51 protein-coding genes (1 of these 51 only partly in view) are annotated in these 55,937 nt (G+C 60.1%); 30 read left to right on the top strand and 21 right to left on the bottom strand.

Annotation, left to right across the window (positions count from 1 at the left end):
- The 3 genes in view from potA to ABVN21_RS24595 are tightly spaced (at most 35 nt apart) and all read left to right on the top strand, a layout consistent with a single transcriptional unit that may run on beyond the window.
- Positions 1 to 1,041, top strand: the 3' portion of a protein-coding gene (gene potA / locus ABVN21_RS24585) for a polyamine ABC transporter ATP-binding protein (protein WP_339552651.1). Its footprint begins 102 nt before the window's first position; 1,041 of the gene's 1,143 nt are visible here — the last part of the coding sequence; the start codon falls outside the window, past its left edge; the stop codon is at positions 1,039 to 1,041.
- 35 nt (positions 1,042 to 1,076) lie between these two features.
- Positions 1,077 to 1,958, top strand: coding sequence for an ABC transporter permease subunit (locus ABVN21_RS24590; RefSeq protein WP_339552689.1), 882 nt, complete (start codon positions 1,077 to 1,079; stop codon positions 1,956 to 1,958).
- On the top strand, positions 1,955 to 2,845 hold the full coding sequence (locus tag ABVN21_RS24595) for an ABC transporter permease subunit (RefSeq protein WP_034147615.1): 891 nt from the start codon (positions 1,955 to 1,957) through the stop codon (positions 2,843 to 2,845). The genes ABVN21_RS24590 and ABVN21_RS24595 overlap by 4 nt, the downstream gene beginning before the upstream one ends.
- 129 nt (positions 2,846 to 2,974) lie before the next feature.
- On the opposite strand, the gene ABVN21_RS24600 is transcribed toward ABVN21_RS24595, so the two are convergent.
- Positions 2,975 to 3,616 (bottom strand): HD domain-containing protein, encoded by a 642-nt coding sequence (locus tag ABVN21_RS24600; protein WP_339552652.1) that lies wholly within the window; start codon positions 3,614 to 3,616, stop codon positions 2,975 to 2,977.
- A gap of 215 nt (positions 3,617 to 3,831) precedes the next feature.
- On the opposite strand from ABVN21_RS24600, the gene ABVN21_RS24605 reads away from it, so the two are divergent.
- On the top strand, positions 3,832 to 4,797 hold the full coding sequence (locus tag ABVN21_RS24605) for a DJ-1/PfpI family protein (RefSeq protein WP_339552653.1): 966 nt from the start codon (positions 3,832 to 3,834) through the stop codon (positions 4,795 to 4,797).
- 126 nt (positions 4,798 to 4,923) lie between these two features.
- Here ABVN21_RS24605 and ABVN21_RS24610 read toward each other — a convergent pair whose 3' ends face one another.
- Together ABVN21_RS24610 and ABVN21_RS24615 are read right to left on the bottom strand one after the other, a co-directional pair.
- Positions 4,924 to 7,335 (bottom strand): penicillin acylase family protein, encoded by a 2,412-nt coding sequence (locus ABVN21_RS24610; protein WP_339552654.1) that lies wholly within the window; start codon positions 7,333 to 7,335, stop codon positions 4,924 to 4,926.
- A 108-nt stretch (positions 7,336 to 7,443) separates the two neighbouring features.
- The gene (locus ABVN21_RS24615) at positions 7,444 to 8,025 is read right to left on the bottom strand and encodes a DUF6436 domain-containing protein (RefSeq protein ID WP_339552655.1); all 582 of its coding nucleotides are present in this window, start codon (positions 8,023 to 8,025) and stop codon (positions 7,444 to 7,446) included.
- A gap of 96 nt (positions 8,026 to 8,121) precedes the next feature.
- On the opposite strand from ABVN21_RS24615, the gene ABVN21_RS24620 reads away from it, so the two are divergent.
- Positions 8,122 to 9,069: an alpha/beta hydrolase gene (locus tag ABVN21_RS24620; RefSeq protein ID WP_339552656.1), complete on the top strand. Its 948-nt coding sequence runs from the start codon at positions 8,122 to 8,124 to the stop codon at positions 9,067 to 9,069.
- Between the two features lie 111 nt (positions 9,070 to 9,180).
- Here the strand turns inward: ABVN21_RS24620 and ABVN21_RS24625 are convergent, their stop codons facing one another.
- Positions 9,181 to 9,933: a DUF2059 domain-containing protein gene (locus ABVN21_RS24625; protein WP_339552657.1), complete on the bottom strand. Its 753-nt coding sequence runs from the start codon at positions 9,931 to 9,933 to the stop codon at positions 9,181 to 9,183.
- Positions 9,934 to 10,041: 108 nt separating this feature from the next.
- On the opposite strand from ABVN21_RS24625, the gene ABVN21_RS24630 reads away from it, so the two are divergent.
- Together ABVN21_RS24630 and ABVN21_RS24635 are read left to right on the top strand one after the other, a co-directional pair.
- Positions 10,042 to 10,674 carry a 2OG-Fe(II) oxygenase gene (locus tag ABVN21_RS24630; protein ID WP_339552658.1) on the top strand — a complete coding sequence of 211 codons (633 nt, stop codon included), beginning with the start codon at positions 10,042 to 10,044 and terminating at the stop codon, positions 10,672 to 10,674.
- Positions 10,675 to 10,676: 2 nt separating this feature from the next.
- On the top strand, positions 10,677 to 11,156 hold the full coding sequence (locus ABVN21_RS24635) for a DUF523 domain-containing protein (protein ID WP_339552659.1): 480 nt from the start codon (positions 10,677 to 10,679) through the stop codon (positions 11,154 to 11,156).
- Positions 11,157 to 11,266: 110 nt separating this feature from the next.
- Here the strand turns inward: ABVN21_RS24635 and ABVN21_RS24640 are convergent, their stop codons facing one another.
- Positions 11,267 to 11,854: a transporter substrate-binding domain-containing protein gene (locus ABVN21_RS24640; RefSeq protein ID WP_339552660.1), complete on the bottom strand. Its 588-nt coding sequence runs from the start codon at positions 11,852 to 11,854 to the stop codon at positions 11,267 to 11,269.
- A gap of 134 nt (positions 11,855 to 11,988) precedes the next feature.
- On the opposite strand from ABVN21_RS24640, the gene ABVN21_RS24645 reads away from it, so the two are divergent.
- Complete coding sequence (locus tag ABVN21_RS24645; protein ID WP_034147605.1) at positions 11,989 to 12,414, top strand: DUF4399 domain-containing protein; 426 nt, start codon at positions 11,989 to 11,991, stop codon at positions 12,412 to 12,414.
- A gap of 48 nt (positions 12,415 to 12,462) precedes the next feature.
- On the opposite strand, the gene serA is transcribed toward ABVN21_RS24645, so the two are convergent.
- On the bottom strand, positions 12,463 to 13,692 hold the full coding sequence (gene serA, locus ABVN21_RS24650; protein ID WP_060543974.1) for a phosphoglycerate dehydrogenase: 1,230 nt from the start codon (positions 13,690 to 13,692) through the stop codon (positions 12,463 to 12,465).
- Between the two features lie 204 nt (positions 13,693 to 13,896).
- On the opposite strand from serA, the gene ABVN21_RS24655 reads away from it, so the two are divergent.
- From ABVN21_RS24655 to ABVN21_RS24670, 4 genes are all read left to right on the top strand, one after another.
- Positions 13,897 to 15,291, top strand: coding sequence for an FAD-binding oxidoreductase (locus ABVN21_RS24655; RefSeq protein WP_339552661.1), 1,395 nt, complete (start codon positions 13,897 to 13,899; stop codon positions 15,289 to 15,291).
- Between the two features lie 37 nt (positions 15,292 to 15,328).
- On the top strand, positions 15,329 to 15,994 hold the full coding sequence (locus tag ABVN21_RS24660; RefSeq protein ID WP_339552662.1) for a fumarylacetoacetate hydrolase family protein: 666 nt from the start codon (positions 15,329 to 15,331) through the stop codon (positions 15,992 to 15,994).
- Positions 15,995 to 16,242: 248 nt separating this feature from the next.
- Positions 16,243 to 17,172, top strand: a complete 930-nt coding sequence (locus tag ABVN21_RS24665; protein ID WP_339552663.1) for an SdiA-regulated domain-containing protein — start codon at positions 16,243 to 16,245, stop codon at positions 17,170 to 17,172.
- Between the two features lie 118 nt (positions 17,173 to 17,290).
- Complete coding sequence (locus tag ABVN21_RS24670) at positions 17,291 to 18,208, top strand: SdiA-regulated domain-containing protein (RefSeq protein WP_339552664.1); 918 nt, start codon at positions 17,291 to 17,293, stop codon at positions 18,206 to 18,208.
- A 122-nt stretch (positions 18,209 to 18,330) separates the two neighbouring features.
- Here ABVN21_RS24670 and rpiA read toward each other — a convergent pair whose 3' ends face one another.
- Positions 18,331 to 19,005, bottom strand: a complete 675-nt coding sequence (gene rpiA / locus ABVN21_RS24675) for a ribose-5-phosphate isomerase RpiA (protein ID WP_095196321.1) — start codon at positions 19,003 to 19,005, stop codon at positions 18,331 to 18,333.
- 145 nt (positions 19,006 to 19,150) lie between these two features.
- Between rpiA and ilvA the strand changes: the two genes are divergently transcribed.
- The gene (ilvA, locus tag ABVN21_RS24680; protein ID WP_339552665.1) at positions 19,151 to 20,665 is read left to right on the top strand and encodes a threonine ammonia-lyase, biosynthetic; all 1,515 of its coding nucleotides are present in this window, start codon (positions 19,151 to 19,153) and stop codon (positions 20,663 to 20,665) included.
- Between the two features lie 39 nt (positions 20,666 to 20,704).
- Positions 20,705 to 21,130, top strand: a complete 426-nt coding sequence (locus ABVN21_RS24685) for a DUF2269 domain-containing protein (RefSeq protein ID WP_339552666.1) — start codon at positions 20,705 to 20,707, stop codon at positions 21,128 to 21,130.
- A 110-nt stretch (positions 21,131 to 21,240) separates the two neighbouring features.
- Here ABVN21_RS24685 and ABVN21_RS24690 read toward each other — a convergent pair whose 3' ends face one another.
- The gene (locus ABVN21_RS24690; RefSeq protein ID WP_339552667.1) at positions 21,241 to 21,897 is read right to left on the bottom strand and encodes an HAD family hydrolase; all 657 of its coding nucleotides are present in this window, start codon (positions 21,895 to 21,897) and stop codon (positions 21,241 to 21,243) included.
- A 143-nt stretch (positions 21,898 to 22,040) separates the two neighbouring features.
- Here ABVN21_RS24690 and ABVN21_RS24695 point away from each other — a divergent pair, with 143 nt between their 5' ends.
- A complete protein-coding gene (locus ABVN21_RS24695) occupies positions 22,041 to 22,520 on the top strand; it encodes an RNA pyrophosphohydrolase (protein ID WP_007897732.1) in 480 nt (159 codons plus the stop codon).
- 22 nt (positions 22,521 to 22,542) lie between these two features.
- Positions 22,543 to 24,822, top strand: coding sequence for a phosphoenolpyruvate--protein phosphotransferase (gene ptsP / locus ABVN21_RS24700; protein WP_339552668.1), 2,280 nt, complete (start codon positions 22,543 to 22,545; stop codon positions 24,820 to 24,822).
- A gap of 127 nt (positions 24,823 to 24,949) precedes the next feature.
- Here the strand turns inward: ptsP and ABVN21_RS24705 are convergent, their stop codons facing one another.
- On the bottom strand, positions 24,950 to 25,696 hold the full coding sequence (locus tag ABVN21_RS24705; RefSeq protein ID WP_339552669.1) for an NRDE family protein: 747 nt from the start codon (positions 25,694 to 25,696) through the stop codon (positions 24,950 to 24,952).
- Between the two features lie 132 nt (positions 25,697 to 25,828).
- Between ABVN21_RS24705 and ABVN21_RS24710 the strand changes: the two genes are divergently transcribed.
- From ABVN21_RS24710 to ABVN21_RS24720, 3 genes are all read left to right on the top strand, one after another.
- Positions 25,829 to 26,611 carry a sulfite exporter TauE/SafE family protein gene (locus ABVN21_RS24710; RefSeq protein ID WP_339552670.1) on the top strand — a complete coding sequence of 261 codons (783 nt, stop codon included), beginning with the start codon at positions 25,829 to 25,831 and terminating at the stop codon, positions 26,609 to 26,611.
- 76 nt (positions 26,612 to 26,687) lie between these two features.
- Positions 26,688 to 27,500, top strand: coding sequence for a prolipoprotein diacylglyceryl transferase (lgt, locus tag ABVN21_RS24715; RefSeq protein ID WP_339552671.1), 813 nt, complete (start codon positions 26,688 to 26,690; stop codon positions 27,498 to 27,500).
- 48 nt (positions 27,501 to 27,548) lie between these two features.
- Positions 27,549 to 28,520, top strand: a complete 972-nt coding sequence (locus tag ABVN21_RS24720) for a thymidylate synthase (protein ID WP_339552672.1) — start codon at positions 27,549 to 27,551, stop codon at positions 28,518 to 28,520.
- 92 nt (positions 28,521 to 28,612) lie between these two features.
- On the opposite strand, the gene cadR is transcribed toward ABVN21_RS24720, so the two are convergent.
- Positions 28,613 to 29,062: a Cd(II)/Pb(II)-responsive transcriptional regulator gene (gene cadR, locus ABVN21_RS24725; RefSeq protein WP_110747874.1), complete on the bottom strand. Its 450-nt coding sequence runs from the start codon at positions 29,060 to 29,062 to the stop codon at positions 28,613 to 28,615.
- Positions 29,063 to 29,147: 85 nt separating this feature from the next.
- Here cadR and ABVN21_RS24730 point away from each other — a divergent pair, with 85 nt between their 5' ends.
- From ABVN21_RS24730 to ABVN21_RS24760, 7 genes are all read left to right on the top strand, one after another.
- Positions 29,148 to 31,409 (top strand): heavy metal translocating P-type ATPase, encoded by a 2,262-nt coding sequence (locus ABVN21_RS24730; RefSeq protein WP_339552673.1) that lies wholly within the window; start codon positions 29,148 to 29,150, stop codon positions 31,407 to 31,409.
- A gap of 16 nt (positions 31,410 to 31,425) precedes the next feature.
- Positions 31,426 to 32,289 carry a LysR family transcriptional regulator gene (locus ABVN21_RS24735; protein WP_339552690.1) on the top strand — a complete coding sequence of 288 codons (864 nt, stop codon included), beginning with the start codon at positions 31,426 to 31,428 and terminating at the stop codon, positions 32,287 to 32,289.
- Between the two features lie 221 nt (positions 32,290 to 32,510).
- Entirely contained in the window at positions 32,511 to 33,587 is a 1,077-nt protein-coding gene (locus ABVN21_RS24740; RefSeq protein ID WP_339552674.1) for a putative 2-aminoethylphosphonate ABC transporter ATP-binding protein, read from the top strand.
- The gene (locus ABVN21_RS24745; protein WP_339552675.1) at positions 33,587 to 35,311 is read left to right on the top strand and encodes a putative 2-aminoethylphosphonate ABC transporter permease subunit; all 1,725 of its coding nucleotides are present in this window, start codon (positions 33,587 to 33,589) and stop codon (positions 35,309 to 35,311) included. The genes ABVN21_RS24740 and ABVN21_RS24745 overlap by 1 nt, the downstream gene beginning before the upstream one ends.
- Before the next feature lie 39 nt (positions 35,312 to 35,350).
- Positions 35,351 to 36,376, top strand: coding sequence for a putative 2-aminoethylphosphonate ABC transporter substrate-binding protein (locus tag ABVN21_RS24750; RefSeq protein WP_339552676.1), 1,026 nt, complete (start codon positions 35,351 to 35,353; stop codon positions 36,374 to 36,376).
- 129 nt (positions 36,377 to 36,505) lie between these two features.
- Positions 36,506 to 37,072 (top strand): phosphonate degradation HD-domain oxygenase, encoded by a 567-nt coding sequence (locus ABVN21_RS24755; protein WP_339552677.1) that lies wholly within the window; start codon positions 36,506 to 36,508, stop codon positions 37,070 to 37,072.
- Positions 37,073 to 37,157: 85 nt separating this feature from the next.
- Positions 37,158 to 37,583: a hypothetical protein gene (locus ABVN21_RS24760; RefSeq protein WP_339552678.1), complete on the top strand. Its 426-nt coding sequence runs from the start codon at positions 37,158 to 37,160 to the stop codon at positions 37,581 to 37,583.
- A 62-nt stretch (positions 37,584 to 37,645) separates the two neighbouring features.
- Here ABVN21_RS24760 and ABVN21_RS24765 read toward each other — a convergent pair whose 3' ends face one another.
- Positions 37,646 to 39,010 (bottom strand): GTPase/DUF3482 domain-containing protein, encoded by a 1,365-nt coding sequence (locus ABVN21_RS24765; protein ID WP_339552679.1) that lies wholly within the window; start codon positions 39,008 to 39,010, stop codon positions 37,646 to 37,648.
- Positions 39,003 to 40,373 carry a DUF2868 domain-containing protein gene (locus ABVN21_RS24770; protein WP_339552680.1) on the bottom strand — a complete coding sequence of 457 codons (1,371 nt, stop codon included), beginning with the start codon at positions 40,371 to 40,373 and terminating at the stop codon, positions 39,003 to 39,005. Before ABVN21_RS24770 ends, ABVN21_RS24765 begins: the two co-directional genes overlap by 8 nt.
- A gap of 100 nt (positions 40,374 to 40,473) precedes the next feature.
- Between ABVN21_RS24770 and ABVN21_RS24775 the strand changes: the two genes are divergently transcribed.
- Positions 40,474 to 40,986, top strand: coding sequence for a dihydrofolate reductase (locus tag ABVN21_RS24775; RefSeq protein WP_339552681.1), 513 nt, complete (start codon positions 40,474 to 40,476; stop codon positions 40,984 to 40,986).
- A gap of 113 nt (positions 40,987 to 41,099) precedes the next feature.
- Here the strand turns inward: ABVN21_RS24775 and ABVN21_RS24780 are convergent, their stop codons facing one another.
- Positions 41,100 to 42,491 carry an L-cystine transporter gene (locus ABVN21_RS24780; protein WP_339552682.1) on the bottom strand — a complete coding sequence of 464 codons (1,392 nt, stop codon included), beginning with the start codon at positions 42,489 to 42,491 and terminating at the stop codon, positions 41,100 to 41,102.
- Positions 42,492 to 42,732: 241 nt separating this feature from the next.
- On the opposite strand from ABVN21_RS24780, the gene ABVN21_RS24785 reads away from it, so the two are divergent.
- Entirely contained in the window at positions 42,733 to 43,788 is a 1,056-nt protein-coding gene (locus ABVN21_RS24785) for a haloacid dehalogenase-like hydrolase (RefSeq protein ID WP_339552683.1), read from the top strand.
- A gap of 682 nt (positions 43,789 to 44,470) precedes the next feature.
- On the opposite strand, the gene ilvD is transcribed toward ABVN21_RS24785, so the two are convergent.
- The 3 genes from ilvD to ABVN21_RS24800 form a co-directional block, all read right to left on the bottom strand.
- Entirely contained in the window at positions 44,471 to 46,312 is a 1,842-nt protein-coding gene (gene ilvD, locus ABVN21_RS24790) for a dihydroxy-acid dehydratase (RefSeq protein ID WP_339556530.1), read from the bottom strand.
- 258 nt (positions 46,313 to 46,570) lie between these two features.
- Positions 46,571 to 47,779: an MFS transporter gene (locus ABVN21_RS24795; RefSeq protein ID WP_339556531.1), complete on the bottom strand. Its 1,209-nt coding sequence runs from the start codon at positions 47,777 to 47,779 to the stop codon at positions 46,571 to 46,573.
- A gap of 206 nt (positions 47,780 to 47,985) precedes the next feature.
- Positions 47,986 to 49,182: a class I SAM-dependent rRNA methyltransferase gene (locus ABVN21_RS24800; RefSeq protein WP_339556532.1), complete on the bottom strand. Its 1,197-nt coding sequence runs from the start codon at positions 49,180 to 49,182 to the stop codon at positions 47,986 to 47,988.
- 219 nt (positions 49,183 to 49,401) lie between these two features.
- Between ABVN21_RS24800 and ABVN21_RS24805 the strand changes: the two genes are divergently transcribed.
- Both ABVN21_RS24805 and mutM read left to right on the top strand, forming a co-directional pair.
- On the top strand, positions 49,402 to 50,217 hold the full coding sequence (locus ABVN21_RS24805) for an HDOD domain-containing protein (RefSeq protein WP_339556562.1): 816 nt from the start codon (positions 49,402 to 49,404) through the stop codon (positions 50,215 to 50,217).
- Between the two features lie 44 nt (positions 50,218 to 50,261).
- Complete coding sequence (gene mutM, locus ABVN21_RS24810) at positions 50,262 to 51,074, top strand: bifunctional DNA-formamidopyrimidine glycosylase/DNA-(apurinic or apyrimidinic site) lyase (protein WP_339556533.1); 813 nt, start codon at positions 50,262 to 50,264, stop codon at positions 51,072 to 51,074.
- Positions 51,075 to 51,163: 89 nt separating this feature from the next.
- Here mutM and ABVN21_RS24815 read toward each other — a convergent pair whose 3' ends face one another.
- The 5 genes from ABVN21_RS24815 to ABVN21_RS24835 all read right to left on the bottom strand — a co-directional run bounded on the left by ABVN21_RS24815 (position 51,164) and on the right by ABVN21_RS24835 (position 55,806).
- On the bottom strand, positions 51,164 to 51,415 hold the full coding sequence (locus ABVN21_RS24815) for a YfhL family 4Fe-4S dicluster ferredoxin (RefSeq protein ID WP_003195146.1): 252 nt from the start codon (positions 51,413 to 51,415) through the stop codon (positions 51,164 to 51,166).
- A 102-nt stretch (positions 51,416 to 51,517) separates the two neighbouring features.
- Positions 51,518 to 51,997, bottom strand: coding sequence for a pantetheine-phosphate adenylyltransferase (gene coaD / locus ABVN21_RS24820; protein ID WP_007939322.1), 480 nt, complete (start codon positions 51,995 to 51,997; stop codon positions 51,518 to 51,520).
- Positions 51,998 to 52,112: 115 nt separating this feature from the next.
- Positions 52,113 to 53,708 (bottom strand): GMC family oxidoreductase, encoded by a 1,596-nt coding sequence (locus ABVN21_RS24825; protein ID WP_339556534.1) that lies wholly within the window; start codon positions 53,706 to 53,708, stop codon positions 52,113 to 52,115.
- 93 nt (positions 53,709 to 53,801) lie between these two features.
- Positions 53,802 to 54,347 (bottom strand): twin-arginine translocation pathway signal protein, encoded by a 546-nt coding sequence (locus ABVN21_RS24830; RefSeq protein ID WP_339556535.1) that lies wholly within the window; start codon positions 54,345 to 54,347, stop codon positions 53,802 to 53,804.
- 28 nt (positions 54,348 to 54,375) lie between these two features.
- Positions 54,376 to 55,806 (bottom strand): coniferyl aldehyde dehydrogenase, encoded by a 1,431-nt coding sequence (locus ABVN21_RS24835; RefSeq protein ID WP_339556536.1) that lies wholly within the window; start codon positions 55,804 to 55,806, stop codon positions 54,376 to 54,378.
- Positions 55,807 to 55,937: the final 131 nt, after the last annotated feature.

Genomic DNA, 55,937 nt, shown 5'->3' on the forward strand with positions numbered 1-55,937 from the left:
ACGATTGCCGTGGACGATGTGTCCCTGGAAATCAAGAAAGGCGAGATTTTCGCCCTGCTCGGCGGTTCGGGATCGGGCAAGTCCACCTTGCTGCGCATGCTCGCAGGTTTCGAACGGCCCACGGAGGGGCGCATTTTCCTCGATGGCGTAGACATCACTGACATGCCGCCGTATGAGCGGCCAATCAACATGATGTTCCAGTCATACGCCTTGTTCCCGCACATGACCGTGGCGCAGAACATCGCCTTCGGCCTCAAGCAAGACAAACTGCCAGCCGCCGAAATCGATGCCCGCGTGGCCGACATGCTCAAGCTGGTGCAAATGAGCCAATACGCCAAGCGTAAGCCGCACCAGTTGTCCGGTGGCCAGCGTCAGCGTGTGGCGCTGGCCCGTTCGCTGGCCAAGCGGCCGAAGCTTTTGCTGCTCGACGAACCAATGGGCGCACTGGACAAGAAGCTGCGCTCGCAGATGCAACTGGAGCTGGTCGAGATCATCGAGCGCGTCGGCGTAACCTGCGTCATGGTGACCCACGACCAGGAAGAGGCCATGACCATGGCCGAGCGCATTGCGATCATGCACCTGGGCTGGATCGCCCAGATCGGCAGCCCGATCGACATCTACGAAACCCCGACCAGCCGCCTGGTCTGCGAATTCATCGGCAACGTCAACATCTTCGACGGCGAAGTGATCGACGACGCAGAGGGCCACGCGATCATCACCTGCAAGGACCTCGACCGGAAGATCTACGTGGGCCACGGCATCAGCACTTCGGTGCAGGACAAGTCTGTGACTTACGCGATTCGTCCGGAAAAACTGCTGGTCACTCCGACCCAGCCGACCTGCGAATACAACTGGTCCAGCGGCAAGGTCCACGACATCGCTTACCTAGGCGGACACTCGGTGTTCTACGTCGAGTTGCCAAGCGGCAAGATCGTCCAGTCGTTCGTGGCCAACGCCGAGCGTCGTGGTGCTCGTCCGACCTGGGGTGACCAGGTTTACGTGTACTGGGAAGACGATAGCGGCGTGGTACTTCGCTCATGAACATGCGCAAATTCAAACGCCGCCTCAATCGAATAATTCCCGGTGGCCGCCAGTTGGTCATCGGGGTTCCGTTCATTTGGCTGTTCCTGTTCTTCATGTTGCCGTTCTTCATCGTTCTGAAGATCAGCTTCGCCGAAGCCGACGTGGCCATCCCGCCGTACACCGAGATCTACAGCTACGCCGAACAGAAATTGCAGTTGCTGCTCAACCTGGGCAACTACGCGATGCTGGGCGACGACGAGTTGTACATCGCCGCGTACCTGGGCTCGTTGAAGATGGCGCTGATCAGCACCATCCTCTGCCTGGTGATTGGCTACCCGATGGCCTACGCCATTGCCAGCGCCCGCAAAGAGCTGCAAACGGTGCTGGTGCTGTTGATCATGATGCCGACCTGGACCGCGATCCTGATCCGCGTCTACGCGTGGATGGGCATCCTCAGCAACAACGGCCTGCTCAACGGCTTCCTGATGAGCATGGGCTGGATTGACGAACCGCTGCAGATCCTCAACACCAACCTCGCGGTATACATCGGTGTCGTCTATTCGTACCTGCCGTTCATGATCCTGCCGCTGTACGCCAACCTGGTGAAGCACGACAACAGCCTGCTGGAAGCCGCGTCGGACCTGGGTTCGAGCACGTTCAACAGCTTCTGGAAGATCACTATTCCGCTGTCGAAAAACGGCATCATCGCCGGCTGCATGCTGGTGTTCATCCCGGTGGTGGGCGAGTTCGTGATCCCGGAACTGCTCGGCGGCCCGGAAACCCTGATGATCGGTAAAGTGCTCTGGCAAGAGTTCTTCAACAACCGTGACTGGCCGGTGGCGTCTGCCCTGGCGGTGGTAATGCTGGCGATCCTGATTGTGCCGATCATCCTGTTCAACCGTAGCCAAGCCAAAGAGATGGAGGGCAAGGAATGAAGCGCTTCCGTTTCTCGAGTTTCATGCTGGTAGCGGGGTTGCTGTTCATCTACGCGCCGATGCTGATCCTGGTGATCTACTCGTTCAACGCCTCGAAACTGGTGACGGTATGGGGTGGCTGGTCGATCAAGTGGTACGTCGGCCTGATGGACAACACGCAGCTGATGGGCTCGGTGGTGCGCTCGCTGGAAATCGCCTGCTACACGGCGATTGCGGCGGTGGCGCTGGGTACATTGGCTGCCTTCGTCCTGACCCGCATCACCCACTTCAAGGGTCGCACGCTGTTCGGTGGCCTTGTGACCGCGCCCCTGGTGATGCCAGAGGTAATCACTGGTTTGTCGCTGTTGCTGCTGTTCGTGGCCATGGCGCAGATGATCGGCTGGCCGCAGGAGCGCGGCATCGTCACGATCTGGATCGCGCATACAACGTTCTGTGCGGCGTATGTGGCGGTGGTGGTGTCGGCGCGCTTGCGTGAGCTGGACTTGTCCATCGAAGAGGCGGCCATGGACCTCGGTGCGCGGCCGTGGAAGGTGTTCTTTCTGATCACCATTCCAATGATCGCGCCCTCCCTGGGTGCCGGCGGCATGATGTCGTTTGCCCTGTCGCTGGATGACCTGGTGCTGGCGAGCTTCGTGTCGGGCCCGGGTTCCACGACCCTGCCGATGGAAGTGTTCTCGGCGGTGCGCCTGGGCGTGAAGCCGGAAATCAATGCCGTGGCCAGCCTGATTCTGCTGGCGGTGTCGCTGATGACCTTCTTGGTCTGGTTCTTCAGCCGTCGCGCCGAAGAAGCGCGCAAGCGTGCAATCCAGCAAGCCATCGAAGAAAGCGCTGCCGATTCTTGGAAGCAACCGGACGTGCGTCGCGCGCAGGCGCCTGAAGCGGCTTGAGCTTGATGGGTTGATCACATCTTTGTGATCAACCCGACACTGTAGGAGCTGGCTTGCTGGCGATGGGGTATCAGTCACATTGATTTCGACTGACACACCATCGCCAGCAAGCCGGCTCCTACAGGGGATTTACGCAACCCAAGGAGACTTGCGGATGACGTCGACGAAATTCATCGGCTTGAACCCCGGCTCCTGATCCACCAGCACATCTGTCTTCACGTTGCCGAACGTGGTCTGCGGACGATGGCGCAAGCCGTCGGCAAAGGCACAGATGATGCACTCCTTGAACCCTTCGCCCCGTGGATGCGCATGCACCACCGCTTCGCGCTGCACGGTGGAAAACGCCGCGTAATCCATGCCCAGCACGTCCATCTCGACGCCAGCAGTCACCAACGCCACGGTCGGCCGCAGGTGTTGCGGAACGCCCGGCGTGGTGTGCAGGGCGATCGACAGCCAGACCTGCTCGATATCGTCATCGCTCAACCCGTAAGGCTTGAGGAACGCTGCCGCCGCGTTGGCGCCATCGACTTCGAAACGTTCGTTGTCGCTGCGATAGCCATCAACCAGACCCAGGTCATGGAACATCGCACCGACGTAAAGCAGTTCCGGGTTGTAGGCCAGTTGCTTGCGTTCGCCGCTCAGCGCGCCGAACAGAAACACCCGGCGCGAGTGGTGATAGAGCAGGTCGGATTCGATGTCGCGGATGTATTCGGTGGTGGCTTTGGCCAACGCGCTGTCAGGGATTTTGATGCCGGCAATGGTGGTGCTCATCGGAGATTCCTCGGGGTGAACGCCGGGGCGGCGCTGAGGAATCCAGTCTGTTCTCCCACCGGAAACCGGACAATCGATCCATGGCTGCGATCCCGGCCATTCCGGGTGCATATCGCGCCAACCTCGCTTGTTGGGGCTGGATTGGCTAAGTTGGGTCGTGACGAATGAGCTCCCTCGCCACAGGTACGCGTGATTCCATAGAGGCCTTTCTAACCATGCAGAAAACCGTTGCCATCGTCGTCTTTGCCGGCGTCCAGTCGCTAGACGTCACCGGCCCCATGGACGTGTTTTCAGAAGCCAATCGCTTCCTCGCCCCTGAGGATCACTATCAGCTGGAAGTTATAGGCGTGGAGCGCGGGGTGATGGCGTGTTCCAACGGCCTGTCACTGAACGCCCATCTGCATTTCAGCGAAGCATTGCAGGCCTACGACTTGCTGCTGGTAGCGGGGGGTCCGCAGTTGCCGTTCATGGACTTCGGTGCCGTGTTCGATGCCTGGTTACGTGATGGCTGCGCGCGGGCACAGCGCTTCGGTTCGATCTGCAACGGCGCGTTCATGCTTGCCCGCGCCGGGTTGCTGAAAGGGCGGACGGTGACGACTCACTGGGGCGATGCGGCGGCGTTGGCTGCGCTATGCCCGACCACCCGGGTCGAGGCCGATCGCTTGTACGTGCAAGATGCCGAGCTCTTTACCTCGGCGGGGGTCACGGCGGGGATCGATTTGTCGTTGTACTTGCTGGGTCGGGATCATGGGCCGGAAGTCGCATTGAGCGTTGCGAAACGGCTGGTGGTGTTCACCCAGCGCTCGGGCGGACAGTCGCAGTTCAGTCCGTTCCTCACGCCCCACGCCGAGTCGACTTCGGCGGTGGCGATGGTTCAGCACTATGTGTTGGCCAATCTCACCGGCGACCTGACCATCGCCGACCTGGCCAACGCCGCCAACATGAGCGCGCGTAATTTTTCCAGGGTGTTCGCCAAGGAAGCGAAAATCACCCCGGCCGAGTTCGTCGAGCGGGCGAGGGTGGATGCGGCGCGGGTGATGCTGGAGAGCACCAGTGCGCCGCTGAAGACCGTGGCGTACCAGTGCGGGTTTCGAGATGCCCAGCATATGCGCAGTGTGTTCAACCGAAGGCTGGGGGTGACGCCGCAGCAGTTCAGATTGAATTTTGCGGCGATGGTTTGAGCATGAATTTGCGTTGTTCATACGGGCCTCATCGCGGGCAAGCCCGCTCCCACAGTGGTCCGGTGCATGCAGATCCATTGTCGGAGCTGGCCTGCTAGCGAAGAAGCCAGTCCAGCCAATTTTAATTTACTGGGCACCTCGCGCCGGCAGCAGCTTCAACGTACTGCGCGTATTGGCCGTCACCTCTTCATCATTGAGATGCGCCTGGTAGTAAACCCCTTCGATGTACGCCTCGGACTGATCGTCATAGTGAGTGTCGAACGGCACGCCACTCTGGCCGACCGGGTTGACGGTCAGGCTGTGGGCCGGGTCGGCGAAGTCGATCAGGCGACGGGTCGATGGGCCGTAGGTCACCGGCCACGGTGCCGGGCCGATCTTGGCCGAGAGGTTGTTCGGTACTTCGTGAGTGCCGGGCGCGGCGAACGGGCCGACGTTGAAAATCCGGTCCAGCGGTTTTTGCTGCCCCAGCGGATGGCCATGGGTCAGCGTGTGCGCCTTGCCCCACTGCCATTGCGCGACGTCTGTGCCGAGGGTGGTCTTGAGATGGGCGATACTTGCCTGCCATGCCGCTTTCACCGTATCGGCACGGGTTTCCTTGCCGAGTGTGTTGCGGTTGTCCCACCACGGTGAATCAGCATTCGCCGCCAGGCGCGGCAACGCGGCGTCGATCACCCGGGTCGAAAGCAGTGTCTCGAAAAAGTCATTGCCCAACTCATCGTGCATGCTCGCATCAGCGAGGTTGAACAGGAACTGGTTGAACAGCGTGGCGCTAGTGGATTCCAGCGGGTAGTCACCTTTCCACTGGGCCAGTTGCTCCACCAGTTTGAGTTCGGCGGGATCGCTCACCACTTCGCGCAACTCCGGCAACAGCGGTGCCAACAGACGCGGGCCATAGGCGGTGGTGGTGCCCAGTTGCAGCTGCTGGCTGTTTTCCAGGTTCCATTTGACGGCTTTGTCGCTGAGTTGGCGATTGAGCTGCTGGCCACGATCGGCAAGGTTGTAATAACCGGGGATTTCCATCCCGGTCGGTGATAGCGGCTGAAAGTTGGCCGAGACGATATAACCCCGCGCCGGATTTTCTTCCTGCGGATTGGCGCTGAAAGGATAGAACCCGTCCTTGTCCGCCTCGGCGCTGCTGCCGTCGAGGATGAACCATGGACGCACGCCCGCAGGTCGCTTGGGCAATTGCGCTGCCGCCCACCAGCCGATGTCGCCCTTGGCGTTGGCCCAGACGATGTTCAGGCCGGGTGCCTGAACTTTCGCCGCCGCCGTGCGAGCCTTGGCCAGGGTGTCGGCGCGGTTGAGCTGGTAGAAGCCTTCGATGATCGGATTCTGGCTTTCGAGAAAGGCCCACCACATGGCGATGGGGGTTTTGCCAACGGCGTTGCCCAGCGCATCGTTGACGATCGGACCGTGGGGCGACTGGCGCAACACCAGCGTCACTGGCGCCTGGCCTTTGACCGCGATCTGTTGTTCGCTGGTCACCATGTCCACCCACTTGCCGCGATACCAGACCTGATTTGGATTGTCCGGATTGACCTTCTCGGCAATCAGGTCGAGGTCGTCGTTCTGGAACATGGTGATGCTCCAGCCGAAGTCGCGGTTCATGCCCAACGAGGCGAACGGCATCAAGGCCTGATAGTGGCCGTAAAGTTCGAAACCGGGCGCCGAGAGTTGCGCTTCGTACCACACCGACGGCGCGGAAAAGCGGATGTGCGGGTCACCGGCCAACAATGGTTTGCCGCTTTTTGTGCGGCTGCCGGCGACGACCCAGGCGTTACTGCCTTCGAACTGTGGCAGGCCGTTGTCGGCCAGGGCCTGTTCGCTGAGACGGGCGAGAGCGTTGAGATCCTTCCAGTCGTTGCTGGCCAGCGACAACGCGGCGCCGCTTTGATGCTTGGCCAGTACGCCTTTGGGTTGCCATTCGAGATCGAAGACGTTCAGGTACTCCGCGCCCAGCTGATCGCGCACGAACGTCAGCAGCGGTTCGGTGCGGAATGCCGCGGCAAAACTGTAGGCCATGTAACCGGCGATGCTGATGGTGTCCTGGGCCGTGAACGGGCGTTTGGGTATGCCCAGCACGTCGAACTCCACGGGTTTGGCGTGGGTGTCCTGATACTGGTTGATGCCATCCAGATAGGCCTGTAAGGCGATGAAGGCTGGCGATTGTTTATCCAGATTCGCCAGGTAGGTTTCGGCGCGTTCGCGAATCCGCAGGCTGCGCATCAGCTTGTCGGTGTCGAGCAGTTTCGGGCCGAGCACCTCGGCCAATTCGCCCCGGGCGAGGCGGCGCAGGACTTCCATCTGGAACAAGCGATCCTGGGCGTGGACATAGCCGAGGGTGCGGTACAGGTCGGTTTCGTTTTCAGCGCGGATGTGCGGGATGCCACGTTCGTCGTAGCGTACGGTGACCGATCCTTGCAGGTGTTGCAGTTCCACCATGCCCTGGCGTGTCGGTTGCTTGCTGTAGACGTACCAGCCGCCTCCTGCGGCGAGCGCGACGACCAGCAAACCGAGAGCGGTCAGGCTACGTTTCATGGTGACTCCTTGTTATTAGTGGCAGCTGTTCCCTGGTGCCACTGTTTAACACGGCGGGTCGATTTGGCCCATCGCCCATAGGAGGGATTCGTATTGCGAGGTTTTTCCTCAGTTCAGCGTATCGACCGGCCAGGCACAGTAACAACCCACCGCCAGTGTGTGCGTGGCACTCACTTCACGGCCTTCGTTCAACGCTTGCAGTATCGGTTCGATAAAACTGTTACTCGAGTTGCAGGTGAGGCCTTCGCTGTACGGTCCGAAGTAGGCCAGTTTGCCGCTGCGATCCCAGATCGCCACGGCCGGGCTGGCGGGGATTTGTTCGGAGCCGGGCAGGACAGTGATGGTTTTCAGGTTGCTTAACGTGCTTGGCAACTGGCCGTGGCTGCCAGTTTTTTGCACCGAGTAGAACTCGACGCCCTGCGGCCCATACTCCTCGACCAGTTCGCTGAGGTGTTGTTGATTGCCGACGTTGCACGGGCAGGCCGGGTCCCAGAAATGCACCAGGCGGATGGCGCCGGGGCCGGCGAGGTTGTCGGGCAGGCGCAGCGGGTCGCCGGAGAACACGGCGGTATGTGAACTGAATGCCCGCAGATAGCGCCCTTGAAACCAGTCGTAAGCCGCCCACAGCACCGCGACGCATATCAAGGCGAGCAGGCTGACAAACAGGGTGGATCGGACGGGCGAGCGCATGAGTTCTTTCCTTGAAAGTCGGCTAGCTTGCCATGCTTGCCGCGACAGATGAATATCGCAGATCCATTAAGTCCGTTTCGCGCTCTGGAATAGTCCATGTCTGCCACCTTCGACCCTGATCATCTGCGCGCCAGCCTGCGGCCATTGGCGCAGGGGCAACCGTTGTCAGCGGAGGCTCAGGCGTATCAGCGTTTTTATGGGTTGGATTTTTCGTCACGCAACGTGCGCAGTGGCCTGGGACGTTTTCAGGTCGACGGCTATGAGGTGGTCAGCCAGGTCTGGTGGCCAGAGCGGGTGAAAGCGACGCTGTTTGTGTTCCACGGTTTCTACGATCACACCGGGCTCTACCGGCATGTCATCGAGTGGGCGCTTGACCAGGGTTTTGCGGTTATTGCCTGCGACTTGCCGGGGCATGGTCTGTCCAGTGGCGAGCGGGCGAGCATCAAGGATTTCGCCGAGTATCAGGACACGCTGCAAGGCTTGTTCACGGAAGCCTTGTCTCTTGATCTGCCGCAACCGTGGCACTTGTGTGGGCAAAGCACGGGCGGGGCGATCGTGATCGATCATGTGCTCAATGCCGGGGCGAACAGTCCGGCCCAGGGCCAGGTGATTCTGTTGGCGCCGCTGGTGCGACCGCGGGCGTGGGGCTGGTCGCAATTGAGCTACTACCTGCTCCGGCCTTTCGTCAAAGCGATAGCCCGGCGCTTCAGCGAAAACTCCAATGACCCGGATTTTCTACCGTTCCTGCAGGCCGATCCGTTGCAGCCGCTGCGTTTGCCGACGGCTTGGGTAGGGGCGTTGGCGCGTTGGATCAAACGAGTCGAAGCCGCGCCGGTCAGCACCCGCCGACCGCTGATTGTTCAGGGGCAGGCCGACATGACGGTGGATTGGGAACATAACCTTGAGGTGTTACGCGGCAAGTTTGATCGGCCGCAGGTGTTGATGCTGCCTGAGGCGCGTCATCATCTGGCGAATGAAGCGCTGGTGCTGCGGGGTGAGTATTTCGGGTTTTTGACCAAGCGGATCAAGGGTAGGAATCTTTAGCGATTATCAGGGCTTCATCGCCAGCAGGCTGGCTCCCACAATGAATCCGCGTACACCGGCTCCCCTGTGGGAGCTAGCTGCTACCGATGGCGATCTACAAAGCGCCTGAGTTCACTGGCTGAGATTCGAAGTACTCTGCCCCACCGCCAACCCCGCCCGAATCGCCGCCAGCGCCGCCTGGTAATAAGCCTTGCCCTCCGCCGACTCGGCAAACGTGGCGAATTCTTCCAGCTCATCGTCCGACAGGTCGCGATAGACATACAGCAGCGTGTTGTTGAGGTCGCTGCCGATCTGCTCCATCAAGCGCTGGCGCTGCCCGTTCAACATGCCTTGCGCCTGACCTGCGCCGAGCAGGCCGGGGATCATCGAACTCAGGCTGTCAGCGGCGACACCGGCAATCGCCAGGCTGACTTCAGCACCGGCCTCCCGCGCGGGCAGGGCTTGGGCCAAATGGCCGATGATCAGCAGTCGACTGTCACTGGACGCCATTTTCGGCAAGCCCTTGGCATTTTTCGACAATTGATCACGACGGGTCGCAAGCAATTCGGCGGCGACGATTTTCTTGCCGAGCGGGGATTGGAAGAACGCCAGTGCCGGTTTCGGATCGGCGAGGTTCTTGCGCAGTTGTGCTTCGGCGCGCTGGTCCACAGCCTTGGGGTCGAAGCGCTGATTGCTGTTGTCGACCAGCGCCTGGAACACCGCCGGTGGCAGGCTGCCCTGGTAGCGTTGCTGGGCGGCGGCGAGGGCGTCGTTGAAATGCGCGCGTTGTTCCGGCCAGCCGGCGACCTTGTACAACTGGTCGTGGCCGTCTGCCCAGGCGGGCAAAACGCAGAACATCAGCAGAGAGAAAAGCAAACGGCGCATAAGGACTCCTGTCAGCAGGCGACTATTCTCCGTGTGGCATAGGGACTTGTCGAGAATTCGTATCAACCCGCTGCGTGGCTCTGTCGGATTTGCAGGCGCAGGAATACTATGCGCGCCATGCAAATACCTTCTGATCACCCGCTGCTGTTACGAATCGTCGACGACCTGGCTGCCAACGGCTGGTCACAGCAGAATATTTTCCTTCCTCTGGATCTGACCCGAGCGCTGGCGGCCGAGTGCCGTAAACGTGCTGCCGAAGGTGAACTGGCCCCGGCCGCCGTCGGGCGCGGGCCGTCTTCGGAGATTCGCGAGGGGATTCGCGGCGATCATATCCAGTGGATCGAACCTGGCCAGGTCGAGGCTTGCGACAGCTATCTGGGGTTGATGGACAGCCTGCGCGAGGCGATGAACCGTGGTCTGTTCCTGGGGCTGGAAGATTTCGAAAGCCATTTCGCGATGTATCCGCCCGGTGCGTTCTACCTCAAACACGTCGACCGGTTTCGCGATGATGATCGGCGCATGGTGTCCGCGGTGGTTTACCTCAATGATGCCTGGCTGCCCGAACACGGTGGTCAGTTGCGCATGTACCTGAATGAGGGCGCGGAATACGATGTGGTACCCACCGGCGGATGCCTGGTGGTGTTTCTCTCGGGTGAAGTCCCTCATGAAGTTTTACCCGCGACCCGCGAACGCCTGTCGTTGACCGGCTGGTTCCGGCGCCGGGGCAACGAGCCGTTCTGATCATGCAGAAAATTCTGGTTAGCCGCTGCCTGCTCGGCCACCGCGTGCGTTACGACGGCGGGGCCAGCGGGCCGTTCGATCAGCTTCAGGTCTGGATTGATGAAGGCCGGGTGGTGCCGTTGTGCCCGGAAGTTGCCGGTGGCTTGCCGACACCAAGGGCGGCTGCGGAGATTCCCGGCGGGCAGGGCGGTGAAGTGCTCGATGGTCAGGCTTCGGTGATTACGACCGACGGCGAAGACGTCAGTGCGCAGTTTCTTTCAGGGGCTTACCAGGCGCTGGAACTGGTGCGACAGCATGGCATCCGCATCGCCATCCTCAAGGCCAACAGCCCGTCATGCGGTAATTTGCAGACCTATGACGGCACCTTCAGTGGTGTGAAAGTCAGCGGCGAAGGGGTGACAGCGGCGTTGCTCAAGCGCCATGGCGTGTTGGTGTTCAGTGAGCTGGAGTTGACTGAAGCCGCCGCCGCCCTACAGATCTGACCCCCTGTAGGAGCTGGCTTGCCAGCGATAGCGGTCTGACAGTCAACGCAGATGTTGAATGTGACGGCCTCATCGCTGGCAAGCCAGCTCCTACAATTGACGCGGTGATTTCAAGGTTTCGGTTGAGAGCCCGAGTCCGCGCCAAACCACTTCTGCGCCAACGCCCCCAACCGACCATCCGCCTTGATCCTCTGCAGCGCGTTTTCCAGGCTGGCATGAAACGCCGGGTTGCCTTTCTGAAACGGGATCGCCAGGTTCTCGGGCGCGATGGCTTTCGGCTTCTCCTCTGACAAAGACTGCACCAACAGCATTGAGCGTGGCTCTTCTTCTTTTTGTGCGATCAAGTGCGAATTGGTTTGAATATACGGCTCGCTGAAGTCGAAACGTTCCTTGAGCGCCGCGGTCTCTGCTATGTGATTGATGGCGATGTCGTACTTGCCGCTTTCGACGCCGGTCAACAGATCGCTGCCGTCAGTGACGACAAAGTCGGCCCGCACATCCAGTTCCTGGGCGAGCATTTGACCCAATTCAACTTCGAAGCCTTCAAGTTTGTCGTCTTTCTTGAAGTTGAAGGGCGGTGTATTAGCCTCAATGGCAATGCGCAATTCGCCGCGGTCGTTCACGTCGTCAATCAGTTCGGCATGAGCCAACGGGCTCAGAAGGGGTAGCAAACAGATCAGGCCAGGCAGAAAACGCATGGTCACTCCTTGAATTCATTATCGCGACGCTCTGGATCAGGCTCGCTTTGCTATGGTTGTCGAGTGCCTTCGACAACGATTGACCATGAAGTTGTCATGGTCACGCGGATTTTACGGAAAAACTGGAGAAGAGAATGAAAACCTTTATGTCACGTGCTGCTTTTGCTGGCCTGCTGATGGGCGTTTCGGTACTGGCCAGTGCGGCTACACCGGCCCCGAAAGGTGCAGAAGTGCACATCGTTTCTCCCGCGGACGGTGCGACGGTCCCACAAACAGTCGTGGTCAAGTTCGCTGTCAAGGACATTGCGCTGGCGCCAGCGGGTGATGTCACCAAGAACACCGGCCACCATCACTTGCTGATCGACGTCGACGAACTGCCGGCGGCCGGCCAGCCGATTCCGAACGATGCCAACCATTTGCACTTCGGCAAGGCGCAGACCCAGGCTGAAGTAAAGCTCACCCCGGGCAAGCACACCCTTCAGCTCGAACTGGGCGATAGCGGCCACATGCCGTTCGATCCGCCGATCGTCTCCGAGAAAATCACCGTCAATGTGAAATAAAAAAAGGGAGCCCCGAGGGGCTCCCTTTTTTACTGCTGCAAGCTGCTCTTAGAACAACACGCGGCTACGGATAGTACCGTTTACGTGTTGCAGCTTCTCTTGCGCCAGTTCCGAGTATTCGGCGTCTACGTCAATAACCACGTAGCCGACTTTCTCGTTGGTCTGCAGGAACTGACCGGAAATGTTGATGCCGTTTTCGGCGAAGACCTTGTTGATCTCGCTCATCACACCCGGAATGTTTTCGTGGATGTGCAACAGGCGGTGCTTGCCAGGGTGAGCCGGCAGGGCCACTTCCGGGAAGTTCACGGACGATACCGAGGTACCGTTGTCGCTGTACTTGACTAGTTTCTCGGCCACTTCCAGACCGATGTTGGCTTGCGCCTCGGCCGTGGAACCACCGATGTGCGGGGTCAGGATCACGTTGTCCAGGCCACGCAGCGGGCTCTCGAACTCTTCGTCGTTGGAGCGCGGCTCCACCGGGAATACGTCGATGGCTGCGCCGATCAGGTGCTTGTCCTTGATCGCGGCGGCCAGGTGGTCCAGCTCGACCACGGTGCCGCGTGCGGCGTTGATCAGGATGCCGCCCTTCTTGATGGCGCGGATTTCCTTCTCGCCGATCATCCACTGGGTCGCAGCGGTTTCCGGAACGTGCAGGGTCACGATGTCGGACATACCCAACAGCTCGTGCAGGTTGCCGACCTGGGTGGCGTTACCCAGTGGCAGCTTGGTCACGGTGTCGTAGAAGTACACCTGCATGCCCAGGCCTTCAGCCAGGACCGACAGTTGAGTACCGATCGAACCGTAGCCGACGATGCCCAGCTTCTTGCCGCGGATTTCGAAGGAGTTGGCCGCGCTCTTGATCCAGCCGCCACGGTGGCAGGAAGCGTTCTTCTCAGGGATACCGCGCAGCAGCAGGATCGCTTCGGCCAGTACCAGCTCGGCAACGGAGCGAGTGTTGGAGTACGGGGCGTTGAACACGGCGATACCGCGCTCGCGGGCCGCACCCAGGTCGACCTGGTTGGTGCCGATGCAGAAACACCCGACAGCGACCAGTTTCTTCGCGTGATCGAAGATCTCTTCGGTCAGTTGAGTGCGCGAGCGAATGCCGATGAAGTGAGCATCAGCGATCTTTTCCTTGAGCTGGGCTTCCGGCAGAGAACCAGTGAGGTACTCGATGCTGGTGTAGCCCGCCGCCTTGAGGACGTCGACAGCCGATTGGTGGACGCCTTCGAGAAGAAGGAACTTGATCTTGCTCTTATCGAGAGAAGTCTTGCTCATCTGCGTAAACCTGTATCCCGGAGAAAAATGGCAGGAAGTGGTCAACAGACGCTGACCCCGACGGCAAGAAAGCCGTCGCCGCAGAACAGCCGTTGGGCACTATGCTGCGGGGTCGTTATGCTAGCATATGCACCCCGCTAAACACTCATTCCTGCGACGTGAAGCGTTCTCAGGATGACCATGAATTGTTCGAGAGTTCTGTCGATGACCAATCCTGCCCTGATTGAAGAGCTGAAGACCCTGGTTGAGCCTGGCAAGGTGCTGACCGATGCCGACTCCCTGAATGCTTACGGTAAGGATTGGACCAAGCATTTCGCCCCGGCCCCGACCGCCATCGTGTTCCCCAAGACTACCGAGCAGGTCCAGGCCATTGTCGTGTGGGCCAATAAACACAAGGTGGCGCTGGTGCCATCCGGCGGTCGCACCGGTCTTTCCGCCGCGGCCGTGGCCGCCAATGGCGAAGTGGTCGTGTCCTTCGACTACATGAACCAGATCCTCGACGTGAACCTCACCGACCGCACCGCCGTTTGTCAGCCGGGGGTGGTCACCAAGCAATTGCAGAACGTCGCCGAAGAAAAAGGCCTGTACTACCCGGTGGACTTCGCTTCGTCCGGTTCGAGCCAGATTGGCGGCAATATCGGCACCAATGCCGGCGGGATCAAGGTCATTCGCTACGGCATGACCCGTAACTGGGTTGCCGGCATGAAAGTCGTCACCGGCAAGGGCGACGTACTGGAACTGAACCGCGACCTGATCAAGAACGCCACCGGCTACGACATGCGTCAGTTGTTCATCGGCGCCGAAGGCACCCTCGGTTTTGTCGTTGAAGCAACCATGCGCCTCGACCGCGCACCGAAAAACCTCACTGCCATGGTGCTCGGTACGGCCGATTTCGACTCGATCATGCCGGTACTGCACGCTTTCCAGAGCAAGCTCGACCTGACTGCCTTCGAATTTTTCTCCGACAAAGCCCTGGCCAAGGTCATGGGGCGCGGCGACGTGCCGGCGCCGTTCGAATCCGACTGCCCGTTCTACGCGCTGCTGGAATTCGAAGCGACCACCGAAGAAGTGGCCAACCACGCCCTGGAAACCTTCGAGCACTGCGTCGAGCAGGGTTGGGTCTTGGACGGCGTGATGAGCCAGAGCGAAACCCAGTTGCAGAACCTGTGGAAGCTGCGCGAGTACATCTCCGAGACCATTTCCCACTGGACGCCGTACAAAAACGACATTTCGGTCACCGTGTCGAAAGTGCCGGCATTCCTGAAGGAAATCGATGCGATCGTCGGCGAACACTATCCGGATTTCGAAATCGTCTGGTTCGGCCACATCGGCGACGGCAACCTGCACTTGAACATCCTCAAGCCGGATAACCTGAGCAAGGACGAGTTCTTCGCCAAGTGCGCCACCGTCAACAAGTGGGTGTTCGAAACCGTCGAGAAGTACAACGGTTCGATTTCCGCTGAACACGGCGTGGGCATGACCAAGCGTGATTACTTGACCTACAGCCGCTCGCCGGTTGAGATCGAGTACATGAAAGCCGTCAAAGCGGTCTTCGACCCGAACGGCATCATGAACCCGGGCAAGATTTTCGCTGTTTGATTTCGAACTTTAAGAGCCAACGAAGCAGGAGTCGGTAATGAGCTATCAGCACCAGTATGTCGACGGTACGCGCATTCACTTCCCGCTGGGGAAAGTCGTGTGCATCGGCCGTAACTACGCCGAACACGCCAAGGAACTGGACAATCCGGTGCCTACCGAGCCGCTGCTGTTCATCAAGCCGGGCAGTTGTGTGGTGCCGCTGGAAGGTGGTTTCAGCATTCCAACCGAGCGCGGCTCGGTGCATTACGAAGCGGAAATCGCGGTACTGATCGGCAAACCTTTGTCGACCAAGCCGAGCCGTGAAGAAGTGCTGGACGCCATCTCCGGTTTCGCCCCGGCCCTGGACCTGACCCTGCGCGACAAGCAGGCCGAGCTGAAATCCAAAGGACTGCCCTGGGAAATCGCCAAGTCCTTCGACGGTGCGGCGGTGATTGCTCCGTTCGTGTCCGGCAGCACTTTTGCTGACCTGACCGACATCGGCATTCGCCTGACCATCAACGGCGAAGTGCGCCAGGATGGTAACAGCAGCGTCATGCTCAACCCGATCGTGCCGATGATCCAGCACATGGCTGGCTGCTTCTCGTTGCAGGCCGGTGACGTGATTCTCACCGGTACGCCAGTCGGCGTTGGCCCGCTGAACGTTGGTGATGAGATCGTCCTGGAACTGCCTGGCGCCAGCAGCTTCACCAGCAGCGTCCGCTGATTTCCCGCAAGACCTGTAGGAGCTGGCTTGCCAGCGATGATGCCATCACATTCAACACTTCTGTTGGCTGATGCACGCTATCGCTGGCAAGCCAGCTCCTACAGGGTTGTTTTTTCGCCCGTGCAGGGCAATCCCGCCATTTCCCGTTTTTTTCACATCGTGTCTGGATAATTCCTGGGCTTTCGGCGTCTGAGCCGGTCCCATTTGTGCTATTACCCCTAGCCTGAATTTCTGGAACGCATTCCCTGATGGTCACTCCACCGCTCTCCACGCTTAAACCTGGCCGTCGCTCGCGTTTCGCCTTGCGTTGGTACACCTGGCTATTTCTGGCGGTCGCCGCTGCGTACGGTCTCGCGTTTGCCATGCATTGGGATGACCGTGGCGTGCTCTGGGTCAAGGAGCGTTTCGAAAGCCCTGCCGAGCGTCAGGAGAGTGTCTGGTTGCCGGATTACCAAGTGGTGATCGACGCCAAGCCGTTAACAGGAATGGAAAAAGACGAAGCGTCGGACATTGCCTACGACCCTCAGACCAAGACCCTGTTTTCGGTCATGGGCAAAAATCCGTTCCTGGCGGAGTTGTCTTTGCAAGGCGATGTGTTGCGCAAAATGCCGCTGGTGGGCTGGAGCAATCCGGAAGGGGTGACCGTGCTGGGTAACGGTTTGCTGGCGATTGTCGATGAGCGCGAGCACTTTCTCTCGATCGTCAAAGTCGATGCCGATACCCGTGAGCTGAATATCGCCAACTTCCCTAAATACGATCTCGGCCCGTCGAAAGACCAGAACAAAGCTTTCGAAGCGATCACCTACGATCCACGCAACCAGCGCCTGCTGCTGGGTGAAGAGCGTCCACCTGCGCTGTTCACCTGGAAAAGTGACGGCAGCCAAACGCTAACCGGCGACAAGCAAAAACTTGCCAGCGACGAGCTGGATATCCGCAACCTCTCAGCCTTGGCCATCGATCCCCGGACCGGGCACACCCTGGTGTTGTCCGCCGACTCGCACCTGTTGCTGGAGCTGGACGAAAATGGCGAGCAGGTCAGTTTCATGGCCCTGCTCGGTGGCTTGAATGGCCTGAAAAAGACCATCCCCCGCGCCGAAGGCGTGACCATGGATGAAAACGGTACGTTGTTCTTCGTGAGTGAGCCGAACCTGTTTTACCGTTTCGAAAAACAGAAATAATCGTCGTCAGTTGTAGGTGATTTGGCCATTGGTTGTAGGGACAGGCGAATGGCCATTAAGCTTCAATTCAGACAGGCGTGATATTTCATCCGCCTGTTTTGATTCCGAGCCTGCCCGAATGCGTCGACTTGCCCGTCCCAAACCCCTGATGCTCATCTTTGCGGTGATTGCCTTGATCGTGTTGATCGCGATCGGCCAATACTTGCGTCTGTTCGAGCGAGCCTGGTTCAACCTGCATACACTTTGGCAGCCGATGAGCACTCAGTCCATTGGCCTGGACCAGTATCAGGTCACCGTGGAGGCTCAAGTTATCGAAGGTCTGGATGACGATGTTTCAGCGCTGACCTACGACCCGGTCCGCAAAAGCCTGTTCACCGTCACCAATCAAAATTCCGAGCTGATCGAACTGTCCCTCGACGGCAAGATCTTGCGCCGAATCGCCCTGGTCGGTTTCGGCGATCCTGAAGCTGTTGAATTCATCAGTGCCGACACCTACGTCATCACGGATGAACGCCAGCAGCGCCTGATCAAGATTCATCTTGAGCATGACACCACGTTCCTCGATGCGGCGGATGCTGAACAGATGACGCTCGGTGTGCACATGAGTGGCAATAAGGGTTTTGAGGGATTGGCTTACGACTCGGTGGGCAAGCGCCTGTTCGTCGCCAAGGAGCGCGACCCGATGTTGATCTACGAAGTGCACGGTTTTCCGCATTTCAATCCGGAAAAATCCTACGCGGTCCACGTGATCAACAACCCCAAGCGTGATGCCGGGATGTTCGTCCGTGATCTGTCGAGCCTGCAATACGACGAACGTAGCGGCCATTTGATGGCGCTGTCCGACGAATCGCGGTTGATCCTGGAGCTGGATGTAGACGGGCGACCGTTGAGTACCATGTCGCTGAACAAGGGGCGGCAAGGATTGCAAAAGACCGTGCCGCAAGCGGAAGGCATCGCCATGGATGACGATGGAACGATGTACCTGGTGAGCGAGCCGAATCTGTTTTACGTCTTCAAAAAACCATCACAACCCTAAGTCAGAAACATGACCTGTAGGCGCTGGCTTGCCAGCGATGAGGCCATCACATTCAACATCTTCGATGGATGGAACGCCGCTATCGCTGGCAAGCCAGCTCCTACAAGGGTTACGCGTGTTTCTTACTCGGCGCGCAGGGTCTTCACGCCTTCACTGGTCCCCAGCAACAACAAATCCGCCGGACGTGCCGCGAACAAACCATTGGTGACCACGCCGACGATCGCATTGATCTGCGTCTCCAGCTCCACCGGGTTGGTGATCTGCAGGTTGAACACGTCGAGGATGATGTTGCCGTTGTCGGTCAGTACACCTTCGCGGTAGACCGGGTCGCCGCCGAGCTTCACCAGTTGGCGAGCCACGTGGCTGCGGGCCATCGGGATCACTTCCACCGGCAGCGGGAATGCACCGAGGACCGGCACCAGTTTGCTGGCGTCGGCGATGCAGATGAAGGTCTTGGCTACGGCCGCAACAATCTTCTCGCGGGTCAAGGCTGCGCCGCCGCCCTTGATCAGGTTCAGGTGCTCGTCACTTTCATCGGCGCCATCGACGTAGAACTCCAGGTCGCTGACGGTATTCAGTTCGTACACCGGAATGCCGTGGCCCTTGAGACGCGCGGCGGTGGCTTCGGAGCTGGCGACCGCGCCATCGAACGCACCCTTGTGCTGCGCCAGGGCGTCGATGAAGCAGTTGGCGGTGGAGCCGGTGCCGACACCGACGATGCTCTTGTCGTCGAGTTTCGGGAGGATGAAGTCGACGGCGGCCTGAGCCACTGCCTGTTTGAGTTGATCCTGGGTCATGCGGGCTCCGAGGTGCCGAAGAGGGAACGAAAGGCCGGCATTATAGCCCCATGTCGGGCTAAAACCTCTGTAATCGTGTGGTCGTCCGGACAAAAGCCGGGTTAGACTCCGTGGTCCTGCCCAACTCGCTCAGTGATGTTTTCCGATGCTTGAACAGTACGTCAAAAAGATCCTCACCTCGCGCGTTTATGACGTTGCCGTAGAAACCCCATTGCAGACCGCCCGCCAGCTCTCCGAGCGGCTGGGCAACGAGATCTGGCTCAAGCGCGAAGACTTGCAGCCGGTGTTCTCGTTCAAGATTCGCGGCGCTTATAACAAGCTCACGCAGCTGAGCGATGAAGAGCGCGCTCGCGGCGTGGTCACCGCGTCGGCGGGCAACCATGCGCAAGGCCTGGCCCTGGCGGCCAAGGTGTTGGGCGTGAAAGCGACCATCGTCATGCCCAAGACCACGCCGGAAATCAAAGTCGAAGGCGTGCGTTCGCGCGGTGGCAAAGTGGTGCTGCACGGCGATTCGTTCCCGGAAGCCCTGGCCTACTCGCTGAAACTGGTCGACGAAAAAGGCTACGTTTACATTCACCCCTATGACGATCCCCACACCATTGCCGGGCAGGGCACGGTGGCCATGGAGATTCTGCGTCAGCACCCGGGGCGTCTGGACGCGATTTTCGTCCCGGTCGGCGGCGGCGGGCTGATCGCCGGCATCGCGGCGTACGTCAAATACCTGCGCCCGGACATCAAGATCATCGGCGTCGAGCCAGACGACTCCAACTGCCTGCAAGTCGCCATGGCCGCGGGTGAGCGCGTGGTGCTGCCGACCGTGGGCATTTTCGCCGACGGCGTCGCCGTGGCGCAGATCGGTCAGCACACCTTCGACATCTGCAAGGATTATGTCGACGAAGTGATCACGGTCAGCACCGATGAGATCTGCGCGGCGATCAAGGACATCTACGACGATACCCGTTCGATCACTGAGCCGGCCGGCGCCCTGGGTGTGGCCGGGATCAAGAAGTACGTCGAGCAGCGCGGCGTCACTGGCCACACCTTCGTAGCCATCGACTCCGGCGCCAACGTCAATTTCGACCGCCTGCGCCACGTAGCCGAGCGCGCTGAGCTGGGCGAGGGCCGTGAAGCCATCATCGCCGTGACCATCCCCGAAAAACCGGGCAGCTTCAAGGCGTTCTGCGAAGCCATCGGCAAGCGCCAGATCACCGAATTCAACTACCGCTACAACACCGGCAGCGAAGCGCACATCTTCGTTGGCGTGCAGACGCACCCGGAAACCGACCCACGCAGTGCATTGATTGCCAGCCTCGGCGAGCAAGGTTTCCCGGTCGTCGACCTGACCGACAACGAACTGGCCAAGTTGCACATTCGCCACATGGTCGGTGGCCGCGCGGCGCATGTGGTCGATGAAGTGATCCTGCGCTTCGAATTCCCGGAACGTCCGGGCGCATTGTTCAACTTCCTCAATAAGCTCGGCGGCCGCTGGAACATCTCGATGTTCCACTACCGCAACCATGGCGCGGCGGATGGTCGAGTGGTTGCGGGCCTGCAAGTGCCCCGCGATGAACGTCATCTGGTGCCCGCCGCGCTGGAAGAAATCGGTTACCCGTACTGGGACGAAAGCGACAACCCGGCGTATCAGCTGTTTCTTGGCTGAACGGCTACGCTGGTGAGCAAGGCATAAGGAAATCGAACCATGGAAACGTTAACGGCCCTGAAAGCGGCGCATATGGTGGCCACGGTGGTGCTGCTGGTGAGTGCGCTGGGTCTGGGGATCTGGGTTTGGCGGACGCGGCGTAACGGTGATGCGACGGCGGGAAGCCGCACCCTGCAACGGCCGCGTGTATTCGTCTGGCTATTGATGGGGCTGGCGCTGTTGAGCATGCCGTTTACGGGCTGGGCGATGGTGCATCTGGTGGGCTGGCCGCTGGGGCAGACCTGGTTGCTGGCGTCGAGCGTGCTGTACGCCGTGGCGGCGTTGGCGTGGTTCTGGTTATTGGTGCGGCTGAACAAATTGCGCAAGGTGCCGGGTGGGGTGGGGAAATTCAGCTTGGCCTTGGCGGTGTTCAGTTTTGTGTGTTTTGTGGCGATTGCGGGGTTGATGGGGGCCAAGCCTGTTTAGACCGCAGTGCTTCAATCGCTGGCAAGCCAGCTCCTACAGGATCTTCAGTGAATACATAATTTGTGGACGCTCGAAAACCTGTAGGAGCCGGCTTGCTGGCGATGGCGTAATCAGTCGCGCAGACTGATCACCGGCCATCCACGCTTATCTGCTTCGGCCCGCAAATTCGGATCCGGATCGACGGCCACCGGATTCGCCACCTGCTCCAGCAGCGGCAGATCATTCATCGAGTCGCTATAGAAGTAACTGTCTTCCAGCGAAAACCCGGTTTCTTCCAGCCAACGATTCAACCTTGTGACCTTGCCTTCGCGGAAGCACGGCACATCCGTGCTGCGCCCGGTATAGCGGCCGTCCTGCATTTCGCATTCGGTGGCAATCAGCGTTTCGACGCCCAGGCGCACGGCAATCGGCCCGGTCACGAAGCGGTTGGTGGCGGTGATAATCACCAGTTTGTCGCCGGCGTCGCGATGCTTGGCCAGCAGTTCAATCGCTTTCGGCAACATGATCGGCTCGATGCAGTCGCGCATGTAGTCGCTGTGCCACTGGTCCAGCGTGGCCATTTCGGTGCGGCCGAGGACTTCCAGGCAGAAGTTCAGGTAGGCGGCGTTATCCAGCTTGCCGGCCAGGTAGTCCTGGTAGAACTCGTCGTTGCGTGTCTTATAGGCGACGGCATCGAGGAAGCCGCGCTCACAAAGGTAATCGCCCCAGGCGTGGTCGCTGTCGCCGCCCAGAAGCGTGTTGTCCAAGTCGAATAAAGCCAGCCGCATTGCAGTTACTCGCTGAAAAGTCTGTAGAAAGGCGTCCAGAATACGGACTTTTCACAAGAGTGCACATAAGGTAGGCCGGCGCGTTGCTGCCTTCACAACCTTTGTGGAACAATGCGGCGACATGCGTTTGCGAGGTTGTTGCCGTGATCGACCCCGATGGTTTCCGTCCTAATGTCGGGATCATTCTCACGAATGATGCCGGACAGGTGCTATGGGCTCGCCGTATCAATCAAGATGCCTGGCAGTTTCCTCAAGGCGGGATCAACCCCCAGGAGACGCCGGAAGACGCCTTGTACCGCGAGTTGAACGAAGAAGTGGGTCTGGAGCGCGAAGATGTTGAAATTCTCGCCTGCACCCGGGGCTGGTTGCGCTATCGTTTGCCGCAACGTCTGGTCAGGACGCATAGCCAACCGCTGTGTATCGGCCAGAAACAGAAATGGTTTCTCCTGCGCCTGATCTCCAACGAGCAGCGGGTGCGGATGGATTTGACCGGTAAACCGGAATTCGATGGCTGGCGCTGGGTCAGCTATTGGTATCCGTTGGGCCAGGTGGTGACATTCAAGCGCGAGGTGTATCGACGCGCTCTCAAAGAGCTTGCCCCGCGCCTTTTAGCGCGCGACTGACGACGGAGTTCGACCCCGAGCCATGCTCAATACGCTGCGCAAGATCGTCCAGGAAGTTAACTCCGCCAAGGATCTCAAGGCGGCGTTGGGGATTATTGTGTTGCGCGTCAAAGAGGCCATGGGCAGCCAGGTCTGCTCGGTCTACCTGCTTGATCCCGAGACCAACCGTTTCGTGCTGATGGCCACCGAGGGCTTGAACAAGCGCTCGATCGGCAAGGTCAGCATGGCCCCCAATGAAGGTCTGGTCGGCCTGGTCGGCACGCGTGAAGAACCCCTGAACCTCGAAAACGCGGCGGATCACCCGCGCTACCGCTACTTCGCCGAGACCGGTGAAGAGCGCTACGCCTCGTTCCTCGGGGCGCCGATCATTCACCACCGTCGCGTCGTCGGCGTGTTGGTCATTCAGCAAAAAGAACGTCGCCAGTTTGATGAAGGTGAAGAAGCCTTCCTCGTGACCATGAGCGCGCAGCTCGCCGGCGTTATCGCCCACGCCGAAGCCACCGGTTCGATCCGTGGCCTGGGACGTCAGGGCAAAGGCATACAGGAAGCCAAGTTTGTCGGTGTGCCGGGCTCGCCGGGTGCAGCGGTCGGTACCGCGGTGGTCATGCTGCCACCGGCCGATCTGGACGTGGTGCCGGACAAGACCATCACCGACATTGATGCCGAACTCGGGCTGTTCAAGACCGCCATCGAGGGCGTGCGCGCCGACATGCGCGCATTGTCCACCAAGCTTGCCTCGCAACTGCGCCCCGAAGAGCGCGCCTTGTTCGACGTCTACCTGATGATGCTCGACGACGCCGCGCTGGGCAGCGAAGTGACCACCGTGATCAAGACCGGGCAGTGGGCCCAGGGCGCATTGCGTCAGGTGGTCACTGATCACGTCAACCGTTTCGAATTGATGGACGACGCCTACCTGCGGGAGCGCGCTTCGGACGTCAAGGACCTCGGCCGCCGTTTGCTCGCCTATTTGCAGGAAGAACGCCAACAAACCCTGGTCTATCCCGACAACACCATTCTGATCAGCGAAGAACTGACGCCGGCGATGCTCGGCGAGGTGCCGGAAGGCAAGCTGGTCGGTCTGGTTTCGGTACTGGGCTCGGGCAACTCCCACGTGGCGATCCTGGCGCGTGCCATGGGCATCCCGACGGTGATGGGCCTGGTCGACCTGCCGTATTCCAAGGTCGACGGCATCCAGATGATCGTCGACGGCTACCACGGCGAGGTCTACACCAACCCGAGTGAGGTCCTGCGCAAGCAGTTCGCCGAGGTCGTCGAAGAAGAGAAACAACTGGCCCTTGGGCTCGATGCGCTGCGCGATCTGCCGTGCATCACGGTCGATGGCCATCGCATGCCGCTGTGGGTCAACACCGGTCTGCTGGCGGACGTGGCGCGGGCACAGAAACGTGGTGCCGAAGGCGTCGGTCTGTACCGCACCGAAGTGCCGTTCATGATCAACCAGCGCTTTCCGAGTGAAAAGGAACAACTGGCGATCTACCGCGAGCAACTGGCCGCGTTCCACCCGCAACCCGTGACCATGCGCACCCTGGACATCGGCGGCGACAAGTCACTGTCGTACTTTCCGATCAAGGAAGACAACCCGTTCCTCGGCTGGCGCGGCATTCGCGTTACCCTCGATCACCCGGAAATCTTCCTGGTGCAGACCCGCGCCATGCTCAAGGCCAGCGAAGGCTTGAACAACCTGCGCATTCTGCTGCCGATGATCTCCGGCACCCATGAACTGGAAGAAGCGCTGCACCTGATCCATCGTGCCTGGGGCGAAGTACGCGACGAAGGCTGCGACGTACCGATGCCACCGATTGGCGTGATGATCGAGATTCCGGCGGCGGTTTATCAAACCAAGGAACTGGCGCGGCAGGTGGACTTCCTCTCGGTCGGTTCCAATGACCTGACTCAGTATCTGCTGGCCGTGGATCGGAACAACCCACGGGTCGCCGACCTCTATGACTACCTGCACCCGGCGGTGCTGCAAGCGCTGCAAAATGTGGTGCGCGATGCCCATGCCGAAGGCAAACCAGTGAGCATCTGCGGCGAAATGGCCGGTGACCCGGCGGCGGCGGTGTTGTTGATGGCGATGGGCTTCGACAGCCTGTCGATGAACGCCACCAACTTGCCGAAAGTGAAGTGGATGCTGCGCCAGATCAACCTGAGCAAGGCCAAGGAATTGCTGGCCGAGCTGATGACCATCGACAACCCGCAAGTGATTCACAGCTCGCTGCAATTGGCGCTGAAAAATCTTGGGTTGTCGCGGATGATCAATCCGGCGGCGATCAAGCCTCTCTAAAACGCTGAAGGCCCCATCGCTGGCAAGAAAGCTCCTACAGAATTGATGCGTTCACGTATTTTGCGAGCGCCACGAAACCTGTAGGCGCCGGCTTGCCAGCGATGGCGTCCTCAAACGCGCCGAACATCTAAACCCTGACCTCAACTTCCCCAAGATGCCCGCCATACGGCCCGAAACTCCGTTCGAGCAAATGTCGCGAGCCATCCGCCTGCACGATCAACGCCGTACTCGCGCGAGTCCCGTAGCTCTGGCTGGCAATAAACACACTCGACAGCAACGTTTCGGTCGCCAGCCCCACGCCGGTGTCCGGCAATTCGGCGAACGGTGCGGTCTGTGGATCGTTCAGCAAGGCCAATAGCGCCTGAGGTTGCGGATCGTCCAGCACCTCGCTCAACGCGGCCCGTGCCTTTAGCAGTTTCGGCCACGGCGTATCCAGGCCGGCGTTCGACAGCCCGTAAACCCCTGGCGGCAACATCACCGCTTCCGATTCCCGCGCGTTGAAATGCCACAGCTCGTTGTTGTTGCCGATCAGCAGGTTGAATCCGCCATATTCGGGCGAACGGGCGACAACGTCGTCTAAATAGTCGTCAATTGGCATGTCTTTGCTGAGAAAGCCCGCCACCAACTCACCGCGAGACCGACGCCCGGGCGGCTGATGCGGATCGCGGATATTGGTCAGCGCGGCGAAGCGGCCGTTGGCGCCAACACCGAGCCAGGTACCGCCGGCCTCGAGGTCGCGGCCGGCGTAGACCTGCGGCGCTTCGGACCATTGCGCCAGCGGCAGGCTGGGCCGGGCATAGAATTCGTCGCGGTTGGCCGCGACGATCAGCGGTTGGGCGTGACCCGGTCGCCAGGCAAAAACAATCAGGCACATAAGGCAGTCCTTCGGTGTTTTTTGCCCACTCTACGCAGTCATCGTGCGGGTATCCATCGCCATCCAGTGGAGCGCAAGGCCATGCATCCGTTACCATGCCGCTCCGGTTTTGGGGTTGGGTGGGGAAACAGCATGGAATTTCTGCTCTATCTGGCGCTTGGCGCTTGTGCCGGGGTGCTGGCCGGCCTGTTTGGCGTGGGCGGCGGGATCATTATTGTCCCGGTGCTGGTGTTCAGTTTTACCCTTCAGGGTTTCGATGCGTCGATCCTGACCCACCTGGCCGTCGGCACGTCCCTGGCCACGATCATCTTCACTTCGGTCAACGCTGTGCGCGAGCATCACCGACGTGGCGCCGTGCGCTGGCCGATCTTCGTCTGGATGACCGTTGGCATTCTGATGGGGGCCGGTTTCGGCGCACTGACTGCAGAAGCGATCTCCGGGCCGAACCTGCAGAAGATCATCGGCGTGTTCGCCCTGGTCATCGCCGCGCAACTGGCGCTGGACGTCAAGCCCAAGGCCAGCCGGACGGTGCCGGGTAAAGTCGGTCTGACCCTGGCCGGCAGTGTGATTGGCTGGGCCTCGGCGATTTTCGGGATTGGCGGCGGTTCGTTGACCGTGCCGTTCCTGACCTGGCGTAGCGTGCCGATGCAGCAAGCGGTGGCGACATCATCGGCTTGCGGCCTGCCGATCGCTTTGGCAAGTGCATTAAGTTTCATGATTCTGGGCTGGCACGATCCGTTGTTGCCGGCCCATAGTCTCGGTTTTATCTATTTGCCGGCGCTGCTGGGCATTGCCCTGACCAGCATGGTCTTCGCCCGCCTCGGTGCGCGACTGGCCCACAGGCTGTCGCCGAAGTTGCTGAAAAGACTGTTTGCCGCTTTGCTGTTCTGCGTCGGCCTGAGTTTTCTGCTCTGACGTATAGCGCAATCCTGGCTTAATCCTGAGGTGGCAGCGTCGCCCGGGAATTGATTTGAACTCATGAGGAGTCGCAATGCTGCCTTACCCGCAGATCGACCCGGTGGCCCTGGCCATCGGTCCGCTGAAAATCCACTGGTACGGCCTGATGTACCTGATCGGCATCGGCGGCGCCTGGCTGCTGGCGTCCCGCCGGTTGAACCGCTTCGACCCGACCTGGAGCAAGGAGAAACTCTCCGACATGGTGTTCTGGATGTCGATGGGGGTAATCGTCGGAGGCCGTTTAGGGTATGTGTTGTTTTACGATCTGCACGCTTACCTCGCCAATCCGACACTGATTTTCGAAGTGTGGAAGGGCGGCATGTCGTTCCATGGTGGCTTCATCGGCGTAATGCTGGCGGCCCTGTGGTTCGGCAAGAAGAACAACAAGTCGTTCTTCCAGCTGATGGACTTCGTTGCCCCGATGGTGCCGATTGGTCTGGGCGCGGGGCGCATTGGCAACTTCATCAATGCCGAGTTGTGGGGCAAGGCGACCGACGTTCCGTGGGCGATGGTTTTCCCGCCGTTCAGCGATCCGGCGCAGTTGCCGCGTCACCCGTCGCAGCTGTATCAGTTCGCCCTCGAAGGCGTCGCGCTGTTCCTGATTCTCTGGCTGTTCTCGCGCAAGCCGCGGCCAACCATGGCGGTCTCGGGGATGTTCGCGCTGTTCTACGGCATCTTCCGTTTCATCGTCGAATTCGTCCGCGTACCGGACGCGCAACTGGGCTATCTGGCCTGGAACTGGCTGACCATGGGTCAGGTGCTCTGTGTACCGATGATCGTCGGCGGGCTGTTCCTGATCTGGCTGGCGTATCACCGCGCCCCGGCGACTCCAGCGGCCGCCGTATAAATTCGAATCCCGCAGCCACGGCTGCGGGTTCAAGGACACAGGTAACTCATGAAGCAATATCTCGAACTGGTCGCCCACGTCATCAAGAACGGCACCAAACAGGCCAACCGCACCGGCGTGAATACCATCAGCTTCCCCGGCGCGATGCTGCGTTATGACCTGAAGGAAGGTTTCCCGGCGATCACCACCCGCAAGATGGCCTTTAAATCCGCCATCGGCGAGATGTGTGGTTTTCTGCGTGGGGTGAACAACGCTGCCGAATTCCGAGCGCTGGGCTGCAAGGTCTGGGATCAGAACGCCAACGAAAACGCCCAGTGGCTGGCCAACCCGTTCCGTCAGGGCGAGGACGACCTCGGCGAGATCTATGGCGTGCAATGGCGCAAATGGCCGGCGTACAAGCAGATCCCGGTCAGCAACCCGGCTGCAATCGAGCAAACCCTGAGTCAGGGCTATCGCCAGATCGCTGAAGGCGAAGAAAACGGCCAGGCCTACGTGGTGTTGTACAAAGCCATCGACCAGGTTCGCCAGTGCGTGGACACCATCATCAAGGACCCTGGCAGCCGTCGCATCCTGTTCCACGGCTGGAACGTCGCCCAACTCGATGAAATGGCTCTGCCGCCGTGCCACCTGCTGTACCAGTTCCACCCGAATGTCGAGACCAGGGAGATTTCCCTGACTCTCTACATCCGCTCCAACGATCTGGGTTTGGGCACGCCGTTCAACCTCACCGAAGGCGCCGCGCTGCTGAGCCTGATTGGTCGCCTGACCGGCTACACGCCGCGCTGGTTCACCTATTTCATCGGCGACGCCCACGTCTACGAAAACCACCTGGATATGCTGAATGAGCAGCTCAAGCGCGAGCCGTTCCCGATGCCGAAACTGGTGATCAGCGATCGTGTGCCGGCGTTTGCCGAGACGGGTGTGTATCAGCCGGAGTGGCTGGAGTTGGTAGAGCCGAGCGATTTTTCGCTTGAGGGTTATCAACACCACGCACCCATGACCGCGCCGATGGCGGTCTGAGACTGGCACCGCTTCGCGGTGATCGCTGGCAAGCCAGCTCCTACGGGTTCAAACCGAATCTGTAGGAGCTGGCTTGCCAGCGATTGGCGTACTCAATGCCCATGACTTCTCCCGACATGGGAGTGCTCCACCTCCGTCGCCACAACCCCGCCACTGACTTCCAACCGCTGCAAAATCCCGCATTGATCGACATCCGGCCCTTCGCCACAGCGTTGGCGCAGGTCGAGCAGTTGTGCCTGCAACGCCAGCAATCCATCGATCCGTGCCTTGACGTGGTGGATGTGCTCATCGATCAACGCATTCACGCTCTCGCATTGATCCTGCGGGCTGTCGCGAAACGCCAGCAGGCTGCGGATTTCTTCGAGGGTCATGTCGAGGGTGCGGCAGTTGCGGATGAACGTCAGGCGCTCGGCGTGGGCCTGGGTGTAGACACGGTAGTTGCCGTCGCTGCGTGCCGGCTCCGGCAGCAGGTTTTCGCGCTCGTAGTAGCGAATGGTCTCCACGGCGCAGTCGGTGAGTTTGGCCAGTTCTCCAATCTTCATGACGGCAATCTCCAAATGGGTGCTTGACCCTATAGTGGCTACAGGGTCTTTACTTGGCAACAGGCACCTTCAAGGACGCGACCCGATGAGCGATTCCCTACATATTCACAAACCCGATGCTGATCACGATCACGGCCATAAGCTGCAGCCTGTGCAGAAGCATGAGCATGGCAGCCACGGGGATTCCTGCTGTTCCGCGAAAGTGGCGGCGCCATCGCTGATCAAATTGAGCGAAACGCCGACCGAAGGCGCGCGGCTGAGCAGTTTCCGCATTGAGGCCATGGACTGCCCGACCGAGCAAACGCTGATCCAGAACAAGCTCGGCAAGCTGACGGGCGTGCAGCAGCTGGAATTCAACCTGATCAACCGCGTACTAGGTGTGACCCACGACCTGCCCAGCACTGCGCCAATTATCGACGCGATCAAATCCCTCGGCATGCAGGCCGAGCCACTGGAGCAGGGCGTTGAAACGCCCGCCTCGGCGCCGGAGAAAAAACACTGGTGGCCGTTGGCGTTGTCCGGCGTCGGTGCTCTGCTGGCCGAGGTCATCCACTTCACCGGCACCGCACCAAACTGGGTGGTGGCGGTCATCGCGCTGATCTCGATCCTCAGCGGTGGCCTCGGTACGTACAAGAAGGGCTGGATCGCCCTGAAGAACCTCAATCTGAACATCAACGCCTTGATGAGCATCGCAGTCACCGGCGCGATCCTGATCGGGCAGTGGCCGGAAGCGGCGATGGTGATGTTCCTGTTTACCGTGGCCGAATTGATCGAAGCCAAATCCCTGGACCGGGCGCGCAACGCCATCAGCGGCCTAATGCAGATGGCGCCGGAGCAGGCTACGGTGTTACAGGCCGATGGCAGCTGGATGGCGCAAGACGTCAAGACCATCGATCTCGGCGCGCGGGTGCGGGTACGGCCCGGCGAACGCATCGGTCTGGACGGCGAAGTCGTGTCGGGCAGTTCAACCATCGATCAGGCACCGATCACCGGTGAAAGCCTGCCAGTGGAGAAGAGCATCGGCGACAAGGTGTTCGCGGGCACGATCAACCAGGCCGGCTCCCTGGAATATGCCGTAACGGCGGTGGCAAATAATTCGACGCTGGCGCGGATCATCCACGCCGTTGAACAGGCCCAAGGCGCGCGGGCGCCGACCCAGCGATTCGTCGACCATTTTTCGAAAATCTATACCCCGGCAGTGTTCATCCTCGCCCTTGCGGTGGCGGTGATTCCACCGCTGTTCATGGGCGCGTTGTGGTTCGACTGGATCTATCGAGCACTGGTGTTGCTGGTGGTCGCATGTCCGTGTGCACTGGTGATTTCCACGCCCGTGACCATCGTCAGCGGCCTCGCTGCAGCGGCGCGCAAAGGCATCCTGGTGAAGGGCGGCGTTTATCTGGAGGGCGGTTACAAGCTCGATTACCTGGCGCTGGATAAAACCGGAACGATCACCCATGGCAAACCGGTGCAGACCGATTACCTGTCACTTGATCCCGCTACCGAAGCAACGGCTCCGGCGATTGCTGCCGCACTGGCCGCCCGCTCGGATCACCCGGTATCGCTGGCCATCGCCAATGCGGCTGTGGATAAACAACACGCGTCGCTGATTGTGGATAACTTCGAGGCGCTGGGCGGGCGCGGGGTGCGCGGTGTGATCGACGGCCAGACCTATCACTTGGGCAACCATCGTCTGGTGGAAGAGCTGAACCTCTGCTCGCCGGAATTGGAGGAAAAGCTCTTCGCCCTGGAAAAACAGGGTAAATCCGTGGTGCTGTTGCTCGACGAATCCGGCCCGTTGGCGCTGTTCGCCGTGGCCGACACGGTGAAGGAATCCAGCCGCGAAGCGATCCAGCAACTTCACGACCTGGGCATCAAAACCCTGATGCTCACCGGCGACAACGTCCACACCGCCCAGGCGATTGCCGCGCAAGTAGGTATCGATCAGGCCCAGGGTGATTTGCTGCCGACTGACAAACTGCAAGCCATCGAAGCGCTTTATGCACAGGGCCATCACGTCGGCATGGTCGGCGATGGCATCAACGACGCGCCAGCACTGGCCCGTGCCGAGATCGGCTTCGCCATGGCCGCCGCTGGCACCGATACTGCCATCGAAACCGCCGATGTCGCCTTGATGGACGACGATCTGCGCAAGATTCCAGCGTTCATTCGCCTGTCGCGCCAGACATCGAGCATCCTCAAACAGAACATCGCATTGGCATTGGTCATCAAAGCGATCTTTCTTGGGGTAACCTTCGCCGGGCTCGCTACCATGTGGATGGCGGTGTTCGCCGACATGGGCGTGAGCCTGTTGGTGGTGTTCAACGGTTTGCGCCTGTTGCGTAAATAGACGATGAGGGATGGTTGTGCTGAGTGCCGAGCTGAAGGCGTTTTACATGGTGGCCCGCCTGGGCAGCATCACCCTGGCGGCGAAGAAGCTCGGCTTGAGCCAACCCACGGTGACGACACAGATTCGCAATCTCGAAAGTCAGTACTCGGTTGAACTGTTCTACCGTGGCGGCCGCCGTCTCAGTGTCAGCGACGAAGGCGCGCGGCTGTTGCCGATGGTCAAGGCGCTGATGCAGCAGGAAGCCGACATCGAGTTTTTCCTGCGCAACAGCGGTCAGGTCCAAGGCACGTTACGCATTGCGGCCACGGCGCCGTATTACATCCTCGATCTGGTGAAGACCTTTCGCGAGCGCTTGCCGCAGGTGGAAGTGTCGGTGGAAATCGGCAACTCCCAGCAGGTGCTCGAAGCGCTGGAGGAATACCGGGTGGATGTCGCGGCGTCCTCGCAGTTGCTGGAGGATGCGCGGCTGATTCGCCGGGTGCTTGGCAGTGATCCGCTGGTGCTGGCGGTGCATCGCAATCATCCGCTGGCGGTGCACGACCATGTGCCGCTCAGCGCACTGGCCGGGCATACCTTGTTGATGCGTGAATCGGGCTCGACCACGCGGCGCATGACGGAAGAGTTGCTGGCCGGCGCCGGGGTCAGTATCGGGCCGCTGCTGGAGATCGGCAGTCGCGAGTCGATCCGCGAGGCGGTGTTGCGCAACATTGGCATCAGCCTGATCGCCCGCCAGGAAGTACCCCACGATCCGCACTTGCGGGTGCTGACCATCGAGAACGCGCCGTTGCTGCCGGAGTATTTGTATTGCCTCAAGGAGCGAAAAGGCGCGCGGTTGCCGGCGGCGTTTCTGGGGTTGGCGCAGGAAATGTCCCCGGCTTGAGATCTTATTGGCTGTTCTGGCCTTATCGCTGGCAAGCCAGCTCCTACAGGGGAGCGCGATAACCTGTAGGAGCTGGCTTGCCAGCGATGGCGTCGGTCCAGACAACAAAGCACTTGAACCAAAATCCTCGAATACCACTATCAGCCGTTTTTGCCTCACTGCCACATGACGGACGCATTACAACTCTAGGATGGCGTTCATCTGCTAGATGAGGCCTGTCCATGAACAACGCGATCGCAACTGCCCTGACCAACCCCGGCGCACCAATGAAAGTGCGCGGGGTGCAGAAACGCTTCGGCGCGTTTACCGCGCTGGACAACGTTTCCCTCGACGTGGCGGCCGGTGAGCTGGTGTGCCTGCTCGGCCCGTCGGGCTGCGGCAAAACCACCTTGCTGCGTTGCATCGCCGGTCTGGAAAAACAAGACAGCGGCGAGTTGTACCTCGGCGATCGCGACGTTTCCCACCTGGCGCCCCAGGCCCGGGACTACGGCATCCTGTTTCAGTCCTACGCGCTGTTTCCCAATCTTACTGTCGAGGCGAACATTGCCTACGGCCTCACCGGCAGCGGTCGCGATGAAGTGCGCCAGCGTGTCGGTCAGATGTTGGAATTGGTCGGCCTGAGCGGCAGTGAGAAAAAGTACCCCGGCCAGTTGTCTGGCGGTCAGCAGCAACGCATCGCACTGGCCCGCGCCTTGGCACCGGCGCCTTCGCTGTTGTTGCTGGACGAACCGATGTCGGCCCTCGATGCGCGGGTTCGCGAGCATCTGTGCACCGAATTGCGTCAACTGCAACGCAACCTCGGCGTCACCACCCTGATGGTTACACACAATCAGGATGAGGCCATGCTGATGGCCGACCGCATCGCGGTGATGAACAACGGCAAGGTCGAGCAATACGCCACGCCGCAGGAAATCTACAACCGCCCGGCCACGCCATTCGTGGCGGAGTTCGTCGGTCAGGGCAACTGGCTGCCATTCAGCCGCAACAGCGACAGTCATGCCCAGGTCGGCGGAATGAACATGCGCCTGGCGGACGGCAGCGCCAAGAACGCTTCGGGCCGTTTGTTCTGTCGCCCCGAAGCGATCAACGTCAACCCGCCGGTGCACGAAGAAAACCTGTTTCCAGCCAAGGTCCGCGAAATCACTTTCCTCGGCAACCGCTGCCGCATGAGCTTCGAACTCGACCAGTTGCCGGGCCATGCCTTGTTCGCTGAGCTGGCGCCGGAAGCCATGCCGCGTCTGGGCTCACAGCAGATCATGGTTGCCTTGCCGCCGCGCAGCCTGCAGGTGTTTGCCTGATGAGCGCGAACATCGCGCTGCCGATTCCGCACAAGCAGGTTCGGCAAGTTTCTCGTGCCGAGATCGGCGACCGGATCTTTGTGGTGGGTGGCAAAGTCCTTTTGCTGGTGTTGCTCGGCGTTGCGGTGTTGATGCCGTTGCTGGCGATTTTCTGGCGAGGTTTCAGTTCCGAGGCCGGGCAGGGTGGTGGTTGGGTCGCTGCTCGTGAGTTGGTGACCAGCGAAAATTTCCACTGGTTGTTGGGTAACAGCTTGAAGGTTTCCCTCAGCGTCGCGGCCATCGTCGTACCGCTTGCCTACCTTTTTGCTTACGCTCTGCAACGCACAATGATCCCGGGCAAGGGCATCTGGCGCGGCATCTCGTTGCTGCCACTGATGGCGCCGTCGATGTTGCCGGGGATTGCCCTGGTTTACCTGTTCGGCAACCAAGGCCTGCTACGCGGCTTGCTCTCGGACAACATCTACGGCTTCTGGGGCATTGTTCTGGGTGAGGTCATCTACACCTTCCCACACGCCTTGATGATTTTGCTGTCGGCGTTGTCCCTGGCGGATGCGCGACTGTTCGATGCCGCTTCCAGCATGGGCGCCAGTCCGGCGAAAGCCTTTCGCAGCATCACTTGGCCGGCGACCCGTCAGGCTGTTTTCGCCGCGTTCTGTTTGGTATTCACCCTGACCATCACCGATTTCGGCGTGCCCGTGGTGGTCGGTGGTGATTATCAAGTATTGGCGCTGGAAGCCTACAAAGCCGTGGTCGGCCAACAGCAATTCGGTCGCGGCGCACTGATTGGCATGGTTCTGCTGCTGCCGGCGCTGTTCAGTTTCGGTGTCGACGCCTGGTTGCGTCGACGCCACGGCGATTCCATGAGCGGTCGGGCGCAGGTGTTCAAGCCGGCGCCATCAAAGCTGCGCGACGGCTGCTACCTGGCCATCGTCCTGTTGATTTGCACCGCGCTGCTGCTGGTGTTCGGCATGGCGGTGTTCTCGTCGCTGGTGAAATTCTGGCCGTATAACCTGTCGCTGTCGCTCAACCATTACCAGTTCAACGACACCGCAGGCGGTGGCTGGCTGGCCTACGGCAATAGCGTGAAGATGGCGCTGTGCACGGCGCTGATCGGTAGCGTGCTGATTTTTACCGGCGCCTACCTGATGGAAAAAACCAAGGGCCAGCGCGGCTTGAATCTGACCCTGCGCATGCTCAGTTTCGTGCCGATGGCAGTGCCGGGCCTGGTGTTGGGGCTGGGCTACGTTTTCTTCTTCAACCTCACCGGCAACCCGCTGCACGTGCTCTACGGGAGCATGACCCTGCTGGTGGTCTGCACCATTGCTCACTATTTGACCACCGCGCAAATGACCGCCACCACTGCGCTGCGCCAGCTCGATGCCGAGTTCGAAGCCGCCGCGCTGTCGCTCAAGGCGCCGCTGTACCGCCACTACTTGCGCGTCACCGTGCCTATCTGCCTGCCGGCACTGCTGGACATCGTGCGCTACCTGTTCGTCTCGGCCATGACCACCGTCTCGGCGGCGATCTTCCTCTACAGCCCCGACACCATCCTCGCGGCGGTGGCGGTGCTGAACATGGATGACGCCGGCAACGTTGGCGGCGCGGCGGCGATGTCGACCCTGATTCTGTTCACCTCGGCGGGCGTGTCCCTGCTGCTGGCCTGGGCCTCGCGCGGTTTGCTGCGCCGCTCACAGGCCTGGTGGCAGACCGCGCCCGGTCATTGAAACCGCACAACCCCTCAACTCACAAAACAGGAAAAGATCATGTTCAAGCCTATGGCCCTGGCCGCTGCTGTCCTCACCGCTTTCAGCCTGAACGCCTTTGCGGCGAAAACCGAGTTGACGGTGTACACCGCCCTCGAAGCCGAACAACTGAAGACCTATAAAGAAGCCTTCGAAAAAGCCAACCCGGACGTCGAGATCAAATGGGTACGCGACTCCACCGGCATCATCACCGCCAAACTTCTGGCCGAAAAAGAACGCCCGCAAGCTGATGCCGTTTGGGGCCTCGCCGCTTCGAGCCTGGCGATCCTCGACCAGCAAGGCATGCTGCAAAGCTACGCGCCAAAAGACCTGGGCAAGATCGGCGGCAACTACCGCGACGCTGCCAACCCGCCAGCCTGGGTCGGCATGGACGTCTGGGCCGCGACCATTTGCTTCAACACCGTCGAAGCCGAGAAGCAGGGCCTGACCAAGCCTGTGAGCTGGCAAGACCTGACCAAGCCTGAGTACAAAGGCAAGATTGTCATGCCGAACCCGGCGTCGTCCGGCACCGGTTTCCTCGACGTCAGCGCCTGGCTGCAAACCTTCGGCGAGAAGCAGGGCTGGGCTTACATGGACGGCTTGCACCAGAACATCGGCCAGTACGTTCACTCCGGTTCCAAGCCGTGCAAACTGGCGGCGGCGGGTGAATTCCCGATTGGCATTTCCTTCGAATACCCGGCTGTACAGCTCAAACGCCAAGGCGCGCCGCTGGACATCATCCTGCCTAAGGAAGGTTTGGGTTGGGAGATCGAAGCCACTGCAGTGATCAAAGGCACGCCACACGAAGACGCGGCGAAAAAACTGGCGGACTTCTCGGCCAGCCCGGAAGCGATGGAACTGTATAAAGAGAACTTCGCCGTCCTCGCACAGCCTGGCATTGCCAAGCCACAGACCGAACTGCCGGCCGACTATGAGCAGCGTTTGATCAAGAACGACTTTGCCTGGGCGTCGAAAAATCGCGACGAGATCCTGACCGAATGGCGCAAGCGTTATGACGGCAAGTCGGAGAAAGTGGCGGCCAAGTAAGCTCTTCGTCGGCTGAAAGGGCCTCATCGCTGGCAAGCCAGCTCCTACAAGTGCGACGCGTAGGAGCTGGCTTGCCAGCGAGGGCGGTCTACAGTTCACAGCAACTTTCACTGCATCGGGAGACCTCTGATGGACCGCAACGAGCAAGCCGTCGCCAAGGTATTCGCACTGTACGAACGCTTCGGCAGCGATGACTACATCGGCGAGCCGGTGTCGCAGATCGAGCACATGTCCCAAGCCGCGCAATGCGCGATGGCCGAGGGCTTTGATGACGAAGTGGTGCTGGCGGCGTTCTTCCATGACATCGGGCATATCTGCGCCGAAGGTGCCGAGAACATGGGCGGCTTTGGTGTGGTCAGTCATGAGCGTTTGGGCGCCGATTACCTGCGCAACGTTGGCTTTAGCGAGCGCATGGCGCGGCTGGTGGAATACCACGTTCAGGCCAAGCGCTATCTCACGCTCAGGGAGCCGGGTTACTACGCACGATTGAGCGAGGCCAGTCGCCGTACTTTGGAATATCAGGGTGGGGTGATGACTGAGGCTGAGGCTGAGGCTTTTGATAAGGACCCGTTGTGTGAGGTCAGTTTGCGCATGCGGCAGTGGGATGAGCTGGCCAAGGAGATGCATGTGCCGGTGATTGATCTAGAGGTGTTGAAGCGTAAGGCGGTCACTGTCCTGTCCCGCGAGGTCTGCTGAAGCGTCTGACGGCGGATAGAGAAAACACGCATGGTTTACCTTGTTGGCAGCGCTCAAGCTGAGCTTTTCCCAAGGAGGCGAATGGATGCGTTTTTTGAAAGTGGTTGCACAGGATCGAAGTGGGAATGGGGCCGCCGATACGCTGCGGTTGCAGTTTTTTGAAGATAAACAGTGGCTGCGTGACGCGACGGACGACGAAGTTCTGCGGCTGAAAACCTTTGGCGCTCACTACTTCAAGTGCCGATGGTTCAACGACGGTGAAGGTGAGGAACGGCATCTGCGCATGTTCACCCTAAACCCCACCGCCGACGGAACGCCGGACTCGGTGCACCTGCATTTCCATGAAGGCCCGAACATTGCCTACAAGGCAACTGTTCATGACCTCGACAACGATGGCGCTTTCGAGATTGTGCTGTGCTCCGATGTGGACAACGACGGCCGTGCCAATCGCACGGATCGAACGCGGGTCAATGCGTTGGTCCGCGAATACCTGAAGTCAGGTTGGCAGTGATCAAAGTTCGAAACCGCGTCACAGCCATGGCGTCAGTCCAGGCAAAGCAAGTGTTCCTGCCTCTACAACTGCTGCGCCAACACTTCAATCTGCTCCTGCCGCTCCGCCTGATTCAGCTTCGCATGCGGGTTGAGCGACGACCACTGCGGATACGCCCGCGCCTTGTTCAAGGCTTCCGGCAGTTTTCCCTCACGCCAGGTCTTGTCCTGGGGCGTGGCCACCTGAATGCTGTCCATCGCCGCGTGTCCACGGGCGTCCAGTGCTTGCAGCAATTGCCGTTGGCGCAGCGCCAGTAACCGCAGCACGTTGTCATCGACGGTCAATTCGCGTTGGCCTTTGATCTTGCCCAGCAAGCGGCTGCCATAGCTGCGTGCGGTTTGCAGGGCGCCTCCAGCGATAGCCCCGGCCAGGGCAGCCGCACCGAGGGTGATGCCGCCGACCAGCAGATCGACTCCGGCTCCGGCGGCGGCCCCTGCGGCGATGCCGCCACCGACCCGCACGCCCAATTGTTTTAGGGTTTCGGGGTTGAACAGATCATCGCCCCAGCGACCGTCGAGCAGCGGCAGATCACTGGCCGCCGCATCCTGCGGACGAAACGCGTAGAGCTTGAGCAAGGCTTCGACGCAACGTTGTTCCCGTTGGCGCACGGCTTTGCGCAGTTCGCTGATGGCTTGCTGTTCCTGCACTGCATCGCTGACCACGCTGCGCCGGCATGCGGCGCAATCGAGCAACAACTCGGCAATCAATCGCGCCGCGCTCTGCTGACGCGCCAGGCGTTGCGCCTGTTGATCGGCGATCAAACGTTCAAGTTGCGGCCGCGCATGTTCGAGCAGCAGCGCGAGGCTTTCATAGAGTCGACGCTCGCCATCCTCGGGCGGCGCGACGCTGTCGAAACGCACCAGCGCATGCAAACCGAGGCGCGCCAAGGCTTCACGCCAAGCGGGTTCGCGATGGTTGGCGCTGCTGACGAAATTCAAAACCGGCAACAGCGGTTTGCCACAACCGGCCAGCACTTCCAGTTCGTCGCGGTACTTGGCCAGCACCGGCTCGCGGGCGTCGATCACGTACAGGCCGGCATCGCAGGTCAGCAGTTGCCGCAGCACCTTGGCCTCTTGTTCGAAACGCTGCCGCGCTTCACTGCCCTCAAGGAAGCGCGCCAGCCGGGCCGGACCGTCCAGGCGTTCGCCTGGCCGTTCCAGGCGTTCGAGGTAGTCGAGCAGTGCGATGGCGTCTTCCAGGCCGGGGGTGTCGTAGAGGTCGAGCAAGGGCTCGCCGTCCACCGACAGGCGTGCGCCTTCGACGTGTCGCGTGGTGCTGGGACGATGGGACACGTCACCGAACCCGACATCACGGGTCAGCGTGCGCAGCAACGAGGTCTTGCCGACGTTGGTGTGGCCGACCACCGCGAGTTTCAAAGGCTTAGTCATGGCCCGTCTCCAGCCAATTCAACGGTGCGCAATCGGCGAAGGGCAACTCCAGCTGTTGCAGCGCCGCATGCCAGTCGCCGAGACGGTCGGCGTCCAGCGCTTCACCGGGCGGCGCTTGCAGCAGCCAGACGCGGGTGGCGCTGGCACTCCGGGCCAGTTCGGCGATTAACGCCAGGCTGCCGCGATCCGGCGAGCGCCTTGGATCACAGGCAATCGCCAGCCGCGCGGGCGGAAAACGGCTCAACTGTTCGAGGAGTTTGTGCCGCGATTCGCGGCTGTCGAGAATGCCCGCGTTGCTCACGTTGTTCGGCAATTGCGGCGGCCACGGGCGGTCGTCGTCCAGTTCGATGGCGACCAATAGCGCACCGTCGCTTTGCTGTTCACTGACGCCACTTTCGACCCGATGAAGTTGCTCAGGCGCCGTATCGCTGATGCCCAGGCGTTCGCTGGTGGGCATCAACCGTTCGCGCAGTTGCGAGTAGCCGGGCAGGTTCAAATCGAGACGCAATGCTGCTTGCCCGGTTTTCCAGCGCCACAGGCAAAACAGCGCCAGCAGCAGACGCGGCAAAACACCGTAGACCAGCAACACGCCCACCAGCCACGCCGCCCACGCCTGGCGAGCGCTTTCGATGTTTAGCGCGGCATCGCCGCTGGCGCGGATCATGTCCACGGTTGGAATGCTGAAACCGAGCATGGCGGGCAACGCGCCGAGGGCTTGGGTCATGGTGATAAAAGTATCGGCGCCGAGAATGGTGGTTTCCCAGACGAAACCATAGCGCCGGGTCGCCATCAACGTCAGCAACATCACCAGCGCACTCAACATCGCCAGCAGCCACAAGCCGTTGACCAGCACGCCGATGGCCCAGCGATTGAGTTTCTGGCGTTGCAGCAACAACAGCAGTGCCGGCGCCAGTTGCGCGGCTTTGGCATCGCGAGCGAGTTTTTCGCTGAGCCACAACCACAAGCGCCCCAGCGTTGCGCCATGCTCGCCGGCAAACACCAGGCCCAAAGTCCAGCTCAGCAGCAGAATCAGGTTTAGCCCGAGCAGACTGCCCAAGGCCCAGAACACGTTCACCGGTGTTTGTCCGTCACCGAGTGCGGCAAACGCCAGGCCGGCGCCGCTGACCACGGCCAGCACCGCCATGACGATCAGCGCCAGTCGTGCGCCTTGCAGCCAGTGTTTGAGCGCATCGCTCAGGCCATCGCGGTCCGCCAGCCACAGGGCGCGGCGTTGAATGCGCATCGGCAGGTCGCCGCCAGCGCTGCGGGCCAGGCGATTGGCTTCCAGATCCTCCAGAGGCCCGGCGTGTTCTTCGCGCAAGCGGATGGTTTCTGTCAGCCAGAGGTTATTCAGTTCAGTCACGCGGCATCCCGTCGCTTCGATTGAGCTGAGAGCATAACCGCTGTGGCGCTTGTCGGGGGGCTACGTTGCGAGAAGCCGAGCCTCTGGTATCCTCGCCGGCATGACTAAATCACTCCCCCTCAGCCTGATCGCAGCCCTCGGTGAAAACCGTGTGATCGGCATCGACAACAGCATGCCCTGGCACTTGCCGGGGGACTTCAAATACTTCAAGGCCACCACCTTGGGCAAGCCGATCATCATGGGTCGCAAGACCTGGGATTCGCTTGGTCGCCCGTTGCCGGGCCGCTTGAACATCGTGGTCAGCCGTCAGGCAGATCTGGTGCTGGAAGGCGCGGAAGTTTATCCGTCGCTGGAAGCCGCTGTGGTTCGCGCGCAAGAATGGGCGAAGGCGCAGGGCGTCGATGAGCTGATGCTGATTGGCGGCGCGCAGTTATATGCGCAAGGGTTGGCGCAGGCCGATCGGTTGTACCTGACGCGCGTGGGGCTGAGCCCGGAAGGGGATGCGTGGTTTCCGGAATTTGATTTGGGCCAGTGGAAACTGGTGTCGAATGTGCCGAACCCGGCGGAAGGGGATAAGCCGGCGTACAACTTTGAGGTTTGGGAGAAGGCCTAAAAGCATCGCTGGCAAGCCAGCTCCTACAGGAAGTGTGTTGATCGCAGGATTTGCGTACGACACAACCCTTGTAGGAGCTGGCTTGCCAGCGATAGCGGTCTTACTGACGCTACTTAAGCGTGCGCCAACGCCGAATGCTCATCCGCATCCAGCAGCGCTTTATCCGTCTGCTGCATCAACTGACTGGTAATCGCACCCGCACTGATTGAACCACTCACGTTCAACGCCGTGCGCCCCATATCAATCAGCGGCTCGACCGAAATCAACAACGCCACCAGTGAAACCGGCAAGCCCATCGCCGGCAGTACGATCAACGCGGCAAACGTCGCGCCACCACCAACACCAGCCACACCGGCCGAACTCAGCGTGACAATCGCCACCAGCGTCGCGATCCACAGTGGGTCGAGCGGGTTGATGCCCACGGTTGGCGCAACCATCACGGCCAACATCGCCGGGTACAGACCGGCACAGCCGTTCTGGCCAATCGTCGCACCGAACGAAGCAGCAAAACTGGCGATGGACTGCGGAATGCCCAGACGGCTGGTCTGCGCTTCGATGCTCAACGGAATGGTCGCGGCGCTCGAGCGGCTGGTGAACGCAAACGTCAGCACCGGCCAGATCTTGCGGAAGAAACGCAGCGGATTGATCCCTGCCGCCGACACCAGCAGGCCATGGACCACAAACATCAGGCCCAGGCCAATGTAGGAAACAACGACGAAACTGCCGAGCTTAATGATGTCTTGCAAGTTGGAACCGGCAACGACTTTGGTCATCAGCGCCAATACGCCGTACGGGGTCAGCTTCATGACCAACCGCACCAGACGCATCACCAAGGCTTGCAGAGTGTCGATGGCGTTGATCACTTTCTGACCTTTGTCCGCGTCGTCCTTGAGCAGTTGCAACGCCGCTACACCGAGGAACGCAGCAAAGATCACCACGCTGATGATCGACGTCGGCTTGGCCCGCGCCAGATCGGCGAACGGGTTCTGCGGGATGAACGACAGCAGCAGTTGCGGCACATTCAGGTCGGCGACCTTGCCCGCGTAGTTGGTCTGGATGGTTTGCAGGCGGGCCATTTCCTGGGTGCCGGCGACCAGGCCTTCGGCGGTCAGGCCGAACAGGTTGGTCAGGCCGATGCCGATCAATGCCGCGATGGCAGTGGTGAACAGCAGCGTGCCGATGGTCAGGAAACTGATCTTGCCCAGGGACGAGGCATTGTGCAGACGGGCCACAGCGCTGAGGATCGAGGCGAACACCAGCGGGATCACGATCATTTGCAGCAACTGCACGTAACCGTTGCCCACCAGATCAAACCAGCCGATTGAGGCTTTCAGCACCGGATTACCGGCACCATAAACAGCGTGCAACGCCACACCGAACGCCACGCCCAGCACCAAAGCGAGCAGGACTTTTTTTGCCAGGCTCCATGTAGAGTGGCGGGTTTGGGCGAGACCAAAAAGTAACGCGAGGAATACCAGCAGATTGAGGATCAGCGGCAGATTCATGAGAACTCCGAAAGTAACTTGTGTCAGCCACCTTCCGGGGCAGCTGCGAACCGGCAAGCCTAACAGCTTGATTTACAATGAATTAATATCAAAAACGTCTGGCAGCTGTCGTTTTTGGAATAAGCGGATGTCGCTCCCGAGGATGCAGCTGGCGCGGAAGGCACGTTAGCGGTCGCTGACAGACGAGGACTGTCACACTTATTTGTTAGCGTCGATCTCTTTGAATCAGGGAGATTTGACGATGAGATTCGCACCGAAATTTCTGGTTGCAGCACTTTGCCTGGGCCTCGCCGGCCAGGCACTTGCCACGGATTTGAAGCACTGGCCAGCCGATCAGGCCAAGGCGCTGGACGCGATGATCGCCGCCAATGCCAACAAAGGTAACTACGCGGTGTTCGACATGGACAACACCAGTTACCGCTACGACCTCGAAGAGTCGTTGCTGCCGTTCATGGAAAACAAAGGCCTGATCACCCGCGACAAACTCGATCCCTCCCTGAAACTGATGCCGTTCAAAGACACCGCCGACCACAAGGAAAGCCTGTTCAGCTATTACTACCGCCTCTGTGAAATCGACGACATGGTTTGCTATCCGTGGGTCGCTCAGGTGTTCTCCGGCTTCACGCTGCAAGAGCTCAAGGGCTACGTCGACGAACTGATGGCGTCCGGCAAACCGGTGCCGGCGACGTATTACGAAGGCGACGTAGTGAAGAGCCTCGACGTCAATCCGCCGAAAATCTTCACCGGCCAGCAAGAGCTCTACAACAAGCTGATGGAGAACGGTATCGAGGTCTACGTGATGACCGCCGCCTCGGAAGAGCTGGTGCGTATGGTCGCTGCCGATCCGAAATACGGCTACAACGTCAAACCGCAGAACGTGATCGGCGTGTCGCTGCTGCTCAAGGATCAAAAAACCGGCGAATTGACCACCGCGCGCAAGCAGATCACCGCCGGCAAATATGACGAGAAGGCCAACCTCGGCCTCGAACTGACCCCGTACCTGTGGACCCCGGCGACCTGGATGGCCGGCAAGCACGCGGCGATCCTGACCTACATCGATGAGTGGAAAAAACCGGTACTGGTGGGCGGCGATACCCCCACCAGTGACGGCTACATGCTGTTTCACGATGTCGACGTGGCCAAGGGCGGCATTCATTTGTGGGTCAACCGCAAAGACAAATACATGACCCAGATCCAGGGCATGATGGCCAAGCACGCTGCGGCCCAGGCCAAGGAAGGGTTGCCGGTGACGGCGGACAAGAATTGGGTGATCGTGACACCGCAAGAGATTCAGTAAGACCGGGTCGCCTGCATCGCCAGCAAGCCGGCTCCTACAGTCGTGCGAACGACACAACCCTCTGTAGGAGCTGGCTTGCCAGCGATGAGGCCATCACCTGCAGCGCCAATGTTGCCCGGCACACCGCAATCGCCAGCAAGCCGGCTCCTACAGTCGTGCGAACGACACAACCCTCTGTAGGAGCTGGCTTGCCAGCGATGAGGCCATCACCTGCAGCGCCAATGTTGCCCGGCACACCGCAATCGCCAGCAAGCTGGCTCCTACAGTCGTGCGAACGACACAATCCTCTGAAGGAGCTGGCTTGCCAGCGATGAGGCCATCACCTGCAACGCCAATGTTGCCCGTCACACCGCAATCGCCAGCAAGCCGGCTCCTACAGTCGTGCGAACGACACAATTCTCTGTAGGAGCTGGCTTGCCAGCGATGAGGCCATCACCTGCAGCGCCAATGTTGCCCGTCACACCGCAATCGCCAGCAAGCTGGCTCCTACAGTTATGCGAACAACACAACCCTTTGTAGGAGCTGGCTTGCCAGCGATGGGGCCATCACCCGCAACACCATAGTTGCCCGGCACACCGCAATCGCCAGCAAGCCGGCTCCTACAGTGGGCATGCCAGTCAAAGCGATTAGGAAAAAAATACCCCGCACTTGGCGGGGTATTTTTTTGTTCGATGGTTAAGCCTTACAACCCGTCGAGCATCGCCTTGTTACGCACAGCACCCTTGTCGGCGCTGGTGGCCAGCAGGGCGTAGGCCTTCAGGGCGGTGGTCACTTTGCGTGGACGCACTTCCACCGGTTTCCAGCCTTTCTTGTCCTGCTCGACCCGGCGTGCCGCCAGTTCTTCGTCGCTGACCAACAGGTTGATCGAGCGGTTCGGGATGTCGATCAGCACTTTGTCGCCGTCCTGCACCAGACCGATCGCGCCACCGGCAGCGGCTTCAGGCGAAGCGTGGCCGATGGACAGGCCCGAAGTGCCGCCGGAGAAACGGCCGTCGGTGAGCAGGGCGCAAGCTTTGCCCAGGCCTTTGGATTTCAGGTACGACGTCGGGTACAGCATTTCCTGCATGCCCGGGCCACCTTTAGGGCCTTCGTAGCGAATGATGACGATGTCGCCTTCTTTCACTTCGTCAGCGAGGATGCCGCGCACGGCGCTGTCCTGGCTTTCGAAGATCTTGGCGTTGCCTTCGAACACGTGGATCGACTCATCGACACCGGCGGTTTTTACCACGCAGCCATCGAGGGCGATGTTGCCGTAGAGAACGGCGAGGCCGCCTTCTTGCGAGTAAGCGTGCTCGACACTGCGGATGCAGCCGTTTTCACGGTCGTCGTCCAGGGTGTCCCAACGGGTCGATTGGCTGAACGCGGTTTGCGTCGGGATACCTGCCGGACCGGCCTTGAAGAAGTGATGCACGGCTTCGTCGTTGGTTTGGGTGATGTCCCACTTGGCGATGGCTTCTTCCATGCTGCGGCTGTGCACGGTCGGCAGCTGGGTGTGCAGCAAGCCGCCACGAGCCAGCGAACCGAGGATGCTGAAGATCCCGCCAGCACGGTGCACGTCCTCCATGTGGTACTTCTGGATGTTCGGCGCGACCTTGCACAGTTGCGGCACGTGACGGGACAGACGGTCGATGTCGCGCAGGTCGAAATCGATCTCGGCTTCCTGGGCAGCGGCCAGCAAGTGCAGGATGGTGTTGGTGGAACCGCCCATGGCGATGTCCAGGGTCATGGCGTTTTCGAACGCCTGGAAGTTGGCGATGTTGCGCGGCAACACCGACTCATCGTTCTCGCTGTAGTAACGCTTGCACAGCTCGACGATGGTGCGGCCGGCCTGCAGGAACAATTGCTCGCGGTCGCTGTGGGTGGCCAGGGTCGAACCGTTGCCCGGCAATGCCAGGCCCAGGGCTTCAACCAGGCAGTTCATCGAGTTGGCGGTGAACATGCCGGAGCACGAACCGCAAGTCGGGCAGGCGCTGCGCTCGTACTCGGCGACTTTCTCGTCAGAAGCGCTGGAGTCGGCGGCGATCACCATGGCGTCGACGAGGTCGAGACCGTGGCTGGCCAGTTTGGTCTTGCCGGCTTCCATCGGGCCGCCGGAAACGAAGATCACCGGGATGTTCAGGCGCAAGGCAGCCATCAACATGCCCGGGGTGATCTTGTCGCAGTTGGAAATGCACACGATGGCGTCGGCGCAGTGGGCGTTAACCATGTACTCGACGGAGTCGGCAATGATCTCGCGGCTCGGCAGCGAATACAGCATGCCGTCGTGGCCCATGGCGATGCCGTCATCGACGGCGATGGTGTTGAATTCTTTTGCCACACCGCCGGCGCGTTCGATCTCGCGGGCGACCAGTTGGCCCAGATCCTTGAGGTGGACGTGGCCCGGTACGAACTGGGTGAAGGAGTTGGCAATGGCGATGATCGGCTTTTTGAAGTCGTCATCTTTCATCCCCGTGGCGCGCCACAATGCGCGGGCACCGGCCATGTTGCGGCCGTGGGTGGATGTTTTCGAGCGGTAATCAGGCATGAAGCACTCCGGGCGGCTAATCAGGTATCAAAAGGGAAGTGAGCTTCTATTGACGTCTGGAACACTCAGAAATGGCCGTGTGTCCGGAAGTTGCCGATAACTTTGCGGGATCGCCGCGCGCTTCAGCTTGAGCTCATAAACCCGCCGGGGGATGACTGGCGATGAATCTCGCGATTCTACACGGCTGGCGGCTGGAGGGAATGCCGGGAAGCGTTGATCCCGTGTTGACGGTGCGTGCGAGATGACGACTGGCAGGTATCAGCCGATATCGAGTGCCTGTTTATTCCGTTGGTTGATCACTGCATTCAGTCCCAGGCCTGCGAAGCTCAACGTCAGGAAGCAAATGGCCAGAGCGGTGGTCAGGGTCAGGTCCTCCGGTACCCGGTTGACCACCGTACTGATCACGCCACCGCAAAGGAACATCAGCACACCGCCGACCGAGGTCGAGGTCCCGGCATATTCCGGATGAACACTCATGGCCTTGGAGTTGACGACGGGTCTGGTAATAGTGGTGCCGATCGTACAAATCAGCATGGAAATCAGCACCGTCCCGGCAGAGAGACCGAAGTGGCGAGTCAGCCAAAGCATCACCACGCCCGAAACCGCGATCAACCCCAGGCCGAGAATGATCTGAGTGTTGGCTTGCAAACGTTGATGCAGGAAGTTGGCTACTGCGCCGCCGCCTATATACGCAACGCCGTACAGCAACAACGCCCAGGCGTACTCGTAGGGTGAAAGGGCCAGATGCTCCATGAAAATAATGGGTGAAGTGACGATGAACGAAAAATGACAGGCGAAGGCCAAGGCTGAAATCAGCCAATAACCCAGGAAGCGAGCATCTGAACAGACATGCCGGTAAGCGCGGAAAAATCCCCCACGCGATGCCGGACGCAACGACGAGGACTCCTTGAGCAGCCAACAGGCGCTTAACCAGACTAAAACGGCGAGGGTGACAAACACGTAGAAACTGCCCTGCCAGCCAAGCTGCAATTGCAGCCAGGTCCCCAGCAACGGCGAAATTGAAATGAATACCCCGCCTCCGGTCACCATCCAGATCCTGAGTCGCAGCCTTTCATGGCCAATGAATAAATCCTGCACCAGCGCTTGTGACAGCGAAAAGGCTCCGCAACCGATCGCCTGGACCACACGAAAACCCAGAAACCAGCTGTACTCGCTGGTTGCTGCACATCCAATTGCGCCAATCGCCGCGAGGGCGATACCTCCCAGCAATAGCTTCTTGCGACCCCACATGTCCGACAGCGGTCCAACCAGCATCACGGAGAATGCCAGGCTGACGGCGAACAGGCTGACAGACAGGGCAACGTCGGGCGGCGGGATTTGAAAGAAGTCCGACAGGTCGGGAAAGGAAGGAAGAACCACGTCCAATGGGAAAACGCCCAGTAGGGTCATGGTCATCAACAACAGGACGATTAACGGCTTTTCTCGGGCGTTTCTGGCGGGGGGCATCAATCAACGCACTCATTCCGTGAGGGGTGAACGAGGATTGATTTAATGGAAAAGCAAGTCAATGCAGGCAAGCGTGGGGGATTTCTGAATCCTTTGTAGGAGCGAGCCTGCTCGCGAAAAACGTCAACGATAATGCGGTGTATCTGGCTATCCGCGGTGTCTTTGCGTTTTATCGCGAGCAGGCTCGCTCCTACAGGGAACAGCGGTTAGCTGTTAGGCAGCAACCGGCAGGTAATGCTCTTGATATAGCGGGTTTCGGCGATGGCCGGGTGCACCGGGTGATCCGGGCCCTGGCCGCCGCGTTCCAGCATCTGGATGTTGCGGTCCAGGTGGCGGGCGCTGGTCAGCAGGATGTTCTGCAGATCGTCTTCCGGCAGGTGCATCGAGCACGATGCGCTGACCAGAATACCGTCCTTGGTGAGCAGGCGCATGGCTTGCTCGTTCAGGCGGCGGTAAGCGCCTTCGCCGTTCTTCATGTCCTTCTTGCGTTTGATGAACGCCGGTGGGTCGGCCACGATCACGTCGAACCGTTCTTCGCTGGCTTTCAGCTCTTTCAGGGCTTCGAACACGTCGCCTTCGATGCAGGTCATTTTGTCGGCGAAGCCGTTCAGCGCGGCGTTGCGCTCTACGCCGTCGAGGGCGAAGGCGGACGCGTCGACGCAGAACACTTCACTGGCGCCGAAAGCGGCAGCCTGCACGCCCCAGCCGCCGATGTAGCTGTACAGGTCCAGCACGCGCTTGCCTTTGGCATACGGGGCCAGGCGAGCGCGGTTCATGCGGTGATCGTAGAACCAGCCGGTTTTCTGGCCCTGGATAACCGGCGCTTCGAATTTCACGCCGTTCTCTTCCAGTGCAACCCACTCCGGTACCAGGCCAAACACGGTTTCGACATAGCGGTTGAGGCCTTCGGCGTCACGGGCGGCGGAGTCATTCTTGAACAGAATGCCGCTTGGCTTGAGCACTTGAGTCAGCGCCGCGATCACGTCATCTTTATGGGCTTCCATGGTCGCCGAAGCGATCTGCACCACCAGGATGTCGCCGAAACGATCGACCACCAGACCCGGCAGCAAATCGGAATCACCGTAGACCAAGCGATAGAACGGCTTGTCGAACAGGCGATCACGCAGCGACAGGGCGACGTTCAGGCGATGCACCAGCAGCGACTTGTCCAGCGGCAACTTGATGTCGCGCGACAGCAAACGGGCGCAGATCAGGTTGTTCGGGCTCATGGCAACGATGCCCAGCGGCTTGCCGCCGGCGGCTTCGAGGATCGCCTGGTCTCCGGCCTTGAAACCGTGCAAAGGTGTCGCGGCTACATCGATTTCGTTGCTGTAGACCCACAAATGACCGTTGCGCAGACGACGGTCGGCATTGGCTTTGAGGCGCAGGCTAGGCAGGGACATGTCGTCGCTCCGGAAAAAAGAGCGGGAGTATAGCGTGTTGCGCAAGGCCGCGGTTTGGCGGATGGACATGCGGTGATGGGGTGAAACTTCAATCGATGCGCCGGTCAAGGTGTCGGATCCAATTCAGAAAAGCTAGAATCTGCGCCTGGCCCAGAGTGTGTACTTATGTCCCAAGAGCTGACTCCCGAACAAATCCAGCAATCCCTGCAAGGGATCAGTGTGCCGGCCCAACCGCAGATCATGGTGGACCTGCAGATGGAGCAGTACATGCCTGACCCGGACCTGGAGGTGATCGCGAAGCTGATCTCCCAGGATCCTGGCCTCTCTGGCTCGTTGTTGAAAATAGTCAACTCGCCGTATTACGGGCTGAGCAACAAGATCGCCTCGATCCAGCGTGCGGTGAATTTGCTCGGCAGCCGGTCGATCATCAACCTGATCAACGCACAGTCGATCAAGGGCGAGATGAACGACGACACCATCGTCACCTTGAACCGTTTCTGGGACACCGCCCAGGATGTGGCGATGACCTGCCTGACGCTGGCCAAGCGCATCGGTGTGCAGAACGGCGATGAGGCGTATGCGCTGGGTCTGTTTCACGACTGTGGCGTGCCGCTGATGCTGCAACGATTCCCCAACTACATGACTGTACTGGAAGAGGCTTACGCCAACGCCAGTGCTGAATGCCGGGTGGTGGACACCGAGAACCAGGCGTTCAACACCAACCACGCGGTGGTCGGTTATTACACGGCCAAGTCCTGGCGCCTGCCGGATCACGTGACCGCCGCAATCGCCAATCACCACAATGCCCTGGCGATATTCAGCGACGAGTCGTCGCGCAACAGCTCGTTGAAGAACCTGTTGGCCATCCTGAAGATGGCCGAGCACATTTGTGCGTCCTACCGGGTGTTGGGCAACCAGACCGAGGACCACGAGTGGAACAGCATCGCGCATCTGGTGCTCGATTACGTTGGCCTCTCGGATTACGATTTCGAGACGCTCAAACAGACGATTCGCGACCTTGGCTCTCACCGCTGAGTCTCGGACGTTCTTCTTATACGAGAGCCTGACTCGAGAGCGCCATGCCTGAACTGCCAGAAGTCGAAACCACCCGTCGCGGCATTGCGCCGCATCTGGAAGGCCAGCGCGTCAGCCGGGTGATCGTGCGGGACCGGCGTCTGCGCTGGCCGATCCCCGAAGACCTGGACGTGCGCTTGTCCGGTCAACGCATCGTGTTGGTGGAGCGGCGTGCCAAGTACCTGCTGATCAACGCCGAAGTCGGAACCTTGATCAGCCACTTGGGCATGTCGGGGAATTTGCGTCTGGTGGAAGTCGGCATGCCGGCGGCAAAGCATGAGCACGTGGACATCGAACTGGAGTCGGGCCTGGCCCTGCGCTACACCGACCCGCGACGGTTCGGCGCGATGCTCTGGAGTCTAGACCCGCTCAATCACGAATTGCTGATTCGTCTGGGGCCGGAGCCGTTGACCGACCTGTTCGACGGTGAGCGCTTGTTCCAGCAGTCCCGTGGGCGTTCGATGGCGGTTAAACCGTTCATCATGGACAACGCGGTGGTGGTCGGCGTCGGCAATATCTACGCGACCGAAGCGCTGTTCGCCGCGGGTATCGATCCGCGCCGGGAGGCCAAGAGCATTTCTCGTGCGCGTTATTTGAAACTGGCAATCGAGATCAAACGCATACTGGCCGCCGCCATTGAGCGCGGCGGTACTACGTTGCGCGACTTTATCGGTGGTGACGGCCAACCGGGCTATTTCCAGCAGGAATTGTTCGTGTACGGCCGTGGCGCCGAACCCTGCAAGGTCTGTGGCACGCAGTTGCGGGAAGTGAAACTCGGGCAGCGCGCCAGCGTGTTTTGCCCACGCTGCCAGAGCTGAAACGCCTGCGGTCTATAGTCAGTGTTCTGACTGACTTGCCGAAGGACCGCGCCATTGCCCGCGATGGCTGCGTAACTGATATCGAATATTCAAGCCTTGCCGGTAATCTTCCGGTACTTCTCCATCAACTGCTCTTCAGTCTCCGGATGGGCTTCGTCCAGCGGAATGCAATCCACCGGGCAGACCTGCTGGCACTGCGGTTCGTCGTAGTGACCGACGCATTGCGTGCACAGGTTCGGGTCGATCACGTAGATCTCTTCGCCTTGGGAAATGGCGGCGTTCGGGCACTCGGGTTCGCAGACGTCGCAGTTGATGCAATCGTCGGTGATGATCAGGGACATGCTAACTCCAGCCGGGGCGGCAGGCCCGGGCGCAATAAATCAATGCGCGCAATTGTGCCGCATTGGCGCCCGTAGTGCACGCGGGCGCCGATTGAGCGGTGGTTACTTCTTGAAGCGTTCGGTAAGAGCGTCCGCCACCACAGGGTGCACGAACTTGGTGATATCGCCGCCCAGGGCAGCAATTTCACGGACCAGCGTCGAGGAAATGAACGAATACCGCTCGGATGGGGTAAGAAACAGACTCTCCACATCCGGGGCCAGTTGGCGGTTCATGTTGGCCAGCTGGAACTCGTATTCGAAGTCCGACACGGCGCGCAAACCGCGCAGGAACACGTTAGCGTTCTGCTCTTTGGCGAAATGCGCCAACAGCGTCGAGAAGCCGACGACTTCAACGTTCGGCAGATGTTTGGTGACCTCGCGGGCCAGCTCCACACGCTGTTCCAGAGGAAACAACGGGTTTTTCTTCGGGCTGGCGGCGACGGCAATGATCACGTGATCGAACAGGCGCGAGGCGCGTTCGACCAGATCGCCATGGCCCTTGGTAATAGGGTCGAAGGTACCTGGGTACAACACTCGGTTCATCGCGGCGTCCTGGCGGGAGTGCGTTGGGGAGTCGGATGGTATCGCAGCCTTCCCGGTCGGGAAAGTCGCCTGTTGGGTAAGAAAGCACTATAGACGATAGGAATAATCGTCGTTTTCATGAGTTTTTTAAACGTTCGGCCAGTGAAGTCGCCAGTTGCGCCGTCAGTCCGTAGACCGACAACTGCGGGTTTGCGCCAATGCTGGTGGGGAACAGCGAGCCGTCGTGAATCGACAGATTGCCCAGTTGATGGTGGCGGCCGAGGCTGTCGGTCACGGCAGTTTTCGCATCTTCACCCATCGCGCAACCGCCCATGACGTGAGCGCTGCCCAGCCGCGTGCGGTACAACTCCAGGCTCAAACCATCGATCAGCGTGCGCGCTTCGCCCAGGGTTTTCACATAACGAGCATCGGCGTGCATCGGCATGACAGCCTTGGCGCCACCGGCGAACTGAATCTCGGCCATGCTGTGGAACGCCCGGCGCAAACCGTCCCAGACATAAGGTGACACCTGGTAATCGAGCACTGGCGTGCCGTCACTGCGAAGTTCGACGCTGCCACCGGGGCTGTCCGGGTGAAAGCCGTCGCGCAGCAACGCGAGCATGGCATGGGTGTGCGGCAGGTTGGCCATGTGTTGGGCATTCTCCTGACCGAAACCACCCAGCAGCGTCGCTGCCAGTGCCGGGTGCAGTGGCGGGACCTCCAGTTTGTAGGCCATCTTGCCGGTGGTGCCGTCCTGCCATTGGAAATGGTCGGAGTAGATTGACTGCGGCGCGCCGTAGAAGGGGTTGATCACCTCATCGAACAAACCGGCGGACATGTTCACTACATGCAGAAAGGTGCGTTTGCCCAACCGCTGGTGCGGATCGGGCGCATCTGAGCGCAACAGCAGCGCCGGGCTGTTAATCCCGCCGCCGGCCAGCACGTAGTGCCGCGCCTTGACAGTGATACGGCGCCCGGTAGGTTCGACGCAACGCTCGTCCATCGCCACGCATTGCAGCCCGGTGACTTTATCGCCGCTGATCACAAGGTTTTCGGCACGGGCCAGATAGAGCAGCTCACCACCTTTTTCCAGCGTCGCCGGAATGGTCGTGACCATCATCGATTGTTTGGCGTTGGTCGGGCAGCCCATACCGCAGTAGCCGAGGTTCCAGCAGCCGCGCACATTACGCGGGATGACATGCCAGCTGTAACCGAGTTTTTCGCAGCCTTTACGGATGACGTCGTTGTTGGCGTTGGGCGGGACCATCCACGGCGCGACGCCCAGGCGCTGTTCCATTTTCTCGAACCACGGCGCCATCTCCGTCGGTGAGTGGCCCTTCACGTTGTGTTCTTTGGCCCAGTGTTCAAGGGTCGGCTGCGGCGTGCGGAAACTCGAGGTCCAGTTGATCAACGTGGTCCCGCCCACGGCGCGGCCCTGGAGGATAGTGATCGCGCCGTCCTTGCTCATGCGGCCGATACCTTCCTGGTAAAGGCTGGCGTAGGCCTGGTCTTCAAGCAGCTTGAAGTCGCTGCTGGTCTTGAGCGGGCCTTCCTCGATCAGCAGCACTTTGTAACCGGCTGCGCTGAGGATTTCCGCTGTGGTTCCGCCGCCAGCGCCACTGCCAATGATCGCCACATCCGCTTCAAGGGTCAGGTCCTGGCTCAGTTGCGAGCCGTTGTAGGTTTTCCAGCCACGGGCCATGCCTTCGCGGAACGGGTCGGGTACGGGCATCTTCAGGGTTCTCTTTTTATTATTTGAAATAGGCGGTGAAGCGGCTGACGCTATCGCCAGCAAGCTCGGCTCCTACAGGATTGAGTCGCGGTCTCAAACGGTGGGCGGCCCGGGATACCCGCAATGAGCCCAGGATTCCTTGCGCCCGTACCAGGCCATCATTACCAGTTGCACCAACGAACTGTGGCCCATGCGCAGCAGGCTCAACGAGCTGTTTTCCCAACGATCGAGAAAGTGCCGGATCTCACCGGCGCTGGCATTCTCCCAACTGCCCCAAATTCCGGTCAGCGGTCCACGGGTCACCGCCATGCCGAGCACGTCGAACAATTGCCGGGTCAGTTTGAGCATTTCCGGCGACAGGTGGTCGAGGTTGAAGTCCAGGCTCTTGAGGGTGCCTTCGACGGCATCGGGCATACGTTCAGCGGCCACCGCGCCTTCGAGCATCACCGCAATCAGTGCCCGCAAAAACAACAGATCGCCACTGCGCAGGGCTGCGAAACCGCTCGCCGCAACGCTCGACGAGCAGCCACTGAGGCTGGCGCCTAACCCGGCAGTGGCGAGAAAGGCGCTGGCGCCGAGGCTGAATTTAAGCAGGCCGCGCCGTGACAGCGCGGGTGTATCGGACAGGCTTGGGCTCATTCTTGTTATTACCCGGCGGTGTGGATCGTTAGCGAATAAACAGTTTCTGAATCAGTTTCTGAATGGATTTGCCATACGGCGGGTAAATCAATTTCGCCGCGTTGAAGCGCTGTTTGATCAGCACGCCCTTGGCTTTGCTGAAGGTCAGGAAGCCTTCGTGTCCGTGGTAATGGCCCATGCCCGAGGCGCCAATGCCGCCGAACGGCATGTCGTCCTGGGCGACATGCAGCAGGGTGTCGTTCAGGCACACGCCGCCGGAATGGGTTTCGTGGAGGACGCGATTTTGCTCGCGCTTGTCGTAGCCGAAGTAGTACAGCGCCAGTGGGCGAGGGCGCTGATTGATATAGGCAAACGCCTGATCCAGATCCTTGTACGGCACGATCGGCAGCAGCGGGCCGAAGATTTCGTCCTGCATCACGGTCATCTCATCGCTGACGTTTAACAGCAGGCTATGCCCCATGCGGCGTCCCTGACCCTGCTCGAACAGCGGAATCAGCTGCGCGCCCTTGCTGGTGGCATCGCTGACGTAGCCGTTGAGCCGCGCCAGTTGTCGGTCATTGATGATCGCGGTGTAGTCCGGATTGTCGGCCAGGGTCGGATAAAACCCGCGAACCACCTGACGATAAGCGTCGACGAAGTCATCCACACGCGCTTCCGGTACCAGTACGTAATCCGGTGCCACGCAGGTCTGGCCAGCGTTGAGTGTTTTACCGAAAGCGATGCGTTCGGCGGCGTCTTTGAGGGGCACGTCGTGGGAAACGATGGCAGGGGACTTGCCGCCCAGTTCCAGCGTCACCGGCGTCAGGTTCTCTGCCGCCGCGCGCATTACGTGTTTGCCAATGCTGGTGGCGCCGGTGAAGAGCAAGTGATCAAAGCGCAGGCGCGAAAACGCGACACCGATATCGGCTTCGCCCAGTACCACGCAGACCAGGTCTTCGGGGAAGATCCGCCCCAGCAATTCCTTCATCAGCAAACCGGTGGCAGGCGTCGACTCGCTGAGTTTGAGCATTACTCGATTGCCCGCCGACAACGCACCCACCAAAGGCCCGATGGCCAGATACAGCGGGTAGTTCCACGGTACGATCACCCCAATCACGCCCAGCGGCTGGTACACCACTTTCGCCGAGGCTGGCTGGAAAGCCACGCCAACCTTGCGTCGCGACGCCTTCATCCAGCCGTTGAGATGCCGGCTGGCGTAATGGATACCGTGCAGGCTCGGCATCAGTTCGGCGAGCAGGGTTTCGTCGGCGCTGCGGTGGCTGAAGTCCTGGCTGATCGCATCGATCAAGGCCTGACGTTCATTGTTCAACAAATCCTTCAGCGCCTTGAGCCACTGCTGACGCTGGGCGGCAGGTGGCATCGGGTTGGCGGCATAGGCTGCGCGTTGGGCATCGAACAGGGATTGGAGCTCATCCAAAGGCTGCTGTAGGTTTTGCAGGTAGGAAATGTCAGCAGTCATGGTCGGCTCCGGATTTATTGTAATGAGGGACTTTTTAGAGTCTATGCTCTAGAAAGTCAAATGACATTCTGGCGCAGCTTTGTTTTATCCCCTTGCGGATAGGTCGTAAGATGCCCGGCAACGCACTCTGA

It is taken from the genome of Pseudomonas sp. MYb327, assembly GCF_040438925.1.
Classification (GTDB): domain Bacteria; phylum Pseudomonadota; class Gammaproteobacteria; order Pseudomonadales; family Pseudomonadaceae; genus Aquipseudomonas.

What these genes read in the sequence shown, in the direction of transcription:
- ABVN21_RS24745 (WP_339552675.1), top strand. Translation starts at nt 33,587, where the DNA reads ATGAGCGCGAACATCGCGCTGCCGATTCCGCACAAGCAGGTTCGGCAA.
- ABVN21_RS24665 (WP_339552663.1), top strand. Translation starts at nt 16,243, where the DNA reads ATGGTCACTCCACCGCTCTCCACGCTTAAACCTGGCCGTCGCTCGCGT.
- ABVN21_RS24710 (WP_339552670.1), top strand. Translation starts at nt 25,829, where the DNA reads ATGGAATTTCTGCTCTATCTGGCGCTTGGCGCTTGTGCCGGGGTGCTG.
- ABVN21_RS24595 (WP_034147615.1), top strand. Translation starts at nt 1,955, where the DNA reads ATGAAGCGCTTCCGTTTCTCGAGTTTCATGCTGGTAGCGGGGTTGCTG.
- ABVN21_RS24620 (WP_339552656.1), top strand. Translation starts at nt 8,122, where the DNA reads ATGTCTGCCACCTTCGACCCTGATCATCTGCGCGCCAGCCTGCGGCCA.
- cadR (WP_110747874.1), bottom strand. Translation starts at nt 29,062, where the DNA reads ATGAAGATTGGAGAACTGGCCAAACTCACCGACTGCGCCGTGGAGACC.
- ABVN21_RS24775 (WP_339552681.1), top strand. Translation starts at nt 40,474, where the DNA reads ATGACTAAATCACTCCCCCTCAGCCTGATCGCAGCCCTCGGTGAAAAC.
- ABVN21_RS24740 (WP_339552674.1), top strand. Translation starts at nt 32,511, where the DNA reads ATGAACAACGCGATCGCAACTGCCCTGACCAACCCCGGCGCACCAATG.
- ABVN21_RS24685 (WP_339552666.1), top strand. Translation starts at nt 20,705, where the DNA reads ATGGAAACGTTAACGGCCCTGAAAGCGGCGCATATGGTGGCCACGGTG.
- mutM (WP_339556533.1), top strand. Translation starts at nt 50,262, where the DNA reads ATGCCTGAACTGCCAGAAGTCGAAACCACCCGTCGCGGCATTGCGCCG.
- ilvD (WP_339556530.1), bottom strand. Translation starts at nt 46,312, where the DNA reads ATGCCTGATTACCGCTCGAAAACATCCACCCACGGCCGCAACATGGCC.
- ABVN21_RS24600 (WP_339552652.1), bottom strand. Translation starts at nt 3,616, where the DNA reads ATGAGCACCACCATTGCCGGCATCAAAATCCCTGACAGCGCGTTGGCC.
- ABVN21_RS24755 (WP_339552677.1), top strand. Translation starts at nt 36,506, where the DNA reads ATGGACCGCAACGAGCAAGCCGTCGCCAAGGTATTCGCACTGTACGAA.
- ABVN21_RS24800 (WP_339556532.1), bottom strand. Translation starts at nt 49,182, where the DNA reads ATGTCCCTGCCTAGCCTGCGCCTCAAAGCCAATGCCGACCGTCGTCTG.
- ABVN21_RS24605 (WP_339552653.1), top strand. Translation starts at nt 3,832, where the DNA reads ATGCAGAAAACCGTTGCCATCGTCGTCTTTGCCGGCGTCCAGTCGCTA.
- ABVN21_RS24660 (WP_339552662.1), top strand. Translation starts at nt 15,329, where the DNA reads ATGAGCTATCAGCACCAGTATGTCGACGGTACGCGCATTCACTTCCCG.
- ABVN21_RS24765 (WP_339552679.1), bottom strand. Translation starts at nt 39,010, where the DNA reads ATGACTAAGCCTTTGAAACTCGCGGTGGTCGGCCACACCAACGTCGGC.
- ilvA (WP_339552665.1), top strand. Translation starts at nt 19,151, where the DNA reads ATGCTTGAACAGTACGTCAAAAAGATCCTCACCTCGCGCGTTTATGAC.
- ABVN21_RS24670 (WP_339552664.1), top strand. Translation starts at nt 17,291, where the DNA reads ATGCGTCGACTTGCCCGTCCCAAACCCCTGATGCTCATCTTTGCGGTG.
- ABVN21_RS24750 (WP_339552676.1), top strand. Translation starts at nt 35,351, where the DNA reads ATGTTCAAGCCTATGGCCCTGGCCGCTGCTGTCCTCACCGCTTTCAGC.
- ABVN21_RS24640 (WP_339552660.1), bottom strand. Translation starts at nt 11,854, where the DNA reads ATGCGTTTTCTGCCTGGCCTGATCTGTTTGCTACCCCTTCTGAGCCCG.
- ABVN21_RS24835 (WP_339556536.1), bottom strand. Translation starts at nt 55,806, where the DNA reads ATGACTGCTGACATTTCCTACCTGCAAAACCTACAGCAGCCTTTGGAT.
- ABVN21_RS24785 (WP_339552683.1), top strand. Translation starts at nt 42,733, where the DNA reads ATGAGATTCGCACCGAAATTTCTGGTTGCAGCACTTTGCCTGGGCCTC.
- lgt (WP_339552671.1), top strand. Translation starts at nt 26,688, where the DNA reads ATGCTGCCTTACCCGCAGATCGACCCGGTGGCCCTGGCCATCGGTCCG.
- ABVN21_RS24720 (WP_339552672.1), top strand. Translation starts at nt 27,549, where the DNA reads ATGAAGCAATATCTCGAACTGGTCGCCCACGTCATCAAGAACGGCACC.
- ABVN21_RS24610 (WP_339552654.1), bottom strand. Translation starts at nt 7,335, where the DNA reads ATGAAACGTAGCCTGACCGCTCTCGGTTTGCTGGTCGTCGCGCTCGCC.
- ABVN21_RS24690 (WP_339552667.1), bottom strand. Translation starts at nt 21,897, where the DNA reads ATGCGGCTGGCTTTATTCGACTTGGACAACACGCTTCTGGGCGGCGAC.
- ABVN21_RS24635 (WP_339552659.1), top strand. Translation starts at nt 10,677, where the DNA reads ATGCAGAAAATTCTGGTTAGCCGCTGCCTGCTCGGCCACCGCGTGCGT.
- serA (WP_060543974.1), bottom strand. Translation starts at nt 13,692, where the DNA reads ATGAGCAAGACTTCTCTCGATAAGAGCAAGATCAAGTTCCTTCTTCTC.
- ABVN21_RS24615 (WP_339552655.1), bottom strand. Translation starts at nt 8,025, where the DNA reads ATGCGCTCGCCCGTCCGATCCACCCTGTTTGTCAGCCTGCTCGCCTTG.
- ABVN21_RS24780 (WP_339552682.1), bottom strand. Translation starts at nt 42,491, where the DNA reads ATGAATCTGCCGCTGATCCTCAATCTGCTGGTATTCCTCGCGTTACTT.
- rpiA (WP_095196321.1), bottom strand. Translation starts at nt 19,005, where the DNA reads ATGACCCAGGATCAACTCAAACAGGCAGTGGCTCAGGCCGCCGTCGAC.
- ABVN21_RS24815 (WP_003195146.1), bottom strand. Translation starts at nt 51,415, where the DNA reads ATGTCCCTGATCATCACCGACGATTGCATCAACTGCGACGTCTGCGAA.
- ABVN21_RS24630 (WP_339552658.1), top strand. Translation starts at nt 10,042, where the DNA reads ATGCGCGCCATGCAAATACCTTCTGATCACCCGCTGCTGTTACGAATC.
- ABVN21_RS24760 (WP_339552678.1), top strand. Translation starts at nt 37,158, where the DNA reads ATGCGTTTTTTGAAAGTGGTTGCACAGGATCGAAGTGGGAATGGGGCC.
- ptsP (WP_339552668.1), top strand. Translation starts at nt 22,543, where the DNA reads ATGCTCAATACGCTGCGCAAGATCGTCCAGGAAGTTAACTCCGCCAAG.
- ABVN21_RS24830 (WP_339556535.1), bottom strand. Translation starts at nt 54,347, where the DNA reads ATGAGCCCAAGCCTGTCCGATACACCCGCGCTGTCACGGCGCGGCCTG.
- ABVN21_RS24795 (WP_339556531.1), bottom strand. Translation starts at nt 47,779, where the DNA reads ATGCCCCCCGCCAGAAACGCCCGAGAAAAGCCGTTAATCGTCCTGTTG.
- ABVN21_RS24730 (WP_339552673.1), top strand. Translation starts at nt 29,148, where the DNA reads ATGAGCGATTCCCTACATATTCACAAACCCGATGCTGATCACGATCAC.
- ABVN21_RS24655 (WP_339552661.1), top strand. Translation starts at nt 13,897, where the DNA reads ATGACCAATCCTGCCCTGATTGAAGAGCTGAAGACCCTGGTTGAGCCT.
- ABVN21_RS24705 (WP_339552669.1), bottom strand. Translation starts at nt 25,696, where the DNA reads ATGTGCCTGATTGTTTTTGCCTGGCGACCGGGTCACGCCCAACCGCTG.
- ABVN21_RS24645 (WP_034147605.1), top strand. Translation starts at nt 11,989, where the DNA reads ATGAAAACCTTTATGTCACGTGCTGCTTTTGCTGGCCTGCTGATGGGC.
- ABVN21_RS24825 (WP_339556534.1), bottom strand. Translation starts at nt 53,708, where the DNA reads ATGCCCGTACCCGACCCGTTCCGCGAAGGCATGGCCCGTGGCTGGAAA.
- ABVN21_RS24625 (WP_339552657.1), bottom strand. Translation starts at nt 9,933, where the DNA reads ATGCGCCGTTTGCTTTTCTCTCTGCTGATGTTCTGCGTTTTGCCCGCC.
- coaD (WP_007939322.1), bottom strand. Translation starts at nt 51,997, where the DNA reads ATGAACCGAGTGTTGTACCCAGGTACCTTCGACCCTATTACCAAGGGC.